The sequence below is a fragment of the Acidovorax sp. SUPP2825 genome (assembly GCF_030158995.1).
Lineage (GTDB): Bacteria > Pseudomonadota > Gammaproteobacteria > Burkholderiales > Burkholderiaceae_C > Paracidovorax.
Window position 1 is genome coordinate 1 of sequence record NZ_BQXK01000008.1, and the last position, 57671, is coordinate 57671.

Consider the following 57671-nt stretch of genomic DNA (forward strand, 5'->3'; position numbering starts at 1 on the left):
CGGGCCTGCAAGGCCCCTCATGCACCCAGGCGCAGACCGCTGCTGGGCCTCATCACGCTCAAACGGCTACTGGCGCCCACTCCTCCCTATTCGGATTCGTCAAACATGGGGTTGTGAGAGGCTCCCTTCAGAACCTTGAGACCGGCTTGCCCTGCATCGAGGTTGAATGCCAATACATCGTCCCCTCGCATAGCCATATTTCGATGGTCTTTCCAGCGAAGACGCCTGATTCCAAGCTTGTAGGGGGTGTTCTCATGGATGAAAGTCGTGCAAAGGATTTCACCCAGGTCGCCTGACTTGATTTGCTTGGTGGTCGGCAACTTCTCGGCAACGTACGCTGCGACCTCTGTGCGCCCCAACCGCGCAAGAAGCTGAGCCAGGCGCCCCGGCATAACATAGTGGTCAGGTACGACCTTTGCGATGATGTCTACTGCGGCCTTCAGCTTTGCAGGGTCAGCCGTCAAAACCTGTAATTTGTGGTTTGCCGCAGGTATATCTACTTGAGCGCACCACTCGGCGAATCGAGTCATTCGAAGCCTCCTCATTAACCTCAATATTTCCTATAGTCTAGAGGCTGGAACCGAATTTTCGCTCATTCCTACTTCATCTACCGCTCAATTTCGATTCAATGAATCGCCTCGGCTTTTGAGGAGGCTCAGCACTCTGAGAGGACTGAGCCATGAGCAAGTCGAACAAATGCTCACCCGAGGTACGTGAGCGCGCGGTGACGATGGTGCAGGAGCACCGTGGGGAGTACTCATCATTGTGGGCGGCCATCGAGTCAATCGCCCCGAAGATGGGCAGCGTGCCGCAGACACTGCACGAATGGGTCAAGCGCGTGGAGGTCGACACAGGTGAAACCATCAACGGCCTGTACAAGGCCAAGCTCATTCATCGCCGAGCACCGTGGAAAACGAAGGAGGCCGTGGAGCTCGCAACGCTCGAATGGTGTCGTGGTTCAACCACCATCGCCTGCTCTAATCCATCGGGTATATCCCGCCAGCAGAAGCCGAGGCAAACTACTACCTGCAACCCGTCGGCCAGGCCACCGCAGTGGCGGCCTCAATTGAACCAAACAGCCTCCGAGAATCCCGGTTCGATTTAAAATTCCCCCGTGTGAACGTGCTGACTGAACTCCGAATTTTGAACTGCTTTAGAACTTTTCTCTAAAAAAGCAGCTTAAAAACCTACGGCACTTTGGTGAGGCGGAGCCCAGCCATCCTGCAGCTTTAGCGCTGCAAGTAGCCTTCAGACCCATCCCCAATACGGCACTTCGGAGCCGGCGTCACCCGTCAGCCTTTCGTCTCAGGGTGCTCACTTCGCCGCCCTGCCTGGTATTTCAAGACGTCCCCACAGTCCCAGGTATCCCTCAATTGCTGCCGTCACTTAACCCGACCAATTGAGCGGCACACGCTGTTTTAAACGTCTGCCCTTGGTATAGGCATTCAAGTTTTAGCCTTCCTCGCGTTGGCGCTCAAACAGCGACGCGTATCAATTGCTGAGAACTTGGAAGTATCGAGAAAATGGCTTCCACACATCGAAGTGTTCAACTTATGCACCGTTGTATAAAACGAGGCGATTGAAGCTACGCCACTTCTGTCGCTACAACCAAGTTCAAGGGTAGACACGTCGTTTTGCCAGAAGCTCTCGCAATTGAAAGCCACTTCGGACGAACTATATAAAACGCGTTTCTAGACGAGTCACCACAAACTCCCTGGAACGTCAGCGTTCGACTTAGAAATAACGGACATGAAACCAACGACCTTCAAAACCGTAGTTTTATCAATGTCGAAAATTTCCTTTGAAATCAATCACCTACAAAGTTTTCGTTATTCCATAACGGAGCCTCATAACGTGAGCTGGGGTCAGCAAAAAGTCGGATGGGGGCGCCCATACAAACCCATGTCTTTCACTTACTCTCAACTGATGCAACGCCATCGCGATGCACTTGCAGCCGACTCTTCCAAGGAGAGCCTTATACAAATTGAACGGAACCATCGTTCTGCGCTCACCGGCTTTCTCAAATTTCTGGGCAAGCATGAAACATCAAATGTAGGCCTGGAGCTGACGACTGACTTCGCGCCAACAGTGAGCAAATACCTTTCCTCTCTTGAAAGCATTTCCGAGCGCACCAAAAGCGACCGACGTAGCTTGCTCAATGCATGGAGAAATACATTCGTGGTCCTCGGTGATTCCGTGGACACCCCAGTACGAGGCCGCGAAGTCCGCTCGCAGAGTTCACCAGCGGCAATCTCCACACCCTTCCATGAGCGCCTGCGCGAAGCACTTGACGCTAGTGGCTACCGGGCTAAGGCGGCAGCCCTAGCATCGAAAACTTCCGCGTCGGCCATCAGTCGCTGGATGCGAGGTGCCCACCCAAGCAAACGTTCACTCCCGAATCTCCATAAGCTTGAGAAGCTATTGTCCGTTCCAGAGGGAGAACTCTTCGCATTAGCCTCCGAGGGCATCAAGAGGAAAGTCCATATCCCCACCGACCCTTTTCGCAAACGCCTTGCGGAACTGGTTAAAGAGAAGTACCGCCTCAAAATATCAGAAGTTACTCCGAAATTTAGAGAGCAATGGCTCAGCTTATTTCGGTATAAAACGTCTGCAACGGCACCCAGAGGCCTCAACCGGCATACAAAAGCACGATGGTCTTTGACACCTATCGAAAAGTCCACCATAGCCCCTGACGCCTTCAACTCTCAAGGTACATCAGTCTCTGCTGCAGCTAATCAAGCCTGGACACTCGCCTCTCGTTTTTTCGGTTTTCTTCAGCTGCATATAGACCGCGGCGGTTATGGCCTAGCAGAAGAAGATGCACAAAATCTGGCTTGGCTTGCTGTACCTGATGCCATAGAGCGTTTTCTCGAGTTCGTGACAGAACGGTCTGATGGCCTGAAGCATGGGGGACATCGGCAATTTTGTAGTTTGGTCAGTACCATGACCCATGGTAAGCATGGCTACCTTAGCCAACAACCTGCGTTCTCATCAACTCTACCCAATGAGGTACTAGAGGGCTGGAGTTGGACCGAAATGTGCGTCGAGGCAGGTAAATTGGCAGCCGCCTGGAAAGCGGACTCAACGGACCAATCGCGAGATACCAGTGCACCACTCCAGCATTTCTTCGAGCATGAATGCGCACTTGAACCGGTGTTATCCGCAATGTATGAACTTCGCAGGGAAGCTAACAATTCGAGAAATGGCTCCCAAGAAGCCATCCATCGCCGCGACGAGGTTTTGCTGGGACTTCTTGCCTCAAACCCTCTTCGCGCGAAAAACATAATCACCCTCACCTACAACGTTAACAACACCGGCGATGTATACAAGGATGCAGCAGGGGCATGGCGAGTCAGAATCTCCGGTGGCATGTTTAAGAACAAGAATCGGGTTGCTAAAGATACATACGATGTCGCAGTAGCTACCTGGTTGACCCCCCTATTTGACGACTACATTCGAGAATTCCGACCGCGACTCTTGAAAGACGGCCTGAAATCAGGTTACTTCTTCTTATCGAAACACGGAAAGCGCTTTGACTCAATGAATCGGCGGGTCTTAAAAGTAACGCGCAAACACATACCTGATAGCGGGGGAGTTTCTCCTCATGCCTTTCGCCATCTGGTTGCGACCGACTGGCTGAATGCTCATCCGAATGATTTCGCCACGGTCGCTTTGTTGCTCAACGACACCATCAGTGTCGTGATGGACAACTACGCGCACCTTAAAAAAGACATCGCATTCAACAAGTACTCGGACTACCTTGCGGGAGTCAAAAAATCAAAGAACCTCTAACGGCCTATCAGTCATTAGGCTTGGTTGAAAAAGACGGAGGGCCCAGTAAAAAACTGGGCCCTCCTCTCAGTACCAGCCGCACCGCCTGAGGTGTCTGAACGCCTTCACGCACCATGTGCGAAAAGAACGCCTCCATCTTGATAAGCTCCATTGGAATCTGTCGAAGTCGCTGGAGAATTCAGCTTCGCATAGGACGCTCGACGCCGATGGTGAGGCCCGGGACTCCAGTGTCATTCGCTTCACCAGTTCGTCCGGTGGACAGAGCTTTGTCAGCGTCGCGATGTCCGCTTCTGCCTCGGCATGTTCAATGATGGAACGCTGGCGTGCATTTGGCTCAAAACGGGTCAACATCACCCACTCTCCACAAGTTGTAGAACCGCAGCGACGTCTCTGCCGCCCACAACCTCAGTCCCGCTCGTATTTCAAGCGCCGGCCGCCAACCTCCAGTTGGCGGGTGATTCTGCGGCGTCCCACGCTGACGGTAAATTCACCTGGCAGTTGCGTTGACCTCCCCTCGTTGTACGCTTGCGCCGCCCTGCTGGGCCCGGCATCAATCCCGAGCTTCTCAAATGCTTCCGCTGCCAGTGTTTCAAGGCTGCCTGCCGGTATCAGGACGCCCGTCACGACACTTCTGCGTGTGCGCGCGTACACACCTGTGCCAATTCGCCAGAGCACGCCCTCGGCGCACAGCGAGCCTAAAGCCCTACTGACAGCGGACGCACTGCCCATATGGGTGAACTCACGCCTCAGGAAGACCACACTTCCCTCGCTTTGCGTCACATACCGAATGCGAGCTTTGACGGACGCGGTCATCGTCACACCTTTCCAGCCAATACACTCAAATCCACGGTTCGTGTCTTGAATAAGGGCGGCGCAGCGCCTGCCTCGCTGGCTCGAGATGCTTATGCGTCAGACCCCCTTGCCCTTCGCACAAAACGGCGCGGCCAGTCTGGCTTAGTAAAGAGTCAATGAGGCTCTCACCGCTGTAGATATCGTCCAGCACCAGTACGGGCTCACCGGCATGATGCTTTTCGAGCCACTCTTCGATGACTTGCAAACGTGAGTCGCCCAAGCCCCCGAAAGCGCCCCAGTGGTCATGCAAACTCGAACCGACGCACGACAACCCGCTGCGGTTGAACAAGTCCACAAAATGGTGCTGTTGCAACAGTAAAAGCCAACTGGTCGTCAACACGACGGCCGGCGTGAACTCGTCCACCAGCTGATTCAACACGCCGATGGACTTCTTGGAAAACAATCTATCGTAGAGTTCAGGAGAGGCGCGCTCCGGGTTGTACAGAGCATCGAACACATGCGAACTGCCATACGGGTGATTCGTACACAGCACGTCGTCTATGTCCAAAAAGATGATAGGCCGAAGCGTAGGTTGGGTCATGGCTTGCGCGTGCTTAGCGGACGATGAAATGTGTACAGGAAATTTCGACCAGACTTTTGAATGGATGCTTCCAACGTGCCACCGGGCCCCAAGTCCACTCACGACCGACCCCGCGCGCGCCACGTTCTGCGGTCAATTTCGCTCACGAGCCGCGGCAAGGGACAGTGCTGTATCTAGAGAGGTGAAACGGAAGTGCAGAAAAAAGTAAGCGCACATCTCAGCCAAGACGTCACCCACACTTTTTTCTCGAAATGACAGGGGCACATCCACCGCCAAGGTCGCCGCGTCGTCGGTGAATCTCAGCACTGCGCGCCACGTTCTTGCATCCACTTCAATCAAACCACCACGCGCATTGACGCCCCAGTCAGGGGGAAGGCCGAGCTTCACCCTCAACCACTTTGTCGCAGCCAGGCACGGCACAACGTGCGCTGCGTCATCCCCAAGGGCGGTCCATAGCAGCAGCAGATGCGGCTCCTCGGGCGGCGTTTCGAAGTCCACGCGGACGATGCTGGCCCACAGCTCGGCACAGTCCCATTCCACCGCACCAACGACGGCGTTCTCTTCAAACGCAATAGGGAGAATCGCGGCGCTCACGCGCTCTCCTGAATGCCCCTCGACTTCAATGAGCATGCGCAAGTTGGAGGGGTCGAGGTCGTCATCGGATAGCTGGGGGGAACTCGAGGGAGCTTTTTTTGCATTCATACCCCTGACTGTCTCTCGGGAGAACGTAAAGGCACAAGCCTATGAACATGAAGTTCCGCTTCATGCTGAGACGCTATTTCTTGCTGGTTGCTACACGTCATAGCAGCAATCCGCTGCGCCTCCAGCTTGAAACTTATGAGCAACCACAGGACATCTTTTGATAATCAAACCCCACCGGACCATCACGACAACGCCCTCCTCCGCTTGCTTGTGGAAGAGTCCATTCGACGCGGAGAGACCCTACAGTCGCTTGCTGAATACTTAGGCGTCACATATTCACGTCTAACGCAGTGGCGGCGAGGAGAGGCGCGCATAAAGAATGCGAACCGAAGCGTGTTAGCTCAAGCAGCGCTGTACTTAAAAATTCCGGTGGTCGTGGCCTTCGTTCTGGCGGGCGTGATTACGTTTCCCGACTTTTATTGGCCAAGCGAAGAGCATATCGACCACAAACTTGTAAGAGTGCTTGAAGACATGCGGCAAGACCCATTGGTGGCTGGTTTGGTACCTGCGGAAATGGCCTCAGCTTCACCTGCCTTGCGTGTATTCGTTGCGTTTCTTTATTCTGAGCTACGCCACTTGCAAAACACGCCCTCGGGGTCTCAAGCATGGCTGTCCTTGCTTTCAAATGCAAAGACGGCCAGTGAAGATACGTTAAGAACCTCAACTGAGAGCACAAACGTCCCGAGAGGGTCTAGAGGAATTTCTTAGCATCGTCTTATACGACATCCCAATCATCTGGGGTGCCATCTTTTCAGGACTCACGACTAGCATTTCGTTCGACGCACGTCCGGCCCGAGGACAAAGGTGCCGTTCGCCCCGCGCGACGGACCGGTGAGTGAGAGCCCTCCTGCAGACTTGCTGGGTGTGGGAAGGGTCGAAAGACGGGAACGGGCGCTGTCCGAGGCGCTGATGTTTGTGTGAGATGACTAAGTTGGGAGATGTTGTCCGAGCTGATGTCGAACCTGCCGTTCGGGGCGAGAGCAGCACGGCTCCGCCCTGAAAGCCCGTCACGGAGACTATTTGGTCGAGAATTGTGTTTCCGTGATTCACGATTTTTTGATTCAAACCCCCGGCCCTTCTGGACCGGGGGTTTATTTCAAGAGCAAGGGACCACGGGGTGTCAGTCGAGTGTTCAAAGGCGCAATCGCAGACGCAGAGGCACCTGGCGTAGGGAGCGTCTTCACTATTCTCTATCCTACGAGAGTCCAAACCAAAGCTCAGACGTTGGTCCACCCAATCCAAGGTGAAAGTCGCTGCCAAACCAAGTCTGCCAGCTCACGACCTCGGGCGTTGACCGCATCAAGGTTCCATTCGCCCTTTACATTGCCAATGGCATGAACGTGTGGCAAATACTGGCCTGCATACAGGTTTCCGGCCACCTCGGTGACATCGATGCCGGCATCGGCCATCGTCTTCAGGATGGTCTTTGCTTCGTTCTCGGTCTTCGCCGACAGCGCAGCAAACAGTGAACGCTTCTGGTCCCAAGGACGGTCGCTGAGCGATGAGTTGCAGCGGGTTGGCACCAAAGTCAAGTTGCCCAGGCGTTCGAACTCTTCGTCTTGGTACAGGTCCTGTGACCAGCCCTTGGCCTTCGAGCGTGGGGCGATATGCTCAATTGACGTGAATTGGTCACCAACCCAAGCATCGAGAGTCAATGTCGGGTTGCTTCCTGCCTTCCCGCGAGTGAGATGGCCGTCTGCACCCTCCACAACATCGTGGAAAGCCAGGAGCAGAACGAATCTCGCCAACGTTGTGTTGACTTCCCAAAGTGGTTGCGCGACCGTCTTCTCAATCCACTCCGCCTTCCCAGCAATGTTGGCTCCGTGCTTCTTGCTCTTTCTGTCCGCCTGCAACCGCGATACCAACGCAGCCTGCACGGCCTGAACTGTCGGGAGTGGCCCATCTGCTCGTTTGCCGCGGGCAAGCGCAGGCACGCCGTGTTCAAGCGAGCCTTCGCTCATCAGAGACCGATAGACCTCGTCGATGCGGTCAGTGGTGCTGCGCGATGAGCGCCAGAGAACAGTGAACGCTGTGACGGCCTGTACCACCTCACAAAAGGTGTTGAGCGCCTTCTTTCGGTCGGCAGCATCCTTCTGCACGCCGACGTCGGCCGCATACTGAGCAAGCAGTGGAGCTGTGATGGTGTGACCAAAGTCCACCAGGAAGCGAAGGCACAGCGCCGCGGGCTCGGGAAGCTGGAGGCCATCTACATTCGGCTTGTCTGAACCATTGACCCATACGCTGTCAAAGAAGCGCGAAAGCTCTGCGAGGTGGCGAATGAACTCTTGCTGTTGCTTGCGGTCGCTGTAGGAGTCAAATGCCTCCCGCATGAAGCGCCGTTGGTCCGCCAAGTTCTTCGAACGCTTTTCTCCGAGCTCGGCCAGCGCGAAGGCAACCAGCAGGTCGGCCGACCGCTTCTGACGCTCGTCAGCACGATTGACCTTGCGGATGTAGTCACCGGCAATCTCCAGCTGCTTCTTTTCCTCCGACGAGTTGTACTTCGTCATGCCTACCGACTGAACAACCTTCGGGACAAAGGTCTCGAGGGCGGTTAGCGGTTGGCCGGTGGTGTTCAAGGCCTCAAAGACGTCAAATGCGAAATCTTCGGTCGTTGCGGTCACAACCACCAGCGTGATGCGCTCCAGGGCGAACTTCGCGAAGAACAGAAGGGAGACCAGGTTGGTCGAGGCGTCCCACCACTTTCTCGAACGTGCATCTTCCGCGCTGGGCTTCTCGCCCGCGTTCGCGGCGGCTTGAGCGAGCAGAAATTGAGGCGAGAGAACGGACTCCAGCGCCGTCTTCATCGAATCTGGGAACTCCTCTCCGAAAAGGGTGTCCTGCTTGTCTTCGTCCTGAACGATACCGAGCAGCTCCGGAAATTCGTCATCACCAGGCAAGTTGCGCAGCTTATCGCGCATCACCTTCAGCATCTTGATGAAGTGCTTGCGCTGCCCCTCGTTGGCGGCTCCGTCCGCTGTTTCCTTCAGGACGTTAGGGAACTTGGCCCAGTTGGGGTCCAGCTGTTCTCGGAAGCGGACAAATTCGAAAAGGAGCCAGGAGATAGGCGAGTTATATGTCGCTTTGTCTGCCTCATAGGACCAGGTATCCACGAAGGCTCGAATCATCTTCGGGAAATGCCTGAACTCGCCCTCGCCGTTATTCTGCCGCTCCGACAGCATCTGGGAAAGCAGGCCACGCATATCGTTCACACGCGTTTCCAGCCACTGGCGGGCGTCGTCACTGTCCTTCGCCTTGCCCTTCTTGAGGTCTGCCCACTGCACCTCGATTTCGAGAAGTAGTGCCAAGCACAGCATCAGCAAAGTCGTCAGGCGTTGCTGGCCGTCAATGACCGACATGACCTGGGTGTACACCTGGTTCTTGACCAAGGGGCTGATGGTCGACTTCTTCGAGTCGTTCATCGCAATGATGGTCCCGATGAACGTGATGGACTCATCGGGGCGCTTTAGCAGCGCGTTCAACCCCTGAATAGTGTCATCGATAAGGCGCTCAACGTTCGTCTTGTCCCAAGCGTAGTCTCGCTGGTAGGGCGGGATGTATAGCCCGCGACCGTTCTTCGACACGAAGTCGTAGAGACCTTCCGACTCAGCGTCGAATATTTTCTGTCCAGGACTTGGCACTCAATTTCCTCCCGTTTTTCGATTTACTTGTGGCAGACGAGGCAGGCTCCGCCGCCCTCGTCCTCAAGATATAGGTCGTCGATGTCAATCGGTTCGATGGGAATGACGCGCAGTGGATTCGGCTTTCGGCGTGAAAGTTCGCGTTGCTTGCGAGTCTCAAAGTCCGCCAAGATTTCCGCCACCCGTTCCGGCTTCTCTAGGTCGGTCAAAGGCTCGCCCTGACTCCAAGTGAACGGAGAGCCATGCTCCAGCGCGTTCTTTTCGTACGCTTTCGCGTCCTCGAACGCATCCGGATGGGTTTCCTTCAGCCTTACCCACTCAACCTTTTGCTGGAAGAAGCAAAACGTACAGCCGCTTCGCGAACGCCAGCTGTAATACTTTGGAAGCCCCAGGCCAGAGCCCTCTAGTAGTTCAAACACCCCCGCCTTGTCGACGCCGTGCTCTCGGAACGGCATGCGAACAATCAAGTTCTCATGCTGGGCGACCATGCCTTCCCGGTGCTCTTCGTCGGCGCGGATGGCAACATAGCTGTAAACCTTGTCTCCCGCATCAAGGGACGGCTTAATCCACTGCTTGAAGGGCTCCAGCTTCAACTTGCGGGTGCACCAGCGAGTCTGCGCTGACGGCAAGTAGCTGTTGTATGTGCGCAGCCAGAAGTCGAAGTCTCGATGAGGATTCAAGTAGTGAATCTTGCGACCGACGAACCCCTCAAGCTGGCCGAGGAACGCGTAGACCTCGGGCAGTTCCTTGCCGGTGTCAGTAAAGAAAAACTCGAGCGGGATTTCTGGGTGGTGCAGGCTCATATACACAGCAAGAGCTGCGCTGTCCTTCCCGCCCGAAAGACCAAGTACGTGTCGTTCAGCCATTCTTACTCCCCTTGCCCCGTTGCTTAACCATCATGGCCCCAGCCTCTGCGAGGGCAGCCAGGATGACCTCTTTGCGCTCGCCTTGCGCATCAGCCAAGAACTGCTTCACAAGACGGTCCACCGCAGGCGTGTCCGTCTCCGAGATGTCGACAAAGCCTGTGGCATCTTGACCGTGGCTGGCACCGAAGACCACACCAATCACCCGGCGGGTCGACGGCCTACCGCGCAGGGGAGCCATCGTCTCCGCCTTGCGGAAGTTCACCGACCAATCTGCCAACTTGGCCATTGCCGCGTCGATGTCTCGGTCGACCCAAACGGCCTGAGGTTTATCCACGGCAAGGCTGATGAGCGCTTCGATGGTCTCGGCAGACTGGTCGTACGTCTCTAATCGAGTCGCGAAGGCATCGAGCTTGAAGTCACCCGTCAGCCCCTTCACGGTGGTCGCGCGCTTTCGCAGCTCCGCGTCCGGCCTGCTCCCATGGTCGAGAGCGTCCAAAGCATGAGCGCGAACACGTGCCAGCATCCGCTGATAGGCGCCAGAAAGCTCGTCGGTGACCTCCTGAACACGGCGGTTCAATATGGTTGGGTCTTGGGCCTCCAATAGCGTCGGCAGGTCGGAGAACAGCACCCGCAGCGGGTCGCTTGCCTTCAGCAACATAGTGCGAACTTGCTGTGCTCTACTGGAGACAGTCAACGTCCGCTTGGTCCATCCCGGCAAGCCAACGACAAGACCTACTAGCCCGCGCGCCACATCTAGTGGAGCAGCTCCAATCTCGATGCTGGAACGGTCAGATATGGTCTTTGCCAAAGCATCAACCAACTTTGCCTTGTCTTTGGAAGCCTCAACGTGCTGGAAGCGAATCCGGCTCGGGTCGAGCGTCCACTCGTCGACGACTGCATCGGTGATGTCCGGAGTGAACACGCCGTTCACGTAAAGAGCCAAGGACGAGCGGTTGGCCAAGAACATCGCCAACGAAATCACGGGCATCACCCCAGCACGCAATCCAAAGGGAGGACGAGCCCAGGCGACGTAAAGCTCCTTCAAGGTCAGCGACTTGCCTTCCGCAAGCAGGTCGCTCTTGGTGCGCCACCACATCGCCTCGAAGGACTGACCGCGAGGGTTGTAGTTTGGGTCACCGAAGCTCCAGCCCTCATCCCCCCGTGGGCGATGCAGGCCCGGTTCGCTCAGGACGGTGAAGTAAAGGCCCGCGTCAGCAGGGAAGCTTTCATAGCCAAGCTTCGGCAGGTGCCCATAGGTCACCATCCGATTCATCAGGTCCTTGCGCGCCTTCTTGGAGTTGCTCGACGGGTCCTCGCGGTTGATTAGCTCGCTGAAGATGAACGGTGCCTTGTCGTAGACGTCCTCAGCGATGTCCGAGGCAATCACGGACAAAACGACAGAGCCTTTGGTGTCCAACGCGGTACCGTGGCTGTACCACTTGGACAGCTCGAAGGCATCTGCGAGTTCCTCTTCAAGCGAAGAACGCACAGCCTCAATACGCCCAACGATTTCCCGACGTGCGACAGAGTCGCCGTGTAGCTCAGGCCGAGTTTTCATAACGCGTTCGGCTGCAGCCAACTCAAGGCTTAACTCGATGATTCGCTCTGAATTATTGGGGGAGCCAAGCAACAGTGTCTCAACCTCGGTGGCCACACTCGCATGCCGCACTCTGTGCTCGGCTGACCGTACAGACTGTCCAGGGGGCGGCAGGCACAGTAGAAATGCACCAGCACTTGCGCCCTTGAGCTCGAAGGTCTCGACGACCTTCTCGACATCTTCCAGGCGAACAATGCCGCGGGTGAACCACCGCATTGTTCCGGTCTTCTGGTAGTGCCGCTTCGCCAAAACTGGCTGCAGGTCGCTGAGGGTGGAGATGCGCTCCAGGTCAGGCTCGCCAATTTCGCCTCGGGCCAGATTGATGGCGCCTTCAATGTCGAAGTCCGAGCCTGCGTAGATGCCCCAAGCACCGAGATGCTTGCGCTCGATGAGGACTTTCCAGTCAGACAGCTCCTCGAGGGCCTTTCTAATTTGCGCCTCATCCACGCTAGGTGTGGACACTGCAAGAACAGACTCTTCCGCCACCAGACCAGACCCGTTGCGGAACATCTCAATCAGGGCGATGGTCTTGGTCAGCTTGACATGGATGTCAGCGCCTTTGGCTTCAGCCCGCTCGACAGCATCAGTACACTGAGCCCAGCGATGCCCGTCCGGCGACGCGGCAATGGCAGGCTCCAGATTAGCGCGAAGGTAGTCCCAGTAGGCCGCCGGGCCATACATTCGGAACCAGTCTGCCCCATAGCCGTCCAGGAACTCCATGAACCCCAAGGGCTCTCTCGACGCAAGAAAGCCGAAGGTGCTGCGCTCGTTTTGTCCAAACCTGCGCCGTGAGATTGGACCAAGCAACGCGGCTGTCACAGGGTGCAGGGGCCAGCATGCCTTCAGCGAGTCCGCTAAGGTCACCGGCGTACCCGGGCGCCGAGTACGAATCGCTGCGGCGATTCTTTCCGCAAACTTGGCTGCCTCCGTCAGAGGCGGAGGGTCCTCGACAGTGATGGCCTTGCCGACCAACTCAATGACTTCGTCTGCCGCCGCAACGAGCGGGATGTCGACAAACCGTCCTTGGACCTTGGCCCACTCATCGCGGGACTGGCGCCCCAGGCGTGAAGCGTAGGCCTCGAAGGCCTGATGCAGGATGCCGACTATGACGAGCTTGCCTCGACAGCGACTAGCGGCTTCCGCGAGCTCTTGGAAGAAATAGATGTCGCCACCCTCCTGAGCTGACGCCTCCAGGAACTTGCCCAGCTCATCAACGACGACAAGCACACCTTGTGGGTGCCGTTCGGCTGCTTCCACCAGCTCGCCGACGACGTCGGGTTGCTTCTTGCGGCTGGGCGTAAGCCCACGGGCCTTGGCCAGGGCTGCGCTGAGCTCCTGAGTGACCTCTGCCCGCCTGCCAACTACAGGCACAACAAGCCAACCATCTCCTTTGGCCTCAAACGCTTTGTGAACTGGACTTCCTTCAGGAAAGCCTAGAAGCTGCTTTGCTTTAGTGCGAACCTTTGTCTGGGCACCAACGAGCGAGCACAGCATCAGGGCCAGAGACGATTTCCCCCCGCCGTACGGGCCTGTCCAGGTGAAAGCGCGTTGACGAGTTTCTGTTATCTGCCGAGCCATACTCTCCAAAAGAGAGCTTGCTGTGCCCTGGCAGATGTAGCCTGAAAGGGCGTCCTCACGGCCGAAGTCGGCGTCAATGCGAACAGACCGAAGAAACTGACGCGAGATAGTGACGACGTCAGAGAGCATCCGCTTTTCGGCGCTGGCAGGAAACTGCTTAAGCATAGGCACTTTCGAGAAGCTTGTATTTGTAGTCGGCCAGACTCTTTAGCGCCATATCCTTGCGGGTCACCTGTCGAATGCCTGCTTGTTCAGTCCATTGAATTTGCCCGTGAGTTAGGTCCTCAAGAGCCATCAGTCGGTCAGCAACCGCGTTTTCATCGAGCTTGAAGACTCGGCCAGGCGAGCCGTAGTCGTGGGCAACGCGGTCAAAGGCCATTACAGCACCCGCATGCGGCATCCGCCCCCAATAGTCGAGCATGGCATAGGCAAAGACGCCGTCCGGCAAAGACCGCTTCGAGCCACGTCGGAACTCGAATGAGCCCTTTGCGTTTTGCTGCATGAGGCCAAGCTCGCCAAGCAACGGCTCACTCATCTCTTCAGGAGAGTCCCCTCCAAGCCGAGGTACGTAACTGCGGATGCAGCACTCGACATCTCTCTTGAGCGTCGCCATTGAAATTCTCAGTTTGTGCTCGGTGACCAAGCCAGACAGAGAATTCACAATAAATTCGCGGTCAAAGACCTGCTGCACAACGTGGTTGAAGAGAAACCACCAAGTCGTTGTCTTCTCGTGCGTGCTCGCCACTTGCCAATGCATCAACCAAGTGGTCGCGGGGTGCTCGCAGTACTCGTCTAGACCGTTCTTTTTATTGAATAGTAGTGAGCCAAGACTCGTGGGAACGTAGCCGCCATCGTCTTCGATAATGCCGCAGGCGGTCGCCCAAAAGCGAATGGACATTGCCATGTTCTTGCCGACGCCGAACCGCACGATGGCTTCTTCGTCGGCGAAGACGGACCGAGGCGCAGGCCCCTCGTACTGAGCAACCGCGTCATATGCCTTGCGCAGCCAGAGCTGTCGCAACGGGAAGGTTTCATGCCCCGAGAACTGAGGCGGGGCTTCGGAAGGTAGCTGAATCATTTGGAGCCTAGTTTAACTGGATGAAGTCGCCAGTCCGGCTGAGCCGACCCTCCACCCCGAGGCGCCACCATGAATAGCGTATGCCTATCAATTGGCGCCTATCATTCGCAAAATGCATTGACCTTTGACCCGTGTTGGCGTTTTGATACTGTACAAAAAATCAGTATCCCCTCAAACGTGCCCCATGTGCAAGCTGCAGTGGCAAAGAGCGTGTGAAAGCAACGAAGTTCGCCAGAGGCCCATACGGATACTGATGATGCTGGTCACCGCCACTGCCACTGCCAGTGTTGACGGGCTAAAAAATATCTTCTAAAGTTGGAGTGACTGACCGGGTTGCTTTGCCTTTTGGGGGCGGGGTGGCAGAAACAGGGCGGTATGAAGTCGAGTAAGGCGTGGCTGCACCCATTAGGGCGGTCGTGCACACAAAGGCAAACTATGACTATCTCTGATGTCGAGGCGCACTCACGCGCTGTCTCATCCATCCAGGCGCTTTTTTCGAAGCAAATCCCTGGCTCCTCCCCCTACTGCATCGCTGAACGCGCCCTTGATTTGGCGTTCAACGGGACATCCACGCGCGGCTTGGCCTCTGAGGAGGAGATGCTTTCTGAGGCCGAGGAAGTTATCACGCGCCAAGTCCGGGCCAAGCTCCTTGATGAGCCGGCCGCAAGCCCGCCCGCCGCTACTCCTTCGTTTGAGCGTGAGCGCGTTCGCCGCCGCTACTTGGCCTGGCGCGGACCGTTGGCCCCGCGCGTTGCTGGAAATTTTATCCAGGCAGAGTTCTGGCTGACTACAGAAGAGTACAGCGGAGGCGGCCATGTCCAAGTCAGCTGAGCTGGTTTTCGACGAGCCACGACAGATGGCCTTTTTGGCCACACCCACTATGGTGAGAACACTCGTGCCCCCGGGCTGGGCAGGCGTCTATATGCTGCTGCGGCTGGACGCGCCGTTCTACGTTGGCCGGTCAGACAACTGCGTCCAGACGCGCCTTGCCAGTCACCCGTTACTGCCTTTGGCGACCCACGTGGCATGGGAGACCTGTTCGAGCCCCCTTCAGGCGTACCGGCTCGAATCAGCCTGGTTTCACACCCTCCGGCTGACCGCTGAGCTCACCAACCAAATTCACCCAGCCAGACCGGCGGGTATGCCCAACAGTTGCCCCTTCTGCAGCACGGGGGACTGCCAGGCCTGGACGCATCTGATGCGCCGCAGCTTGGAAATCAGTGCTGTGTCCCCGGTGGCCGTTGACCCCACGGCGACGGTCGCAAAAACCTAAGGAATTGAAATGAGCACTACCGCAACCACCACTGCCACTCCCGTCGACATCGCCATGATTCAGACGGGGCAAGCTCTGCTGTCCCTCCGGGACTCAGGTCACAGCCTGCCTACGGCGCTGGGTGAGGTTATTGACAACAGCATCGAGGCCAACGCCAACAACATCTCGGTTTTGCTTGAGCAAAGCGAAGAGCGGGGCAAGAAGCGCGTCCACCGCATCGCCATCCGGGATGACGGTGATGGCATGCCTGCAGAAATCCTGCATCGCTACCTGGTTCTGGGGTATTCCTCCCGCTACATGCGCTCTGACACTATCGGCAAGTACGGCGTCGGAGCAAAGCTCGCTGCGCTCAACTTCGGTCGCCGGATTGATGTCTGGAGCCGCAACCGGGCTGACGCCGAGTGGCTCCATGTCCACTTTGACCTGGACGAGGCACTCGCCGAAGAGTCCTCTGGGAAGTCAGTGGTGCTGAAGGCACCGGTCCCGGCTGAGCCGCCTGCCGACTTGAAGTTGGACTTCCCCAAGGAGACCGGCACTGTGGTGCTGTGGTCCAACGTAGACCGACTCGAAGAAGGTCGCGCAGCACGCGACTTCAATGAGCTCCGACAGGAGCTTGAGAAAGAACTGTCCCGCATCTTCCGACACTTCCTGGACGGCGGCATCAAGATTTCCATCAACGACTCACTTCTTGTTCCGCATGACCCGTTGATGCTGTTGGAGCGCACCTGGGCTGACACGGTCCTGAACAAGGAGAAAGAGCACAAGCGCGATGACCTAAAGAAGGGTGTCCTGCGGCACTTTGGTGCGACCTCCATTGGAGAGGACACGGTCAAGGTGGGGCAACACACGGCCCGCATGCGTGTAACCCTATACCCCAAGGAGGTCTTGCGGCGTCGTGGATTGGGCGGCGACACGTTGGCTAAGGCCCTGCGTATTCCCGAAAACGAGGGCGCATTGAGCTTTGTGCGGAAGAACCGTGAGGTTGCTTACTCCAACGTGCCGCGCATCCTGCCGGGTGGCGTCCAGGAGATGGACCGCTTCATCGGAATTGAGGTCTCCTTCGACCCCGAATTAGACGACTACTTCGGAATCCGCAACGTCAAGCGCGGCGTTGAGCCGCACGGCGAGCTGCGGGACAAGTTGCGCGAGCTCCTCAAGAAACACATTCCGACGGCCCGCAAGCTCATTGACGAAACCTGGGGTGAGGCTGCACGTGAGCAACACGAGGCTTCGGGTGAGCACGGCTCCATCCTCGATGCCGTAAAGGAAGTCGATGCGGTCATGCCCAAGCCGCGGGTAGAGCCACAGCAGGACGCGCCGTCGGCTGACGATGCATTAAGGGAACTGGCTGAAGACGCAGGCTTCACAAAAGGTGAAGAGCAGCAAAAGTACATCGAGGACAAGAAGAAGCTTCCTTTCGTCATCGAGTCCGTGAGCTTCCCAGGCAATATCTTTGTGAGTACCACGCACGTGGCGGACCAGGTCATCATCCGGCTCAACACGCGTCACCCGTTCTACCGCGAGATGTGGGAGCCGCTCAAGGCCATCTCTCAGCGAGACCCCGGCACTGTATCTGGCGAGGAAGCCGTGAAGGCCGCTCGGCGCAGCATCGAGGCCATGTCACTGCTGTTGGTTGCCTACGGGAAGGCGGAGTCTATGCACCCGAACCCTGTGGAGCAGTATGGTGACCTGACCCAGTACTGGGGCCAGTTCCTGGGCACGTTGCTGAACAAGGTCAAGAACGTCCTCTAGTTCAACTGTATCCAGTGTCGGGCGCGACGGCTCCACCGACACTGGACTTCACGAAAGATGGGCCACCGGGGAACTTTGTGTCAGCACCTGTTGCGACAGCGACCTCGACCCAGGCCAGAGTGCGTCAGGGGTAGAAGGCGCTCTGGGTTATCGCAGGCGTTCCGGGCAGTTTCTACTGCAACAGGCTTAAGCCGGGCGCGAATCTCGGCAAGTGCTCTCTCGCGTGCGTCGTCGCATGTGAATGTTTGGTTGGCGAGTTCGGCATCTGCCATCTCTCTGAGTCGCAACGCCACTGACCGACGGAGGTCAAGCTGCGCCAAAGACTTCAGCAGACGCGCTTCCTCGTCATGGGAAATGCGGCTGGAACGATTGGCGCGACTCGCAGCGCTCACGGGACTCTTAACAAACTGACGGCGCCACACGGGCAACGCCATGTTGCCAATGGATACGAAAGGCACGGTGTCGCGGACCACCGTCGCCGCTGTCTCGGCATCGCGCCGTGCGATGACATAACTCTGGGCTTCCTCGCGGTTGTGACAGGAGATGCGGAGTCGGTTAAGTCCGTTTTCTCGGATATGGACGAACCGCCTATCGTTCAACTGTTTAGCGCATAGCGTCAGATGCTGTAAGCGGAGTTCCGCCATGTATGCATTGGCTCCATCGAATTTATTGAACGGGAAAAGTATGGTCAGGTCGTCGCGGTTTTCGACACTGACGCGATACCGACTTTGGTTTGTGATGTACGCCATTGGAAGGTGCTCTATTTTATTAGGGAAATTCGTCTAGCAAGCAGATTTATTTACCCATTACCTTAATCTTTAAAAAATTCGGCGACCGACAACGAAATGGCGATGTCACAGTCAAAATCTAATTCTTCCCTCCCAGAAAATATTTTTATGTTTACCGCATCTCCTCTGCCGAATGCGACGACTTTAAAAACGAACAGGACCAACGCCCGGTTGCCAAGACTTCGCAGAGATAACGGGAAATCTAATCCGAGAGAAGTGCTCAAACATAATTTCCAACGGTAGACCGGACCCGTAACCGTCCGTCACTTCGCCATCTCCGCTCGCATGTCCAAGAAACCGCTTCAGATACTTCGAGGGAAATTGAGATTGCTCCAAAAAATCCTTCATGTTATGCCGAAACGAATAGAGCACTTTGCGTTTATCCGTGATGCCGATATGAACTTTGTACCGCCCAAAAAATTTGGAAAATGAACCTGACAGCTTCCCGTGCCAGTCCTTTTTGAGACTCGGGAACAACACGACTGAGCCGCGCTCCTTAACCCAATCGACGTAGCGCAACAGGCCGAGGTCAATCAGCTCCTGAGCTACAGGTACAGCGCGAACGGAAGGTGCATTTTTCACAGTACGTTCGTGTGATTTGGGAACGGATGAAGCACCAAAGAGTTCGAGGTCGTCATCGGCGAAGCTGTCCACGATATTAAGGTACCACCGGTCTCCTGGATACCAGCGAATGTCTTCCAGTGTCAGGCCAGCTAACTCCTCAGGCCTCGCACCGGTGTAATACATCAGTATTGGCAACCAGTAACTTGCCTCAGCCGCTTGACCACTTGAACGCTTGTGCTCGACGAAAACCGGTGACCCAAAAATGATGGACAGTTCGCTTTCAGAAAACGGCAGCCGTTTTTTCACGCGCGACTGAACGCCGCTTTCTTTGAATCCCAACGTGTCGGCAGCAGGATTCAATTTCAATTTGTGTTTGCCGACCGCAATTTTATAGATGGCCCGAATTTTAGAAATGCGCTCATTGATGGTGTAGACGGCCAGGCCCCGTGAATGCATCGATTGCACAAATTCAGTCATCTGCACAGGGGTCACATCTCCAGGGTCAACAGTCCCTTGCTCCTTTACGAACCGCTGCAGGTCCCGCCACGGCGTTTGAGAAGCGATGGCCGTTGATTTTGGCCTGTCTGGAACGAACTCTCGCCAGAGCTCAAATATCTCGTCCCAAGCGGGAGAAACGCCGGTGCCAGCTGCTTTGGTATCTCCGACACCCTTCACCACGGACAGCGGATGGGGGGTCTCGGGCGCTACGACATCGGTATGCAGGACACCACCGCTTTGGCGGACAAGCTGATGGTCGAGTGCTTCAACCACCGCACGCGTAAATAGATACCCAGCCCGATTGGCTTCCGCGGGCTCCGGCTCATAGTTCATCCCGCACAAAAACAGAAAGCTATGCAGCGCAGGGAACATGCGGGTGGTCTTCCCCTGCGCAAGTAACCGCCCCAACTCTGCACGCTGGGCAGTCAGTTGAGCACCGAGCTCATCAAAATCTTCATCATCCAGGCCTTCCTGTCGGCGCTTCTCATCGTTGAGGAGGACTTCACGGGCCCAGAACCGCCCTGCACTCTGCAGTTCATCGTCGGTGAGCGTAGCGACGTTGCGCGGCGCCATCGATGCGCTACGGAGGTCACATTGTTGTTTTTTTCTTTCAAACTCTGCGTCGATGCGCTGCAGCTCCACACGAGCACGCACCTTCCCGTCCCGGAGGTCTGACGTGCCCAGGCTGGTAGTGATATGCGTTTGTTTGAGGGGGTACGCCAGGCGAACAGCGTTGGGGATACGACGGCGGACGTACAGCATTCCACGCCGTCCCCGCTCGTAGATATGTTCGGCTACTTTTCTCATGGTCTTTCTCACTGTGTGTGACAGACCGTGTAACAACCGAACTTAGCCCAGAAGCAAAAAATGCCTGATTCCGTTAGGAATCAAGCACTTATAAGCAATTCAAAGAATTTTGGGGTGGCTGATGGGGCTCGAACCCACGACAACAGGAATCACAATCCTGGACTCTACCAACTGAGCTACAGCCACCGCAGACTCAAATTATACCCATAAATCAATCGCTATCTGAAGAAACGCCCATCAATTTTCCAGAACAGGCGCAGCCACCGGGCGAGGCACCTTGAACTGCACCTTGAAACGGTCTTTCAGCACTTCGTAATAGGCCAAGGCTTCTGCAGAACCGGCCGCCTGCGCATACTGCTGGTGCTGTTGACGGCTTGCTGCTTCATCAGGCGCAGGACGTGGCATCAAGCGGTTGACCTTCACCACGGCATAGCCCTGGGCACCCAGGCTAACGCCAGTCCATGAAGGCAAAGCGTCCACATTGGACTGCAGCGCGGCATCGATCACAGGCCGAGGCAGATTCTGCGGCTGGTCTCGAGAGATGGTGAGCGCAGGCGCGAGGCCCGTGGCCGATGCAGGCGCAGCCTTCCAAGCGGCAAGCTTGGCTTCGCCTTCCTTGCGAGCCATTTCCGCAGACTTCTCAGCCACGTACAAATCCTTCACGCGGGCACGAACATCTTGCAGCGGCAATGCACGCGCCGGCGTATACGACGTGATTCGCCCTGCCACCAGGGCGCTGGGCCCGGTTTCGATGGCTTCCGTGTTCCGCTTGTGCTCGAGCGAATCCGGGGAGAACAGCGCTTCCAGGAAGCGCTGATTGGCCAAAGGCCCCTGCGCCCCGGGAGCGGGCGTGCGCGTCACGCCGTTGGCGGTCTGCACCTTGAGCTTGAGCTTGTCTGCGACGGATTGCAAACCGTCTGCCTGTTCGTACACCCCGTTGGTGAAGGCTTCGGCCACCTCCGCAAACTTGCGTTGGGCCTGCTGCTGCTTCAGCTCTGTCTCCAGCGTGGGGCGCAATTGATCGAAGCTGGGTTGCTTGGGTGCCTTGATGTCGGTCAACAAAATGATGTGATAGCCGAAGTCAGACTCCACCACGTTGCTGATCTCGCCCTTCTTCATGGAGAAGGCGGCATCCTCGAACGGTTTGACCATCGCACCGCGGGCGAAGAAATCCAGATCTCCGCCAGAGGCTGCGGAGCCAGTATCTTGCGAGTATTTCTTGGCCAATTCCGCGAACGTGCCAGGGGCCTTGCGAACCTGCTCCAGCAGTTCGGTGGCACGTGCCTTGGCTTTTTCGCGATCGGCAGCAGGGGCATCCTTGCTCGCATTGATCAGGATGTGGCTGGCGCGGCGCTCTTCCTTGCCAGCCAAGCGTTCCAGATTTTGCTTGTAGTAGGTGCGCAGGTCTTCTTCGTTCACGACGATGCTGGACTGCACTGCATTCGTGTCCAGCACCACATACTCGATGTTGGCCTGCTCGGACTGCTGGAAAGATGCTGCGTGCGATGTGTAATAAGCCTCCAGATCGGCATCCGAAGGCGTGACCTTGGTGGCGAAGTCAGCGGCATTGAAGCGCGCGATCTGGATTTCGCGCCGCTGATACAACGCATCCAGCGCCAGCTGAGATTGCGCGTTGCTGCTGAAAGCCGAACCCAGCACACCCGACATCACCTGATTCACGGAGATGTCACGGCGCACATTGGCTTCAAAACCTTCCGGCGTCAGTCCCTGCGCTCCCACGATGGCGCGATAGGCCTCCGCATCCAGCGTGCCATCCGGGCGCCTGAGATTCGCGATGGCGGGAATGCCCTGCAAAGTGCGGGCCAGCTGCGCGTCACTGGCGATCAGGTGCATCTTCTGCGCGGCGGTCTGCAAAACACGATCGCGCACCATCCGCTCCAAGGTCGCATAACGCGCCTGAGGCGTGTCGAGCAGCTTGGCATCCACCGTGGGAGATTGCGCGCGAATGCGGTCCGTTTCAGCGCGGTGGGCGTTGTCCCATTCGTCCTGCGTGATGTCGTGGCCATCGACGCGTGCGACCACCGGGCTCTTGCTGGAGAAGTAGCTGCGGTCGATGCCGACAAGGACAAAAGACGGAATGATCAGCAAGAACAGCAAGAACATCACGATCTTGGAGTGCTTGCGGATGGATTCGAACATGTGCGATCTTTCAGTGGCGACAAAAGAAAAGGCGAACTCGCGTTCGCCTTTTTGTTCGGTGGTGGGTGCTGACGGGGTCGAACCGCCGACCTACGCCTTGTAAGGGCGCCGCTCTACCAACTGAGCTAAGCACCCCACCTTAAACAGAAACCATCAGTTCAGAGCATCCTTCAATGCCTTGCCTGGACGGAACTTCGGGACTTTAGCAGCCTTGATCTTAATCGTATCGCCCGTACGGGGATTACGGCCGGTGCGCGCAGCGCGCTTGCCCACGGCAAAAGTACCAAAACCGACGAGAGACACCGTACCGCCCTTCTTCAGGGTCTTCTTGACCGCCTCGATCGTGGACTCCAGCGCTCGCGCTGCTGCAGCCTTGGAGATGTCGGCGTTGTTAGCAATGTGCTCAATCAGTTCGGTTTTATTCACAAGAAGCCTCTCGGGAAAAGAGTGGATGGAATGTCTTTTGCAAATCTGGCCCTCCGACACGCGCCGTGCCCGACCGCAACGAAACGGCACATCAAGCAGGCGGGGAAGGGCTGACACTGGGGCAGATTCTGCTGTGTCAGATTAAAGCCATCGACTTTCCGGGTGTCAATACAGTGCGCCGTTTTACGGCAGCGTAGCAGCGAATTCTAGACGCATTTGTGAAGCGGGCCGGGGCTTCCAAAGGCTTTTTCTCAGGGGCGTTGCGCCCATAGGCACATCCCGTATTGACAATCTGCTGGGCGGAATTTCAATGCTCGCACCACCCGTCAATGCGCGGTGCGATGTCCCATCATTTCTTGACCCGAGCGCGAATTTCCGGAAGCGCCTTTTGAAGGTAATACACCATCGACCACACGGTGAGCACCGCGGCAATCCAGATCAGCCATGTGCCCCAGACGCCCGTGTCGACAACGCCGAACAGCCGCCCGTCGTACAACAGAAAAGGGATCGCGATCATCTGCACCGTGGTCTTGACTTTGCCGATCATGTGAACGGCCACGCTGCGCGACGCGCCGATTTGCGCCATCCACTCGCGCAGTGCCGAGATCGCGATTTCTCGCCCAATGATGATCATTGCAACGAAGACATCGGCCCGCTGCAGATGCACGAGCACGAGCAAGGAAGCACAGACCAGGAACTTGTCTGCCACCGGGTCGAGGAAGGCGCCGAACGACGAGGTCTGATTGAGCTTGCGCGCCAGATAGCCATCCAGCCAGTCCGTCGCGGCGAAGATGACGAACATCACCGTTGCGATGAGGTTGCGCGTGGTCGGCTCCAGTGGCGCGTAGAACACCCCCACGATCAAAGGTATCGCGACGATGCGCGTCCAGGTCATGATGGTGGGGATGGTCAGGAACATGCGGCGATTGTGTCATGCCCGTTCGGCAACCATCGCCGAACGAGGCCAATCCAGTCAACGCAGCGCGCGATAGATCTCCTCGGCCAGATCGCGCGAAATGCCCTCCACCGTGATCAGGTCCTCCACGCTGGCCGCTGCGACCCCGCGCACGCCGCCGAACCGCTGCAGCAGCCGCGCCCGCTTCTTCGGCCCCACGCCCGGAATCTCTTCCAGTTGCCCCCCGCCCACACGCACCTTGGCCCGCGCCGCCCGCATGCCGGTAATGGCGAAGCGGTGCGCCTCGTCGCGGATCTGAGCGACCAGCATCAAGGCAGCAGAGTCCCGGCCCAGGTAGACCTTTTCACGCCCATCGGCAAACACCAGTTCTTCCAGCCCCACCTTTCGGCCCTCGCCCTTTTCAACGCCGACGATGCGGCTGACGTCCAGGCCGAGTTCGGTGAACACCTCGCGCGCCATGCTCACCTGTCCCTTGCCGCCGTCCACCAGCACCAGATCGGGCAGCCGGGCCTGGCCTGGCGCGGGCTCCGCGCCCCCGGCCTCGCGCTGTGCTTCCGCGACCTTGCTGTAGCGGCGCATGAGCACCTGCCGCATGGCCGCATAGTCGTCTCCGCCCGTGATGCCTTCGATCTTGAAACGCCGGTACTCGCTGCTCTGCATTTTGTGGTGGTGGAACACCACGCAAGACGCCTGGGTGGACTCGCCTGCCGTGTGCGAGATGTCGAAGCACTCGATCGTGAGGGTATCGAGCTCCTCTTCGCTCAGGTCCAGCGCCTCGGCAAGGGCCCGGGTGCGTGCCTGCTGCGAGCCCTCTTCGGCGAGCAGGCGGGCTAGCTGGATGTCTGCATTTTTCTGGGCCATGTCCAGCCAGGCGCGGCGCTGCTCCCGCGGCTGGTGCACCGCCGTCACCCGCACACCGGTCTGTTGAGACAGCGCATCGATCAGTGCGCGGTCGACCGGCTGGCTCACGATGAGCGCAGGGGGCACCGGCACGCCGATGTAATGCTGCGCGATGAAGGCCTCCAGCACCTGCGCCTCGACGGAACGCGCCGGCGCAGGGCGCACGGCCTGAGCCGACTTTCCTTCATCCACCGCGGCGCCAGCCAATTCCCCACCCTGCCCGCCTTCAATGGAGGCGGCCTCACCTGGGGGCTCGGCGTCGTCCGCGCCCTCCTCTGCCTGGAAAACGGCCGCAGCGTCTTCCACGTGCACGGGAAAGTACGCCCGGTCGCCCAGGTGCCGACCTCCCCGCACCATGGCGAGATTCACGCAGGCGCGCCCGCCCAGCACCTTCACGGCCAGAATGTCCACATCCTTGTCGGACACGGTTTCGATGGCCTGCTGGTGCAGCACGCGCGACAGTGCGGTGATCTGGTTGCGTACATCGGCTGCCTGCTCGAATTCGAGGCGGCCGGAGTGCTCCATCATGCGGGCCTCCATCCATCGCAGCAGCTCTTGCGTCTCGCCCCGCAGCATGGCTTCCGCATGCGCGACATCGCTCGCGTAGGCCTGGGGCGAGATCAAATCCACGCAGGGCCCTGTACAGCGCTTGATCTGGTACAGCAGGCAGGGCCGGGTGCGGTTGGCAAACACCGTGTCTTCGCAGGTGCGCAGGCGAAACACCTTCTGCAACAGCAAGATGGTTTCCTTGACCGCCCATGCCCCCGGGTAGGGACCGAAGTAGCGGTGCCGCTTGTCGATGGCGCCGCGGTAGTAGGCCATGCGCGGGAACAGCTGGCTTGGCGCCTCGCCGGTGCCGTCCTTGCCAGCCACGCCGGTGATCTTGAGATAGGGATAGCTCTTGTCGTCCCGAAACAGAATGTTGTATTTCGGATTCAGCGACTTGATGAGGTTGTTTTCCAGCAGCAGTGCCTCGGCCTCGGAGCGCACCACCGTGGTCTCCAGCCGGACGATCCGGCCCACCATGTGGCCGATCCGCGTACCGCCATGGGTCTTGGTGAAGTAGCTGGAGACACGCTTTTTGAGGTTGCGTGCCTTGCCCACATAGAGCAAGGCGCCTTGCGCATCAAAGTAACGGTAGACACCCGGCAAGGGCGGCAGCGCGGCCACCTGCGCGAGGAGTTCGGGGGAATGCACATCGGACATGGCGCTATTGTGGCCAGTCTCTGCGCCCCGTCGCATGCCGCAACGGCCAAACCCTGCCGGATCAGTGCCCGACGTGCCCTTCGTAGGCCTTGCGGGCCAGCGCCATGGCCAGGATTTCAGAAGGATCGATCAATGTCCAGCCTTGCGCTTGCGGGGCCTGAGGCAAGGCCAGCGGGATTTCGGTGCAGGCCATGATCAAGGCGATGCCATCGCCATGGCGCCCACGCAACTGCCTGCCCACGCGCGTGAAACATGCCTGCGCCAACGCCAGGTTCCCGGCCTTGACCCCTTGGTAGATGCCCTGCATGAGTTCTTCACGCTCGGAGGAATCGGGAATCACGCATTCGATGCCATGGGCCGCCATGACGGTGTCGTACAAGCCCATGCCGTAGGTGCCTTGCGTGGCCAGCAGCGCCACTTTGCGGATGCCCCGCCGCTGCAATTCGGTGGCAGTCTCACGCGCGATGTGCAGCAGGTCCACGGACGGCACCCGCTCCTGCAGTGCCGCGTGCCAGGCGTGCGCGGTGTTGCAAGAGATGGCCACGGCGCGGGCACCCACGGCCGAGAGTTGCTGCAGCACCCGCGCCATTTCGTCCAATGGCTGCGGTGCGTTTGCATCGCTGAGCGCGCGGGACCGGTCCGCCACCGGGACCTGTGCCATCCAGTGCTCGGGGAATGCCTGGTCCTGAACCGCCAGGCCATGGTCCTGCAACCAGCGCTCGGACGCCTTGAGAAACAGGCGGGCGAAATCCACGCCTGCCGCCGGTCCCATGCCGGCCAGGATGCCGACCTTCGCGGGCGTGCCAAAGGAATGCGGTTCGCCGTTCATCGCAGCATGCTCGACATGGCCGACAGGCAATTGACCATTCGCACGGCGGACTCGGTGTCGGGGGCCTGAAAGCGCACGGCGTCGGAGGCCGAGCGCTCCAGCGTGGGCCACTGGCAGAACAGATCGGCCAGGGCAGGCGTCTGGGCCTGCACGTCCACCAGAATCTCGCCCTCGATGCGAAAAGGCGGGACGGCAGTGCGATCCTGCACGGCTGCCGCCACGCCCGCCCGGATGGCCGCGCAGGACTGCGCAGGCGACAGGCTGATGCCGCTCGTCTGACCCGTCGCCCGCTTGGTCTGCACGAAACGGGCCCGGGGAAACAGCGGCTGGGTTTCCGCGATGAACACGTCGTCACCCGATCCCATGATCACCGGCGCCCCATAGGCGCCTGCCAGAGCGCCATAGATCCCCGCCTCGCCCAGTTCCTGGCCGTTGAAGGCGATGCGCGCGAAGGCGAAGCTGTTGATGGTGTGGGCCAGAATGCCGCGCCCCTGGGCTCGGGAGTGATAGCCGATGAGGCACACGCCGTCCATGCCCAGTTCCACGCCCGCCACCATGCTCAGGTAGCGGGGCTTGCCCTGGATGGCCTGCGCCCGCTCGTCCAGCAGGTCCGGCGGCATGTTCCGAAAACCGCCGTGGGAATCGTTCACGTAGACCTCGGCGGCCCCGGCATCGAAGGCGCCTGCGATCGCCGCGTTGGCCTCGGCCGCCATCAGGCGCCGCGCGCGCTCGTATTCGGGATTGCCGGGCCGCACCTGCTCGGGGTGGTAGACACCCGCGACGCCTTCGATATCGACGGAAATGAGAATTTTCATGGAGGGGTCTTCAAGAAATCGATGCGGGCAGACAGAGCAGCAACCCGCGCAATGCGGAGCGGTGGTGCCCATTCCGGCCGGTGACGGGCGTGGCATGCCACAGGGCATGGACGATGGCCTGCTCCACGCTGTCGGCCGCTGCCTGGAACAGGCCGTCCAGCAAGGTTTCGTGCAGCATCGGCGTGGCCGGCATGGGCTGGTCCGCCAGCTGCGGCACGGTGTAGCCCGTGGAGAACGCCAGGGCGATGTCGCCGCTGCCATGGCCGTAGACCGAGCCGGTGCGGGCCAGTCCTGCGCCCGCGCGCAGTGCCAAGCGGTTCAGTTGGCGGGCATCCAGCGGCGCATCGGTGGCGAGCACCATGATGATGGAGCCGCGTTCGGTCTCCGCAGACTGCGCGCGCGCTCTGTCGTCCAGCAGGGTGGTCACTTCGGCACCGATGGCCTTGCCGCCCCACACCAGGTTCGGAAGCAGCCCATAGTTGGCCAGCACCAGTGCGCCGACCGTGCAGATGCCCCCCTGGCGCAGTGGCACCCGCCGCGACGCCGTGCCGATGCCGCCTTTCAGCTGGAAACTCGACATGCCCCGCCCCGCACCCACCGAACCCTGTGCCGCGCGCGCGCCGGCGTTGCTGCACGCCGCCAAGTAGTCGCCGCCATCCAGGGCCATGCGCTGGATGTCGTTCAAAAAACCGTCATTGCACTCCAGCACCAGCGGGTTGACCGTGGGCAGCGCCCTGCCCGTCTCCGGATTGGCCTCGATGCATTGGCGGATCTGCGCCTGGGCCATGGCACTGACGGAGAAAGTGTTGGTCAACGCGATGGGCGTCTCCAGCTGCCCCAATTCCGCAAGTTGCACCAAGCCCACGCTCTTGCCGAAGCCATTGATCACCGCCGCACCGGCCGGCACCTTGTGGCGATAGGGGTCCAGCCCATGCGGATGGATCACGGTGACGCCGGTCTGCACCGGACCGTCGTCGCGCGTCGCATGCCCCACGGTCACGCCCGCCACGTCGGTGATGGCATCGAGCGGCCCGGCCAGCAGGCTGCCGATGCGTGGCGGCACCAGCGCCGCCGTGGCGCCTGTCGAAGGCGATCTCATGACTGCCGGTCGATCTTCGGGTCGAGGGCATCGCGCAAGCCGTCCCCCAGCAGATTGAAGGCGAGCACGGTCAGGAAAATGGCCAGGCTGGGGAACAGCGCCACGTGCGGTGCGTTCACCATGTCCGCACGGGCCTCGTTGAGCATGGCGCCCCATTCCGGCGTGGGCGGCTGCGCGCCCATGCCCAGGAACGACAGGCTGGCCGCCGTGATGATCGAGGTGCCCACGCGCATCGTGAAGTACACGACGATCGAAGAGATCGTGCCCGGCAGGATGTGCCGCACGATGATGGTCCAGTCCGACGCACCGATGCTGCGCGCCGATTCGATGTAGGTCATCTGCTTGAGCACCAGCGTGTTGCCGCGCACCAGCCGCGCGAAGGCCGGCACGCTGAACACCGCCACGGCCACGATGACGTTCGTCATGTTGCTGCCCAGGATGGCTACCACGCCGAGCGCCAGCAAGATGCCGGGGAAGGCGAACAGCACGTCCGAGATGCGCATCACCACGCGGTCCCACCATCCCTCGTAGTACCCGGCCAGCAGACCGAGGGTCGTGCCGATCAGGCAGCCGATGAGCACCGACAGGAATCCCGCCGCCAGCGAGATTCGCGCGCCCATCAGGATGCGGCTGAAGATGTCGCGCCCCAGCGGGTCCACGCCGAACCAGTGGACGGCCGACGGCAGTTCGTTCAGCCTTTCGTAGTCGAAAAAGCCTTCGGGGTCGTAAGGCACCAGGACCGGTGCCAGCACGGCCACCAGCACCAGCAGCAGCACGAAAGCCAGCGCCACCATGGCCACGCGCTGCTTCTTGAACTTGCGCCAGAACTCGCGCCAGGGCGTGCGGACCGCGCCGGAACTGGCAGCGGCAGGCGCCACCGAGGCGGCCGCCAGTTGCGCGGCATCGGGGGGCGTGGGGATGGAGGGCGTGGTCATACCGTCTCTTCGTGTTCGTGGAATGGGATGCAGGCCGCCGTGGTCACTTGTAGCGGATGGTGGGATTGATGAAGCCGTAGAGCATGTCCACCACGAGATTGATGAGGATGAACTCCAGCGAGAACAGCAGCACCAGGGTCTGGATCACGGGGTAGTCCCGCATGGTCACGGCATCCACCAGCAGGCGGCCCAGGCCCGGCCAGTTGAAGACGGCCTCCACCACGATGGAGCCGCCCAGCAGGAAGCCGAACTGCAGCCCCATCATGGTGATGACGGGAATGAGCGCATTGCGCAGGCAATGCTTCAAGATCACGAGGCGCTCGTTGAGCCCCTTGGCGCGCGCCGTGCGCACGAAGTCTTCCTGCACCACCTCGACGAACGACGCACGGGTGAAGCGCGCCATCACCGCGGCGACGGCCGCCCCCAGCGTGATGGACGGCAGGATGTAGTGCTGCCAGCTTGTCGCACCCACCGTGGGCAACCAGCCCAGGTTGACCGAGAACACCTGCATCAGCACCATGCCCAGCGCGAACGCGGGAAACGAGATGCCCGACACCGCCAGCGTCATGCCCAGCCGGTCGGGCCATTGATTGCGATACACGGCCGAGATGATGCCGATGCCCATGCCGAAGATCACCGCCCAGACCATGCTGGTGACCGTGAGCGCCAGCGTGGGCATGAAGCGCTCGCCGATCTCGGCCGCCACCGTGCGGCCGGTGCGGATGGACTTGCCGAAGTCGCCCTGCACCATGCGCGTGAAGAAGTGCACGAACTGCTCGGGCAGCGGCCTGTCCAGGCCCAGGTCGTGGCGCACGACCGCGACGGCGGCCTCGTCGGCGTCCTGCCCCGCCGCCAGGCGCGCGGGGTCGCCGGGCAGCATGTGGACGAACAGGAACACCAGCACAGCCACGATCAGCAGCGTGGGCAAGAGTCCCAGCAGTCGTTTGAGAAAGTAGTTCAGCATGGGTGCGGCGCTGCGGTCGCAGCGATGTGTTTTTTGATGAAAACAGGGGCAGCCCGCGCGCGCCAGATCAGCGCGCGGGGCGGTCTTGGCCTGTTATTTCAGGTCGATCTCGTCGCTGTTGATGTTGCCGTCGGGCATCACATGCACACCGGACAGGCGCTTGGCGTGGGCGTACAGCACGTCCTCCGTCACCAGCGGGATGCGCGGCAGGTCCTTGGCGAGCTGCTCCTGCGCGGTCTTGTAGAGCGCTTCGCGCTCGGCGCCGTTGGTTGTCAGCAGCGCCTTGGCGATGGACTCGTCCACCACGGGGTTGCTATAGAAGGCGTAGTTCGCCAGCTTCGGCGCCCAGGACTCCGTGGAGAACAGGGGGCGCAGCGCCCAGTCGGCCTCGCCGGTGGAGGAAGACCAGCCGATGTAATACAGGCGCACCTTGGCGGTCTTGGGATCGGGCCATGAATCCACCTGCTCGGCGCGCTGGCCGGGCTCCAGCGCCTGCACCGACACCTTGATGCCGACCTGCTGCAACTGCTGCTGGATGAACTGGATCACCTTCTGGCTGGTGGTGTTGTTGTAGCCGCTCCACAGCACGGATTCGAAACCGTTGGGGTAGCCCGCTTCCTTCAGCAGTTCCTTGGCCTTGGCCACGTTGTAGGGAATGGGCTGCATCTTCACCGCGTATTCCACGCCCTGCGGCACGAAGCCCTGAGCCGGGAAGGCATGACCGTTAAAGGCCACCTTGGCCAGCGCTTCCTTGTTGATGGCGTAGCCGATGGCTTCGCGCACCTTGGGGTTGTCATACGGCTTTTGCAGCATGTTGAAGGTGAGGAAGCGCTGGATGATCGACGGCGCGGACACCACCGTGACCTTGTCGCTCTTCTTGAGCGTGGCGATCTGCTCATAGGGCAGCGTGAAGGCAAAGTCGGCCTCGCCCGTCTGCAGCATGGCGGCGCGGGTGTTGTTCTCGATCACAGGCTTCCAGGTGACCTGATCGACCTTGGGATAGCCCTTCTTCCAGTAGCCCGCGAACTTCTTGCCCACGATGGCCTCGGTCTGCTTCCATTCGACGAACTCGAACGGGCCGGTGCCCACGGGGTGGAAGGCGATGTCCTTGCTGCCCCACTTGGCCAGCGCGGCGGGCGAGATCATCGCGGCCGAGGCATGGGCCAGCGCATTGATGAAGGGGCCGAAGGGCTCCTTGAGCGTGATGCGCAGCGTGGTCGGGTTCACGGCCTCGACCTTGGCGACGCGGTTGAACTGGTTGGCGCGCAACAGGCGGTTCTCAGGGTTCATCACGCGGTCGAGGGTGGCCTTGGCCGCGGCGGCGTTGAAGTCGGTGCCGTCGTGGAACTTGACGCCAGAGCGCAGCTTGAAGGTATAGACGAGGCCGTCGTTCGACACTTCGTAGCTCTCGGCCAGCACGTTCTTGACCTTCATGTCCTTGTCGAACGCGAACAGGCCTTCGTAGAAACTCTTGGTCACGGCCGTGGTGATGGTCGTGTTGGTGTTGTAGGGGTCGAGCGTCTCGGGCTGCTGGTAGATGGCCAGCACGGCGTTGCCGGCGGCCAGCGCAGAGCCGGACATGGCCAGGGCCAGCAGGCTGAAGGCGATGCGGCGGGTGGAAGCTTTCTTCATGGTTGAACTCCGGTGTGGAAAAGATCAGGGGTTTTCAAAATGGATAGCTGCTTTCGCTTGCCAGGCAAGCGCTGAAGGTCGATTTGAGTTGGAAACATCACCCCCCTTGCGGCGCCACGAAATGGCCGGGTCCCACCTGCACCATCGGCAGCACCACGGGCTCGTCGCCCACCGCGCGGATGGGGCTGGGAATGTCCCCCTCCAGCAGCGTGCGCCTGAGGTGCCGGCGCGCCGGGTCGGCGACGGGCACGGCGGACATGAGCTTTTTGGTGTAGGCGTGCTGCGGGTTCTCGAAGATCGCGCGGCGCGGTCCGATCTCCACGATCTGGCCGAGGAACATCACCGCCACGCGGTGGCTGATGCGCTCGACGACGGCCATGTCGTGCGAGATGAAAAGAAACGCCACCCCCAGTTCGCGCTGCAGGTCCAGCATCAGGTTGACGATCTGCGCCTGGATGGACACATCCAGTGCCGACACGGATTCGTCCGCCACCACCACCTTGGGGTTGAGGGCCAGCGCGCGTGCGATGGCGATGCGCTGGCGCTGGCCGCCCGAGAACTCGTGCGGGTAGCGCTGCGCGTAGTCGCGCGGCAACCCCACCTTTTCCAGCAGCCAGTCCACACGCTCCTGTGCCTGCCGGCCGCTGGCCACCTTGTGCACCAGCAGCGGCTCCATGATCGAAAAGCCCACGGTCAGGCGCGGGTCGAGGGAGGCGAACGGGTCCTGGAAAATGAACTGGATGTCGCGGCGCAGCGCCTGGACCTCGCTCGTGGGCAGGTCCAGGATGTTGCGTCCGCCGAACTCGATGGCACCGCTCTGGCTGTCCACCAGCCGCAGCAGCGAGCGGCCCGTGGTGGACTTGCCGCAGCCGGATTCGCCCACCAGCGCCAGCGTCTCGCCCGGATAGAGGTCGAAGCTCACCTTTTCCACCGCATGCACGCGGCGCTTGACGCGGTTGAACAGCCCCGAGCGCAGGTCGAAACGCGTCACCAGGTCTTTCACGCGCAGGATGGGCTGGGCCCCTGCGGGGCGCGTATCCACCGGGGTGGATTGCAGGACCGGCGCCGTGGCGGCATCGCCGGAAGGTCGCAGCAGTTCGAAATGCCGCGGCAGGTCGGTGCCCTGCATGGCGCCCAGCTTGGGCACGGCCGCCAGCAGCGCCTGCGTGTAGGCATGCTGCGGGGCGGCGAAGATCTGGGCGGAAGGGCCCTCTTCCACCTTGTCGCCGCGGTACATGACCAGCACGCGGTCGGCCACCTCGGCCACCACGCCCATGTCGTGGGTGATGAAGATCACGCCCATGCGCATCTCCTCCTGCAGCTGGCGGATCAGCTGCAGGATCTGCGCCTGGATGGTCACGTCCAGCGCGGTGGTGGGCTCATCGGCGATCAGCAGTTGCGGCTTGCACGACAGCGCCATGGCGATCATCACGCGCTGGCGCATGCCGCCGGACAGCTGGTGCGGAAACCGGTCGAGCACGTTGCGCGCCTCGGGAATGCGCACCAGCTCCAGCATGCGCAGGGCCTCGGCGCGCGCCGCCGCCCGGTCCTTGCCCTGGTGGTAGCGAATGGACTCCGCGATCTGCTCGCCCGCCGTGAAGACGGGGTTCAGCGAGGTCATGGGTTCCTGGAAGATCATGGCCACGTCGGCGCCGCGCACCGACTGCAGCGTGGCGTTGCTGGCGCGGCGCATGTCCAGCACCTGGCCGCTGCTGCGGCGCAGCGCGATGGAGCCGCCCACGATCTTTCCGCCGCCATGCTCGACCAGCCGCATCAGCGACAGCGAAGTGACGGACTTGCCCGAGCCCGACTCGCCCACGATGGCCAGCGTTTCACCCCGATCCACGTGGAAGGACAGGTTGCGCACGGCGTCCACCGTGCGCTCGGAATTGGCAAAGCGGACCGTCAGATCGTCCACGGCCAGCACGCGCTGCTCTGCAAGGGCCAGGGAGGTCGTCGCGCTCGAAGGGGTTGGGGTCATGGCAGGACAGAGATAGGAAATTCGGTCAGGCGATCAGGCAGCCAGTCGGTCGGTCGATGCATCGGCCCGTGGGCTTCATGCATCCGGCGTGCGGAAGATGAAGGACTCGGCCGCGTGGCCGACGCGGGCCAGCCCGCGGTACATGCCCTCGGTGTTGAACGGCAGGCACACGTTGCCGTGGCGGTCCACCGCAATCAGGCCCCCGGTGCCGCCCACGGCAGGCAGCGCGCCATGCACCACGGCATCGACAGCCGCCTCCAGCGAGGCGCCGCCGTAGGCCATGCGCGCGCAGATGTCGTGCGCCGCGCTCACGCGGATGAAGGCTTCGCCATGGCCCGTGCACGACACGGCGGCCGTGCGGTCGTCCGCATAGGTGCCCGCGCCGATGAGCGGGCTGTCGCCCACGCGGCCGGGGCGCTTGTTGGTCATGCCGCCCGTGGAGGTGGCCGCTGCGAGGTGGCCCTGGGCATCCAGCGCCACCGCGCCCACGGTGCCCATCTTGCGGTCTTCGTCCAGCGCGCGGCCCGACAGCCCGGCCATTGCAGCGGCCCCGTCGTGGTCCAGCACTGCGCCCGACTGGCGGGCCTGCGCGGCCAGCAACTGGGCGCGCCGGGCTTCGGTCGAAAAGTAGTGGGGCTCGACCATGGCCAGCCCCGCATCGCGCGCCAGGCGCTCGGCGCCCTCGCCCGCCATGAGGACATGCTGGCCCTGGCGCAGCACCGCGCGGGCCGCCAGGATGGGGTTGCGCACGTGGCGCACGCCGGCCACCGCGCCGGCCGCCAGCGTGGCGCCCTCCATCAGCGCGGCATCCAGTTCATGGGTCGCGTCGGCGGTGAACACCGCGCCATGCCCGGCGTTGAAGAGCGGGCAATCTTCCAACAACTGCACGGCCGTGCACACCGCATCGGCGGCGGACCCGCCCTGCTCCAGCACCGCCTGCCCGGCGCGCAGCACGTCCTGCAGCACACCGTGGTAGGCCCGCTCCTGCCGGGCGTCGATCTGCGCGCGGCTCAGCGTGCCGGCACCGCCGTGGATGGCGATCACCGGAACGGGACGGCCGGAAGGAGACGGAAAAACGGTCATGGAAGAAGCGGCGAAACCGGTCAGCGAAGTGGATGGGAACGAATCAATCGGCCAGGCGAAAGGCGATCGGGAGCGATGGATGCGGCCGCCGTTCAGGCGCGGCCATTGCCCTTGGCAGCGGGCTTCCTGGCGGCGGCGTCGGCGGAGCGTGGCGCCAGCCGCGTGCGCGAGCTGTCGTGCAGCCAGGGCAGCACCGCCTCGGTCATGCGCGCCGCGGTCTTCACCGATTCCTTGGCCTGGTGCGCCACGGCACTGGTGAGCGCCTCGATCATGGCCAGCGCCGATGATTCGGAATTGGCCGCGTACTGGTTTTCGGTCTGCGCGAACAGGCAGCCATGGGCAAACGGCACCAGGGGCGACTGCAGCCCGTCGGTCAATGCCAGCACGCGCACGCCGCGCTCGAAGGCGCCCTGCGCCAGCACGACGGTGTCGGTCAGGTAGCGGGGGTAGCTGATGGCAATGAAAAGGTCTTCCTCGCCCATGCGAGGCAGCAGCCGCGCGCCGTAGGACGCACCCGCCACCCCGGCCAGCAGGTGCACGCCGTCGCAATGCGCATCCAGCCCGCGCTGCAGCAGCCCGGCGAGCCAGCCGCTGGCGCCGAAGCCGGCGAGATAGATGCGCCGCGCCCCCACGATGGCCTGCACCGCAGCCTCGCACGCGGCCGGGTCCAGGGCCTCACGCGTGGCGGCGATGTTGCGCTGGCTTTCCTCCAGCGCGGCGGCGAACACGTCGCCAATGCTGCTGGGCTTTTCCAGCTTGATGCGCATCTTCTCGATGGGCGCCAGCATGGCTTCGAAACCGCGCACCAGCTCGGCCCGCAGCATGGGGTAGCCGTCCAGGCCGATGGCCCGGGCGAAGCGGTTGGCCGTTGCGATGGAAACGCCCACCGCCGCCGCGAGTTCGTCGATGGGCATGGTGGCCGCCTGCAGCGGGTGGGCCAGCACGTAGTCCGCCATCTGCTGGTGCGACCGCGTGAGCGTGGGGCGCACCCGGCCGATGCGGATGGCGATCGTCGGGGCTTCGGTGCTCGGGTCGGGAACAGCGGACATGGGACAGGTGTCGGGTAGGAAAGCGTTCAACCGCTTTTGATAAAAAATTTACAACACCGTCATATTAAAGAAAAAATTCAATCATTCAAAGAATTTTTACAAGCGCATGACGCGCCCATGCACGGCGACCCTCCCGTTGTCTCGGCGCGCCGCGAAGCGCACAAAGCAAAAAGCCCTGCGCACTGCGCAGGGCTTCGATGGCTGAAGGGCCCTCAGCGGGCGGCCCGAGGGGCGAGGAACGATCAGTCCGCCTCAATCTTGGAGGCCTTCACCACTTGTGCCCAGTTGGCCAGATCGGCCTTCACCCGCTCGGCGAGCGGTTGCGGTCCCTGGTAGTCGGCGGTGGCGCCCTGCTCCAGGGCCTTTTGCTGGAATGCGGGGTTTTGCACCACGGTGCGCACATCGGCCACCAGCTTGTCCACCACCGCCTTCGGCACCTGGGCCGGGGCGAACAGCGCGAACCACGACGTGGCATCCACCTTGGGGTAGCCCGCCTCGGCGGTGGTGGGCACGTCCGGCAGGCTGGCCAGGCGCTGCTTTCCGGTGACCGCCAGCACGCGCAGCTTGCCGGCCTGGATGTGGGGCATGAACGGTGGCGCGGTGCCGAAGGTCAGGTCCACCTGCCCGCCCAGCAGGTCCTGCAGCGCCGGGCCGGTGCCTTTGTACGGCACGTGCACCATCTTCACGCCGCCCTGTTGCTCCAGCATCGCACCGGTGACGTGCTGCAGCGAGCCGTTGCCGGACGAGGCGTAGTTGAGCTTGCCGGGATGCGCCTTGGCGTAGGCGATCAGATCGGCCAGCGTCTTCACGGGCAGGCCGTCGCGCACGACGATGATCTGCGGCGCCGACAGCACGTTCGCGATGGGTTGGAAATCGCCCGGCTCCCATTGCTTTTGCCGGGTGAGCAGCGGTGAGATCACGTGATAGCCCGAGTACTGCATGAGCAGCGTGTATCCATCGGGCTCGGCCCGCTTGACGGCACCGGCGGCGATGTTGCCGTTGCCGCCGCCCTTGTTGTCCACCACCACCGACTGGCCCAGCACCGGGCCCAGGGCCTGCGCGAGCATGCGTGCGGACAGGTCCGTGGTGCCGCCCGCGGCGGTGGGCACCACCAGGGTCACCGGCTTGTTCGGATAGCCGCCCTGCGCCCAGGCGGTGCCGGCGAAGGCCGCAGCCAGTGCGACGGCCACCGTTGCCAGGCGGCGGGATGCGCAAGGGGTGGTCGGGGTGGTCGGGGTGGTCGGGGTGGTCGGGGTGGTCGGGGTGGTCGGGGTGATCGTTGTCGCTGTCGCTGTCGCTGTCGTTCTCATGCCATGTCTCCTTGGTTTTTTGAAATTCAAAAGAAAAAAAGCCCTGCGGCGGCGGGTCGCGCCCCGCCCTCGGTCCGCACGGGCCGGTCGGCCTGCCGTCAATCCAGCTTGGCCCCGGTGTCCTTCACCGCCCGGCCCCAGCGCGCGAGGTCGTCCCGCACCAACGCCGCCAGCTGGGCCGAGTTGCCCTTGTAGGGCTCGCACCCCACGGCGGCGAGCCGCTCGGCCACGTCTTTCTGCTCCAGCGCCTTGGCCACCTCGGCCTGCAGCCGCGCGACCACGGCGGGCGGGGTGCCGGCCGGCGCGAAAAGCCCGTACCACGGTGTCTGGCCGAAACCCGCCAGCGTCTCGCCGATGGTGGGCACGTCCGGCAAGGCCGCCACGCGCCGCTTGTTCACCACGCCCAAAACCTTGAGCTTGCCGGCCTTGATGAAGGCGATGGAGGACGGCAGGCTCTGCACCGACAGCGGCACCTGCCCACCCACCACGTCCGTGGCCGCTGCGGCGGAGCCCTTGTAGGGCACGTGCTGCAGCGTGATGCCCGCGGTCTTTTGCAGCATCTCGCCGATCAGGTGGTTGAGCGTGCCGTTGCCCGCCGAGGCGATGGCGTACTGGCCCGGGTGGGCCTTGGCCAGCGCCACCAGCTCGGCCACGTTGGACGCTGGAAACGCCGGGTTCACCACCAGCACGTAGCCCGCCGTGGCCAGCGGCGCCACCGGCTCGAAATCCTTCACCGGATCGAACCCGGTGTGCTGGTAGAGCCAGGGGTTGATGACCTGCGCGCTGTCCGCCGTGAGCAGCAGGGTGTAGCCGTCCGGCCGGGCCTTGGCCGCCGCGGCCGTGCCCACATTGCCGCCCGCGCCGGGGCGGTTGTCCACCACCACCGGCTGGCCCAGCTGTTCCGACAGCTTTTGCGCCACCACCCGGGCGATCGCGTCGTTGGCGCCACCGGCCTGCTGCGGCACCACGAGGGTGATCGCGCGCTGGGGGTAGCCCGCCTGCGCCAGGGCCGTGCCCACCATGCCGCACAGCAGCGTGCCCAGCGCCGCGCGGCGCGAGAGTGAATGCGTGTCCATCCTTTTTGTCTCCTTGGTTTTTGATCGATGCATCGCGTCGCGCCGGCGCGTGGGCCTTCCCGCAGGAAAGCCGCTGCCGCCCGGCGTTCAGGCGGCTTCGCGTGCCCGTGCCCGGTCGCGGATCGCCTCGAAGCCGTCCGGCACCGGGTGCAGGTCCAGCCGCCGCCCCGCCTTCACGATCTGGCTGGGAATGTCGTGGCCGATCAGCCCGGGCAGCCGGGCCGCCGCGGCGATCAGCTGCGAAAGATCCACGCCCGTGTCGTAGCCCATCCATTGCAGCGCGTGCGCGATCTCCTCGCTGCACACGTTGCCCGACGCACCCGGCGCATAGGGGCAGCCACCCAGGCCGCCGAGCGACGCATCGAAACGGTCCGCCCCCGCATCGATGGCGGCGAGCACGTTCGCCAGCCCCATGCCGCGCGTGTTGTGAAAGTGCAGCGTGAAATCCACGCCCGGCCAGTGCGCCCGGGCGCCGGCGGTGAGCTGCGCCACCTGGGTCGGATACGCCATGCCGGTCGTGTCGCACAGGGTGATGCCGCGCACGCCCAGGTCGGCGAAGCGCTGCACCCAGCCGAACACCTGCGCCTGCGCCACATCGCCTTCCATGGGGCAGCCGAACACGCACGACAGTGACACGTTCACCGCCACACCCGCAGCCTGGGCGGTGGCCACCACCTGCGACAGCGCCGCGAACGACTGCGCGCGCGCCATGCGCAGGTTGGCGAGGTTGTGGGTCTCGCTGGCGGACATGACCAGGTTCAGCTCGTCGGTGTGCGCCTCGATGGCGCGCTCGGCGCCGCGCACGTTGGGCACCAGCGCGCTGTACACCGTGCCGGGGCGCCGCACGATCTCGCGCATCACGATCTCGGCATCGCGCAGCGCCGGTATCGCCGTGGGCGAGACGAACGCCGTCACCTCGATCTTCGACAGGCCCGCCGCCGACAGCGCATCGACCAGCGCGATCTTGTCTGCCGTGGGCACGAAGGCCTGCTCCATCTGCAGGCCGTCGCGCGTTCCCACTTCCTGCAGGTGGATGCGGCGGCCATTGCCGTTCCACACGCCGGCCCGGGCTTCGCGCGTTTCATCCGCCCCGTTCGACGGGTTGCGAGTCGCGGTCATTGGATCACCCCCTTGCTGCGCAGCAGCGCGATCTGTTGGGCGGTCAGGCCCGCCTCGGCCAGCACCGCATCGGTGTCGTCGCCCAGGTGCGGCGCACTGGAGCGGATCGTGCCCGGCGTGCCCGACAGCTTGGGCACGATGCCCGGCACCTCGACCACATAGCCGTCGCGCGTGGTCTGCGGCAGCAGCATGTCTCGGGCGCGGTAGTGCGGGTCTTCGGCGATGTCCTGCGCCGTGTACACCTTGCCGGCGGGCACGCGGGCGGCGCCCAGGCCCTCCAGCACTGCCTGCACGGTGCGCCCGGCCGTCCATTCGCCGATGGCCGCGTCGATCTCCGCCACCCGGGCCACCCGCCCTGCATTGCTGCCCAGGTCGGGCGCCGCCGCCAGATCGGGCCGACCGATGGCGTCCATCAGCCGCTTGAAGATGCTGTCGCCATTGCCTGCCACCAGCACCCAGCCATCGGTGCACGGATACGCGTTGGACGGCGCGATGCCGGGCAGCGCGCTGCCCGCCGCGTCGCGCACGGCACCGAAGGCGCTGTACTCGGGAATGAGGCTCTCCATCACGTTGAATACGGCTTCGTGCAGCGCCACGTCGATCACCTGGCCTTTGCCGCCGTTCACCTTGCGGTGGTAGAGCGCCGTCAGCACGCCCACGGCGCCGTGCAGCGCCGCCAGCGTGTCGCCGATGGAGACGCCCACGCGCACCGGCACGCGGCCGGGCTCGCCCGTCAGGTGGCGCAGGCCGCCCATGGCCTCGCCGATCATTCCGAAGCCCGGCAGGTCGCGGTAGGGGCCGGTCTGCCCATAGCCCGAGATGCGCAGGATCACCAGCCCGGGGTTGAGCGCATGCAGCGCCTCGGGCGACATGCCCCAGTCCTCCAGCGTGCCGGGGCGAAAGTTCTCGATCAGCACATCGGCCTCGGCGATGAGCCGGCGTGCGATGTCCTGCCCTTCCGGCTGGCGCAGGTCCAGCGCCAGCGAACGCTTATTGCGCGACTGCACCTGCCACCACACCGAGGTGCCTTCCTTGATCAGCCGCCAGTTGCGCAGCGGATCGCCCGCGCCGGGCGCCTCGATCTTCACCACATCGGCCCCGAACTCGCCCAGCGTCTTGCCGCAAAACGGCCCGGCGATCAACTGGCCCATCTCGATCACCCGCACCCCGGCCAGGGCGGCGGGGGCTGCTGTCGTATCCGTCGTCGTCATTCCTGTCGCGTCCCTTCGTTCGAATGGCGCGGATCATGCCGTGGCCCCCGCCCACCGCAAAACCCCGATGCGCGACGCCGCCATCGCAAACCGGCATGGCCGGCTGCCCGGCGGCAGTACCATCGGCGCCCATGAAGCTCGACCCGGTTTCCCTGCGCCTGTTCGTGGCGGTGATGGAAGAAAACGCCATCGCCCGCGCCGCGGCGCGCGAGCACATCGCCCCGTCAGCCGCCAGCCGGCGCCTGGCCGAGTTGGAGGGCACCCTGCAGGTGGAGCTTTTCAGCCGCAGCAACCGGGGTACCGAGCCCACCGACGCGGCCTATGCGCTGCTGAACATGGCGCGCGGCGTGCTCAACGAACTCGATGGCATCGCCCTGCAGATGCGCGACTTTCGCGCCGGGGTGCGGGGCCACGTGCGCGTGGTGGCCAACATCTCGGCCATCACCCAGTTCCTGCCGGCCGAGCTGCCGGCCTTCATGGCCGCGCACCCGCAGGTCCAGGTGCGGCTGCAGGAGCAGATCAGCAGCGCCATCGCCCATTCGGTGGCCGAGAACGCGGCGGACGTGGGCATCCTCAACCACGGCAGCTACGGAGAGCGCGTCGCCCTGCTGCCCTACCGCACCGACGAACTGGTGCTGATCGCCCCCGCCGGCCATCCGCTGGCCCGGCGGCGCTCGGTGCGGCTGGCCGATGCGTTGCCGTTCGACTTCGTGGGCGTGCACCCGGGCAGCGCCATCAACAACCAGCTCACCCGCGCGGCGGCCGAAGCGGGCCTGCCGCTCAAGCTGCGCATCCAGGTGACCAGCTACGACGCGCTGTGCCTCATGGTGTCCGCGGGCCTGGGCGTGGGCGTGCTGCCCCGCGGCAGCGCCCAGTTGTACCGCGCCACCCTGGCCCTGCGGCCCATCACCCTGGCCGAGCCGTGGGCGCACCGGCAGCTGTCGCTGTGCGTGCGGTCCGGGGAGCCGCTCTCGCGCGTGGCGCAACTGCTGGTGGAGCATCTTCGGGCACCGGCCGGGGGTGGCGCATGAGCCCTGCGCACCCCATGGCCTCCCCCCTGCGCTGGGACCTGTTCTGCCAGGTCATCGACAACTACGGCGACATCGGCGTGTGCTGGCGCCTCGCCGCCGACCTGGCCGGGCGGGGCCACGCCGTGCGCCTGTGGACGGACGACGCCACCGCGCTGGGCTGGATGGCCCCTGCCGGCGCACCGGGCGTACAGGTCCTGCCCTGGCCTGCGCAGGCCCCGCCCGACGGCGCGGGCGATGTGGTCATCGAGGCGTTCGGTTGCGAGATTGCTCCTGATTTCATAGCATCCATGGCAAATTCCACTAGGGCATCGGGCCAAAAACGCCTTTGGATCAACCTGGAGTACCTCAGCGCCGAAAGCTATGTGGAGCGCAGCCACCGCCTGCCCTCCCTGCTGATGTCGGGCCCCGGCGCGGGCTGCACGCGCTGGTTCTTCTACCCCGGGTTCACCCGCCGCACGGGCGGGCTGTTGCGCGAACCGGGGTTGATGGACCGCCAGGCCGCCTTCGACCGCGCCGGCTGGCGTGCCCGCCATGGCGTGGCGGCCGGGGCCTTCGCCGTTTCGCTGTTTTGCTACGAGCCACCCGCCTTGCCTTCGCTGCTCGACCGGTTGCGGCAGCATGCCGGCGCCCATTTGCTCGTCACCCCCGGCCGCGCAATGGCAGCCGTCCAGGCGCTGGACAATCAGGACCGAATTGGCCTCCAGCGCAATCAAGACGCCGGCAGTCCGCTATCGATTTCATACCTCGCGCCCTGCCCCCAGCCGGCGTTCGACGAGATGCTGTGGGCCTGCGATTTCAACTGCGTGCGCGGCGAGGACTCGCTGGTGCGCGCCCTGTGGGCCGGCCAGCCCTTCGTGTGGCACATCTACCCCCAGGACGACCAGGCCCACCATGCCAAGCTGCACGCGTTCCTCGACTGGCTCCAGGCGCCGCCTTCGCTGCGGCGGTTCCACGCGCTGTGGAACGGACTCGAACAGGACGGCCCCCTGCCCGCCCTGGACGCCGCCACGCTGCAGGAATGGCGCGCGACCGTGCAGGCAGCCCGCGCACGGCTGCTCGCGCAGGACGATCTGTTGACCCAACTGCTGGGGTTCGTTGCCGAAAAAAGCTAAAATCCATGGTTTTGCGCCAACCCAAGGCGGCACTTTCTGACGAAGTGACCGGCCGGCGCATCCCGCCGCGGAACATGCGCTGGCGCTCGGACCTTGCGCTGCACCCCTCAGGCAGCGCCCGCAGCGCCCCGGCGCGTAGAGCGGCTTCAACCCCAGCCCAGCAATCTGCTATGAAAATCGCTCAAGAAATCCGCGCCGGCAATGTGATCATGCACGGCAAGGACCCGATGGTCGTCCTGAAGACCGAATACGCACGCGGCGGCCGCGGCGCCGCCACGGTCCGCATGAAGCTCAAGAGCCTGATCGGCAACTTCGGTACCGAAAACGTGTTCAAGGCCGACGACAAGATCGACAACGTCATCCTGGACAAGAAGGAGTGCACCTACTCCTACTTTGCCGACCCGATGTACGTCTGCATGGACACCGAATTCAACCAGTACGAAGTCGAAGCCGAGAACATGGGCGACGCACTGAACTACCTGGAAGACGGCATGACCGTCGAAGTGGTGTTCTACGACGGCAAGGCCATCTCGGTCGAACTGCCCACCAGCGTGGAACGCGAAGTCACCTGGACGGAACCCGCCGTCAAGGGCGACACGTCCGGCAAGGTGCTCAAGCCCGCCAAGATCGCCACCGGCTTCGAAGTGCCCGTGCCCCTGTTCGTGAGCCAGGGCGACAAGATCGAAATCGACACCCGCACGGGCGAGTACCGCAAGCGCGTCTGATCGATCCGGATCGAGTTTCGATCCCCAAAGGGCACCCGCTTCGGCCGGTGCCCTTTTTCATTTCCGCTGGGCCAGTCCATGTCATGTGTGCTCGATCAGCATGACCGCCGTCGTCTGAGGCTCCAGCGCTTCGAACACATGCGTTTCATCCGCCGAGTAGCTGGCATAGTCCCCCGGGCCGAGTTCCACCAGATGGCCGACCGGCCCCAGCCGGGCGCGTCCGCTGCACAGGACGACGTGCTCCACCGTGCCCGGCAAATGGCGCTCGGAAGTCCTGGGTGCGCCGGGCTGGACCGACAGGCGGTAGAGATCGCGCTGCACGCCGGCAGGGCACACCGCCAGCAAGGTCGCCGCGTAGTTCGCCTGCTCCGAAGCCAGCGCCACCCCCTCATGGGCCCGGATGACCTGCACATGGGTTCTGGGCTGGGCGATCAATTGCGTCACCTGCACATCCAGCGCCGTGGCGAGCGCCCAGAGCGTTTCCAGGCTCGGATTGCCGACGCCCGCCTCCAGCTGGGAGAGCGTCGATTTGGCGATGGCCGCCCGTTTGGCGAGTTCCGACACGGACAGGCCGAGGCGCTCGCGCTCGCGGCGCACGGCCGCGGCCAACAGGCGGATGGGTGAAGGACTGGTGGTCAAGGGATGGTCATCCTATCTCATCAAAAAAGAACAATCGTTCGACTTGACGAACGAATGAAGCAGGTTCATCATACCGCTCGTTCGTTCTTTTTAAAGAACGAACCGCTTCCTTCCGATCCCTTGCCCAGGCGACTGGGCAATCCACACAGGCAACGATCCATGCATCCGAAAACGGCAGGGACGCTGGAGATGACCACCGCCATGGTCATCGCCGGCACGGTGGGCTGGCTGGTGCTGCAGACCGGAATGCTTGCCGGCGCAGTGGTCTTCTGGCGCTGCGCGTTCGGTGCCGTGGCGCTGCTGATGCTCTGTCTCCGTCCGGGCCAGCCGGAGCGATGGAACATCGGCCGCAGGCAAGCCGGCATGGCCTCACTCGGCGGCATCGCCCTGGCGGCCAGCTGGGGCCTGCTGTTTGCCGCCTACTCGCACGCATCCATCGCGATTGCCACGGTGACCTACCACACCCAGCCCTTCATGCTCGTGGCGCTGGGGGCGCTGTTCTTCGGAGAAAAGCTGACCGCGTCGCAGGCAGGATGGCTGGGCATCGCGTTCGGCGGCCTCGTGCTCATCGTCGTGGGCGGTGGACAGTGGGGCGCGCTGCCCTCCGGCTACCTGGAAGGCGTCGGACTGGCACTGGCCGCCGCGTTCTTCTACGCCATGGCGGCCGCAATCACCAAAAGGCTGAGCGGCGTGCCGCCCCGGCTGATCGTCCTGATCCAGCTGATCGTCGGCACCCTGCTTTTGCTGCCGTTCGCCCAGGCCCCGACGGGCGGATCGACGCTACCCACCTGGGGTTTGCTGCTGGCGATCGGATTCATTCACACGGGCCTGATGTCCACGCTCCTGTACAGCGCCATACAGAAGTTATCGACGTCGATGGTGGGCGTTCTGTCGTTCATCTATCCCATCGTGGCCATCGGGGTGGACGCGTGGGCCTTCGGCCATCGGCTGAGCCCGATGCAGGTCGGTGGCGCCGTCGCCATCCTCATGGCCGTGGCAGGGATGAACTTTGGATGGCGCATGGCCGCACGCCACCCAGCGCCGCGATAGCCACGCGCACGAAGCGTGCGCTGCCGCGCTTCAGCCCATTTCAGGAGGATTCACGCAATCTTCAGAGCGCTGCAAGGGGAGTCTTTCCAGAATGGAGCCACCGGAAGGCCGACAGGCGCGCACCCCTTGCCAGCATCCAGGCCCGCCATGGCACAGGGGCTTGGGGTGGGCAATTGCAAGGCCTTCTGGCAATGATTTCCTTACATAACATCCAGGGAGCCCGCATGCATTCGATCCGCTTTTTTTCGTCCACCACCCCCTTGGCGCTGTCCGCCATGGCCGCGCTGCTCATGGCCCCAGGCCTCAGCCGCACCGCCCACGCCGTGGAATGCCGCGCCATCGCGACCGTGCAGCACAGCGCCGTCTCGGCCAACAACAACGCCGATGGCGGCCACCTCAACCAGCACGTCTTCGGCGCGACGCCGCCCAAGGGCTCCAGCCAGAAGGACAAGACGCTGTTCTCCAGCGTGGGGGAATACAGCGGCTTCTGGAACAACTACCAGGACCCGAAAAAATACAAGGGCACGGCCGTCGACTGCTCCGGCACGCATGCACGGCAGAAGGTGACGGTCTACAGCGTGCTGAAAAAAGACCTGATCGGCGGCTTCAACTGCACCGCTGCCAACGCCAACGGCGAATGCACCACCAAGACGAAATCGCAGTTCTCCAACATCCAGCTCGACTTCGAAGTGGTCGGCGGCAAATGGATCCTGCTGACGGCCTATCCCACCAACTGAGCCGACCAATCAAGCAGGGGGCCGCAGCGGCAGCTTCTGGCGGAAGCGGCCTCTCTCAGCCGAACACCGCCGTCACCAGCCAGAGGTTCGCCAGCGAGATCACGGCGAACAGCCCCCAGGCCGCCAGCCGGAGGGTCCGTCCGGTGGCAAAGCGGCCCATCACCTCGGGGCTGCTGCTGAACCGGATCAGCGGCCACATCGCGAAGGGCAGCTGAAAGCTCAGCACCACCTGGCTGAGCACCAGCATCTTGCCCACACCCGCATCGCCCAGCCACCACACGCCCATGAAAGCCGGCACCAGCGCCAGCCCCCGCGTGATGAGGCGCCGCTGCCAGCAGGGAATCTTGAGATCCAGGAACCCTTCCATCACGATCTGTCCGGCGATGGTGCCCGTGAAGGTCGAGCTCTGGCCCGAGGCCAGCAGCGCGATGCCGAAGAGCGCGGCCGCGAGGGCGCTGCCCACCAGGGGTTCGATGAGGTGGTACGCGTCGGCGATGTCGGCCACGTCGCGGTGGCCGCTATGGTGGAAGGCACTGGCGGCCAGCACCATGATGGCCGCGTTCACCAGCAGCGCGAGCGACAGCGACACCACGGCATCCCAGGTGCAGAAACGAATGGCCTCGCGCCGCGCCGCATCGGTGTCGGCCACCAGCCGGGTCTGCACGATGGACGAGTGCAGGTACAGGTTGTGCGGCATGACCGTGGCGCCCACGATGCCGATGGCCAGGTACAGCGCCCCGGGCTGCTGCAGCCGCTCCAGGCTGGGCACGAAGCCCATTGCCACCTGCGACCAGATCGGCTGCGAGAACGCCAGCTCCACCGCAAAGCACGCGGCGATGGTGGCCACCAGCGCCAGCACGATGGCCTCCACCCGCCGGAACCCCGCGCCCTGCAAGCCCAGCACCAGCACGGTGTCGAAGGCGGTGATGGCGATGCCCACCGGAATCGACACGCCGAACAGCAGGTGCAGCGCCAGCGCGCTGCCCAGCACCTCGGCCAGGTCGCAGGCCACGATCGCCAGTTCCGCCCCCAGCCAGAGGCACCGGTTCACGGCGGGAGAATAGCGCTCGCGGCACAACTGGGCCAGGTCCCGGCGCGCCACCAGCCCCAGACGCACGCACAGGGTCTGCAGCAGCATGGCGGCGAGGCTTGCCAGCAGCACGACGAAGAGCAGCCCGTAGCCGAAGCGCGAGCCCGCCTCGATGTCCGTCGCCCAATTGCCGGGGTCCATGTAGCCCACCGAGACCAGCAGGCCCGGCCCTGCATAGCGCAGCAGCTTTTTGGAAAACGGGAGGCTGGGGCCCACCTGGACGCTGCCCTTGACTTCGGACGGGCAGAAAGGCGCGGTGGCGGTGCGCGGCAAGGGGAACATGGGCATGGGAGGTCGATGATACGTAGCCCGGCCCCGCAGCAGGCACGCAACGGCATGGCGCTGCGCCTATTGCGCAGATAGACGGCGTGGGGTTGCCACGGCGGCGCGCTCGGGCTATGCGGCGAGTGATCAATCGCCGCCATGGCATGGCGCGATGGGCGGTACCTGCCGTCAGGCCCGCGCCCGCCGCGGCGACCCGCCCGCGCGGGCCTCACGGCCCCTTCTTCCGGTCAGATCGGAAGTGCGACCAGATCGTGTCCCTGCGTGCCGACGATGCGGGCCCGGGTGAACTCGCCCACCTTCATCGTCTTGCTGATCTTCTCAGGCGGCAGCAGGTGCACCACGCCGTCGATCTCGGGCGCATCGGCATAGGTGCGGCCGGTGCCGCCCTTTCTGCCCAGCGCGGGGGCGGAGTCGACCAGCACCTGCATGGTGGCGCCCACGCGGCTGCGCAGCTTGGCGGCGGACACTTCCTCGGCCACGGCCATGAAGCGTGCGCGGCGCTCTTCGCGCAATTCCATCGGCAGCATGCCGGGCAGTTCATTGGCCACCGCGCCGTTCACGTCGCTGTAGGCGAAGCAACCTGCACGGTCGATCTGAGCCTCACGCACGAAGTCCAGGAGGTGCTGGAACTCTTCTTCGGTCTCGCCCGGAAAGCCGGCGATGAAGGTGCTGCGGATGACGATTTCGGGACAGGTCTCGCGCCAGCGCTGGATGCGCTCCAGATTGCGCTCGCCGCTGGCGGGGCGCTTCATGCGCTTGAGCACGTCCGGGTGGCTGTGCTGGAACGGCACGTCCAGGTACGGCAGCACCTTGCCCGTGGCCATGAGGGGGATGACCTCATCGACGCTCGGGTAGGGGTAAACGTAGTGCAGGCGCACCCAGGCGCCGTAGGGTTCGGCGATCTCGCCCAGGGTTTGCACCAGCTCCAGCATGCGGGTCTTGACGGGCTTGCCGTCCCAGAAACCCGTGCGGTACTTCACATCGACGCCGAACGCCGAGGTGTCCTGGCTGATGACCAGCAGTTCCTTCACGCCGCCTTCGAACAAAGCCTTGGCCTCGCTCAGCACATCGCCGATGGGACGCGAGACGAGGTCGCCGCGCATGGAAGGGATGATGCAGAAGGTGCAGCGGTGGTTGCAGCCCTCGCTGATCTTGAGGTATGCGTAGTGCTTGGGCGTGAGCTTGATGCCCGCCACGCCGAAGCTGCCCGGCACCAGGTCGATGAACGGGTCGTGCGGCTTGGGCAGGTTGAGGTGGACGGCATCCATCACCTCCTGCGTGGCATGGGGGCCGGTGACGGCCAGCACGCTGGGGTGCATTTGCCGCACCAGGTTCCCGCCACCGTCGCCGGACCGCGCACCCAGGCAGCCGGTGACGATGACCTTGCCGTTCTCGGCCAGCGCCTCGCCGATGGTGTCCAGGCTTTCCTTGACCGCATCGTCGATGAAGCCGCAGGTGTTGACGATGACGAGATCGGCACCTTCGAAAGTCTTGGAGGTCTGGTAGCCCTCGGCGCTCAGCTGCGTGAGGATCAGTTCGGAGTCGGTCAGGGCTTTGGGGCAGCCAAGACTGACGAAGCCTACCTTGGGGACCTTCATCGTCTCTGGCGTCGCGATTTCATCGTAAGTATCTGATTTCATTTGGGTTTCGCAGGACGGCCCGGCGGGCAAGATAACCGGACATTGTAAATGAGGCCAGGAATTGCCCTCAGCCGCGCTGCATCTCCACCCTTGAAATCATGGGTCGACTCGGCCATCTGCGCACCGGGCATGCGATTCTCCAAAGCCCCCGCTTCCCACCCCGGGCGCCCTGATCACGCGCTGGCGACACGCTTCACGGCAGGGGCAGGGAGTTTGTTGAGTGGCATGCCGGTGTGACCGGGGCTCAAAGTGCCTGGGGCAGGTAGACCGGGCGCGGCGCTGTCAGGCCCTGCCTCACCTGCTGGGTGAGCGCATCGGCCAATACCTCGTCGGCGCCGGCCTCCAGTCCGTCGAGCGCACGCTGCACGATCTCCTCGGCGCTGCTTTTAGGGACCTCGAAACCCTTGGTGAGGTCGGTGTCCACATACGCCATGTGCAGGCCCAGCACCTGGGTCTTCTGCCCGGCCAGCTCATGGCGTAGTGCGTTGGTCAACGACCACGCCGCCGACTTGCTGGCCGAATAAGCGGCCAGCTCGCCACCATTGACCCACGACGCCACCGACAGAACGTTGAGCAGTGCGCCACCGCCATTCGCCTGGAGTACGGGCGCAAACGCCTTGCTCACGTTCAGCACACCAAAAAAGTTCGTTTCAAAAATGCGGCGCGCCACCGCGTCGCTGTCCTGCGCCAGAAAGCCGCCCGGCTGGGCGATGCCCGCGTTGTTGATCACCAGGTTCACGTCGGCGGCCTGCTGGGCCGCAGCAGCGACCTCCTCGGGCTTGGTGACGTCGAGCCGCAGGGCCTGCACGCCGGGCAATGTGACGGTGGCGGCGTCGCGCGCGGCGGCGTAAACCTTGCGAGCACCGCGCGCAAGCAGTTCGCGCGCAAATGCCAGGCCGATGCCGCGGTTGGCGCCCGTGACGAGGACGACGGAGTTTTCAATGTGCATGGGGAGCTCCAAAGGGTTGGATTGAGATTTCAAATGACGATCGTCATATTTACGGACGTGCGATGTCGTTCCAATGGAACGGCTCATCGGACCTTGATGACCACCTTGCCCTTGGCTCGGCCGCTTTCGACGTAGGCCAGGGCATCGTTGGTGGATTCGAAGGGGAAGACCTGGTCGATCACGGGGCGGATGGCGCCCGATTCGATCAGCGGCGTGATCTGCCGCAACTGGCTTCCGCTGGCCTTCATGAACAGGAATGCGTAGGCGACATCGAGGCGCCGGGCTTGCCTGCGGGCGCCAGAGCTGAGGAGGCCCATCACCTGCTTCACCCACCATGGGGCTTGGATGTCTTCGGCGAAACGCGGGTCCGGTGGCCCCGAGATGGAAACGAGGGTTCCACCCGGCTTGAGCACGCCCAGGGACTTCGCCAAGGCCTTGCCATCCTGGCTGTTCAGCACCACGTCGTAACCACTCAGGTGGTCTTCAAAGGCTTCGTTCTTGTAGTCGATGACGACATCCGCGCCCAGGCGCTTCACCAGAGCGACGTTGCCGGTGCTGGTGGTGGTGGCAACCGTCGCGCCCAGGTACTTGGCCAATTGGATGGCAAACGTGCCCACGCCCCCGGAGCCTGCCTGGATGAAAACCTTCTGCCCCTTTTTGAGCTTTGCCTTGTCGACCAGCGCCTGCCAAGCCGTCAAGCCCACCAGGGGGATGGATGCAGCCTCTTCCATGGTGAGGTTCCTGGGCTTCATCGCCACCGAGTCCTCCTTCACGGCCACGAATTCGGCGAACGTGCCGATGCGCAAGTCATCGGGCCTGGCGTACACCTCGTCGCCCACCTTGAACTGGTGGACACGCGGTCCGACACGCACCACCACGCCGGCCACATCGTGGCCCAGGACGAAGGGGGTGCGATACGGCAGGATGAGCTTGAACTCGCCATTGCGGATCTTGGCATCCAGCAGGTTCACGGCGGTCGCATGAACCTGGATCAGCACCTCGTCGTCACGCAAGTCCGGCTCAGGCACATCGGCGGCGCGCAAGCGCTCGGTCTTTCCGTAGCGGTCCAGGACGAAAGCTTTCATGGGGTTTCCTTTTTTCATGCAGTGCAAATGACGAACCCGGCAGCATTGGCTGGCAGGCCTTTTGAAATGATGACCATCATATTTATGGGCAAAAAAAGCCCGGTGGGCTCACGCACCGGACGGGGCCAGGCTTTTCAACGCGGCGTTGCACAGCGATTCCGACAACGCCGCATCATCGACGGCACGGGCCAGCACCAACGTGCCCACCATGGTGGCCACGGTCACCAACGCGCGCTCGTGGGCCCCAGGCTGTCCCCAATCGGGCGACTGACGGGCCACCAGATCGATCATCTCCTTGATGCGGAGCGTGGCCGCGCGACGCACTTCGGGCGATTGGCGCGGCATCTCGGAGCCCAGGGCGGAAACCGGGCAGCCTGTCTCGATAGCCGCCAGATGCTCTTTGGACAGATAGACCTGCATCAGCGCTTGCAAGGACTGCTCTGGCGGCACGGCTGCGACGACGCGCGCAGCGGCAGCGTTGGCTTCGGCTCCGGCACGGTCTGCCGCTTCGGCCAGCATGGCTTCGCGGGACTCGAAATGGGCATAGAACGCACCGTGCGTCAAACCCGCCTCTTTCATAATGTCGGCCACGCCGGTGCCGTCATAGCCGCTGCGCCGGATGGCGCGCGCAGCGGCCTGCACGATGCGCTCGTGCGAGGCCTCTTTGGCAGCGGTCCGGGCATTGGTCTTCTCTTTTCGCATGACGGACATCATACATTTCTTTGCCGATTGTGCACTGGCAGGTGAAAAGCGGCCGGATGCACGCGCTCAGCAGGCCGTGCCGACAGGAGCGGAAGTTTCCCACTGTGCATAGAACTGAAGCAGGACTTCCACGGGATGCCGCAAGCGCCGTTCGTCCATCCGCTTGGCCTGGCTGCGGCAGGAATAGCCGGTGGCCAGGAACTCCGTCTGTCGCGCCGGCTCGGCGTTCAATATCGGCCCCCACGATTGGGAGTAGATGAGGCGCGAGGTCTGCACGTTCAGGCTTTCGTGTCCGTAGGTTCCCGACATGCCGCAGCAGCCACTGGCCCGCGGACTGAGCTTCAAACCGGCACGGGCGAAGACCTGGGGCCACAGCGCTGCGGCGGCAGGGGCGGTCGTTTTTTCGGTGCAGTGGTTCAGTAGCTGAAAGTCTTCCGAAGGAGATCCGGACTCCCGTACGGGCAGGGCTTGCAGCAGCCATTCCTGCGCAAGCAGCACGCCCGGCGGCTTTTGCAAAGACGGCAGCTTCGCGTATTCCTGGCGGTACACGAGCGTCATCGCAGGATCGAGGCCGACCAGCGGCACGCCATGCGATGCCAGAGCGCCAAGCATCTCCGCGTTTTTGGACGCCGTTCGATCGAAGGCCTGCAGAAAGCCCAGCACATGAAGCGGCTTGCCGTTGGGCATGAAAGGGGCCAGCCAGACCGTGTACCCCAGCCGAGACGCCAACTCGATGAACGCGGAAAACACGGGCGTCTCGAAATAGCGCGTGAATGCGTCCTGCACCAGGATCACGGACTGGGCGCGTTGCGCGTCCGTCAGCGCGGCCAGCAACGATGGCGTGGCCCCACGCACGCCCCAGCGGTTCAATATGGCCTGCAAGTCGAAGCGGCTCAACAACGGGCTGTCCACCATGCCTGCATGGCGCTCCAGCATCCGGCGCACCAGCGCATTGGACATGGCACTGTTGTAGAGCCGTGGAATGCGTGCCAGATAGGGAACGCTGAATTCGAGCGAGCCGATGAGGTAGTCCTTCAGCGGCCTCCCATACCGCGTGTGATACAGCGCCAGAAAGCGCGCACGGAAGTCCGGAACGTTGACCTTGACAGGGCATTGCCCCGCGCACGACTTGCACGCCAGGCAACCGGACATCGCCTCGTACACCTCGTGGGAAAAGTCGCTGGAGCGGTCCGCTCCGTTGACAGCGCGTTCGCGGCTGTTGCGCCAGCGCCTGGCCAATCCGGCCAGGAATGAGGGTTGCCGCGCAGCCACCGCCAGAACATCCACCCCCGCCTGGCCCTGCAAGCGCAGCCACTCGCGCAGCAGTGAGGCACGCCCTTTCGGGGAGTGCCTGCGTTCCCGCGTGGCCTTCCATGACGGGCACATCGCGTCGTCCGGATCGAAGTTGTAGCAAGCGCCATTGCCGTTGCAATGGACGGCGCTGGCATAGCTCTGCCACACCCGCTCGTCGATCTGTCGATCGGCGTCGGCACGCAACGGCACTTCATCGATGCGCAGCAGCCGGGCACTCTGGCCTGCGGGCGTGGCGATCTTTCCCGGATTGAGCTGATTGTGCGGATCGAATGCCGCCTTGAGCGCCTGCAGTGCGGCATACAGGGGACCGAAATACTTCGGCGCGTATTCGGAACGGACTCCCTTGCCGTGCTCGCCCCAGAGCACGCCACCGTATTTCAGGGTCAGCCCGGCGACCTCGTCGGAAATGGTGCGGATCAACGCCGCATGGGCGGGGTCCTTCAGATCCAGGGCAGGCCGGACGTGCAGCACACCCGCATCCACGTGGCCGAACATGCCATAGCTCAGCCCATGGCGGTCCAGCAATGCCCTGAACTCTTCGATGTAGTCGGCGAGCTTCTCTGGCGGCACGGCCGTGTCTTCGACGAAAGGCTGGGGCCGGGCCTCGCCCTGCACGTTGCCCAGCAAGCCGACGGCACGCTTGCGCATGGCATAGACCTTCTCGACGGCCACCCGGCCCGATGCGATGGTGTGCCCGATGCGGCTCACGGTGGGGTTGCGGGCGAGGTGCCCGGTGAAGGCCGCCACGCGAGTGCGCACCTCGTCCTCCGAGTCCCCGCAGAATTCGACCAGGTTGATGCCACGCGTCGGCGCCGGGTCGGCCTGGGCAGGGAAGTATTCCGCCACGTCCTGCCAGACGATGTCCTCCATCGCCAGCATCAAGACCCGCGAATCGACCGTCTCAATCGACAACGGGCGGTGCTCCATCAACACCCTTGCATCGCGCAGCGCGTCCATGAAGCTGGCGTAACGCACATTGACCAGCATGGAATGGCGGGGGATGGGCAGCAGGCCGATTTCCGCCTCGACGACGAAGCCCAGCGAGCCCTCCGCCCCACACAAAACGCTGTTGAGGTTGAAGCGACCGCCGGGCTCCTTCAGGTGCGCCAGGTCATAGCCGGTCAGGCAGCGATTGAGCTTGGGAAAGCGCGCCTCGATCAGCTCGGCATGCTCCGTGGCGATCCGGTGCGCGCAGCGCCAGACATCGCCCACCAGGCCGCTTTCCTTCAATCGCAAAGGCAGTTCCCCGGCATCGACCGACCGGCTGTCAAACCGCACGCCCCCCAGCAGGACCATGTCCAGCACCTGCACGTGGTCGCGGGTCTTGCCGTAAGTGCAACTGCCCTGGCCGCTGGCGTCGGTGTTGATCATGCCGCCGATCGTGGCGCGGTTGGAGGTGGACAGCTCGGGGGCAAAGAACAATCCATGCGCTTTCAGCGCCGCATTCAACTGGTCCTTGACGACGCCGGCCTGCACCCGGGCCACCCTGCGCACGGGATCGATCCACAGGATCTGGTTGAGATGCCGGGAAAGATCCACGGCGATGCCATCGGTCAGGGATTGCCCGTTGGTGCCCGTGCCGCCGCCCCGCGGAGAAACCACCACCTGCCGGTGCTCCGGCTTGGCGAGCAGCTTCGCGAGTGTTTTGACGTCCGCGGCATCCCGCGGGAAGACCACGGCCTGGGGCAGCCGCTGATAGATCGAGTTGTCTGTCGCCAGAACGGTGCGGTCCGCGTATTGCGATGTGATTTCGCCCCGGAAACCCTCGGTGGCCAAAGCCTGAAGAAAGCGCGGGTAGTCGCCGTCCAGCGGCGCCGGGGCGGGAATGATTGCAATCAATTTCAGGTCCTGCAATGACGAAAAGAAGCGCCCTGCCCCGCGTGGCCCGTCAAGCGTTGAAGGCGGCGCATCGAGAGGGCGAGAGGGCGCGGGAGCGGTGGCCTCGACAGGCTGGGTACGAACGGGCCTCACGCCAAAGCCCACGTTAAGGCTCAGTCGGCTTTGAGCCGTCCCTGCTTGACCATTCGCGTGGCCAAAGCGACTTCGCCACTCACCAGCCGTTGCAGCGCAGCCCCACCCTCCCCCACCGGCTCGCTGCCCAGATCCCGGATCACGTTGGTGAACTCCGGCTGGGCCACCGATTTGGTCATCCATTCATGCAGGCTGGCAACGCTGGCGGAAGGCGTCGCCTTGGGCACGAAGACCCCGACGAAGGTGGTCGCATCGAACACCGGCAAGCCCAGCTGGGCCTGCGTCGGCACGCTCGCGAGCAGCCCGCCCGCCTGCGGACCCAGCACCATCAGTGCGCGGAGCGCGCCACCCTTGATGTGCGGGGTGGAGCTGGTGATCTGATCGATCACCGCGTCGATCTGGCCCCCCATCAGGTCCACCAACGCCGGCCCCGATCCTTTGTAGGGCACTGCATTGACCTGGGCCTGGGCGGAATCCTCGAACTGGAGCAACGCCAGGTGGTTGGGAGAGCCCGGCCCCGCGTGGCCGACCGTCACGCCCTGGCTCGTGGACTTCACGGCCTTGATGAAATCCGCCGCGGTCTTGAACCGTGGGTCGTTGGCACGCACGACCACGACGACCGGTGTGCGGCTGAGCACCGCCACCGGCACCAGGCTGTCGGCCTTGTACGGCGTTTTGATGATTTCCGGAAGGGTGCCCAACTGCCCGGGCGTTGCCACCAGCAAGGTGTGCCCGTCGGCCTCGGCCCGCACCACCGTGCTCGTTCCGACGGCGCCCCCGCCGCCCGCGCGGTTGTCCACGATCACGGACTGCCCGACCCACTTGGTCAACGGCACGCCCAGCGAGCGCGCGACGATGTCCACATTCCCTCCGGGCGCGAAGGGCACCACCAGCGTGATCGGCTTCCAGGGAAAGCGGTTCTGGGCCCCGGCCGGGAAGGCCATGGAACATGCCGCGAGCGATGCGGCGCCTTGCAAGAAGCCTCTGCGGCTGGTTGGTGGATTGAACATGCATGTCTCCTTTTAGAAAAATCAGTCTTCCCAATAAAGCCGGGTCGGGTTGTCGACCAGCGCCTTGCGCCTGATTTCCTCGGGAAACCAGTGGGTGATGAGGCTCGCCAGTTCCGCGCTGGCGATGGACGTGGCGTCAATGCCGGGGTGGGGCCAGTCCGATCCCCAGACGATGCGGTGGGGATTGGCCTGCACCAGGCTGTGTGCCAGCGGCAGCACGGCAGGGTCCACGCCGGATGCCGCCGCGGAGATCCGGTAGGCGCCCGAGAACTTGACCCAGGCGCACCCTTCCCGCATCAGGCTCCGCAGGCTTCGGACGCCCCGGCTGTCGATGTCGCTGCAGTCCGAGGGGTGGCCGAAATGGTCCACCACCACGGTCGTGCCACTCTCGGCAAGGCCCTGGACGAGGCGAATGTCTTCATCGATGTCGACGAGCAACTGGATGTGCCAACCCAGCCCTTTCACCCGATCGGCAATCGACTGCACGCTGGCGATCGAAACGCCCCCGCTGAACAGCGCATTGCATCGAGCCCCCCGCACGCCCAGCCGGTGAAGTTCCTCCATCTCGGTGTCCGGTGTGTCCTCGAAGATCACGGCCACGCCGCGCATGCTGCCCGCGGCCGCGTCGCCCAATGTCCGCTTCAAGAGCGAGTGGTCGCGCCCATACACGCTGGGCTGCACCAGAACGCACCGGTCCATTCCCAAAGGGCGGTAGGCAGACCAGTACTGCTCGATCGTGGCGGGTGGCGGGGTGTAGGCGCGCTCGGCGATGAACGGAAATTCGCCGGGGGATCCGAAGACGTGAAGGTGCGTGTCGCACGCCCCTTTCGGAAAGACTCTTTCTGTTTCACCAGGCGGCGCCTGATGGGTTGCGCCGTGGCGGTCTGTGATGGGCATGGATTCCAAACGGTCGGGTTGAACTGCTGACCGGATTGTTTTTGCCGCAGGGGTGGTTAGTCAAATTCATTACCATCATCATCAAGATGAACAACATTCACCTCCCTGACCAGCAGGACCGCGCGGTCATCAACCTTCGCAAAATCGATCTCAACCTGCTGGTGATGTTCGAGGCGCTGGTGGAGGAGCGCAGCGTGGCCAAGGCGGCGGCCCGGCTCAACCTGACCTCTTCCGCCGTCAGCCACGCACTGCGGCGCCTGCGCGAGCAGTTCAATGACCCGCTGATGCTGCGCACGGCAGAGGGCATGGTTCCCACCCCGGAAGCCGTTCGCCTGGCGACGCGTTTCCGCAAGGCTTTCAGCGAAATCGAAAACGCCATCGGCGTGGCCGGCGCGTT

The 57671-nt window shown here is 62.7% G+C and carries 46 protein-coding genes, 2 tRNA genes and 1 pseudogene (1 of these 49 running past the window's edge); 11 read left to right on the forward strand and 38 right to left on the reverse strand.

The features are described 5' to 3' along the window. Nucleotides 1–86 precede the first annotated feature (86 nt). On the reverse strand, nt 87–530 hold the full coding sequence (locus tag AVAK2825_RS11710; protein WP_284398417.1) for a Hachiman antiphage defense system protein HamA: 444 nt from the start codon (nt 528–530) through the stop codon (nt 87–89). Between the two features lie 326 nt (nt 531–856). Here AVAK2825_RS11710 and AVAK2825_RS11720 point away from each other — a divergent pair. Next, nucleotides 857–978, forward strand: a pseudogene (locus AVAK2825_RS11720) (IS3 family transposase); the annotation flags it as partial. Between the two features lie 771 nt (nt 979–1749). Beyond that, the gene (locus AVAK2825_RS11725; protein ID WP_284398420.1) at nt 1750–3792 is read left to right on the forward strand and encodes a hypothetical protein; all 2043 of its coding nucleotides are present in this window, start codon (nt 1750–1752) and stop codon (nt 3790–3792) included. A gap of 405 nt (nt 3793–4197) precedes the next feature. On the opposite strand, the gene AVAK2825_RS11730 is transcribed toward AVAK2825_RS11725, so the two are convergent. The 3 genes from AVAK2825_RS11730 to AVAK2825_RS11740 form a co-directional block, all read right to left on the reverse strand. Continuing rightward, nucleotides 4198–4605, reverse strand: a complete 408-nt coding sequence (locus AVAK2825_RS11730) for a DUF6088 family protein (RefSeq protein WP_284398423.1) — start codon at nt 4603–4605, stop codon at nt 4198–4200. A 25-nt stretch (nt 4606–4630) separates the two neighbouring features. Continuing rightward, nucleotides 4631–5185, reverse strand: a complete 555-nt coding sequence (locus AVAK2825_RS11735; protein WP_284398426.1) for an HAD domain-containing protein — start codon at nt 5183–5185, stop codon at nt 4631–4633. 132 nt (nt 5186–5317) lie between these two features. Further along, nucleotides 5318–5815: a hypothetical protein gene (locus AVAK2825_RS11740; protein WP_284398429.1), complete on the reverse strand. Its 498-nt coding sequence runs from the start codon at nt 5813–5815 to the stop codon at nt 5318–5320. A 405-nt stretch (nt 5816–6220) separates the two neighbouring features. Here AVAK2825_RS11740 and AVAK2825_RS11745 point away from each other — a divergent pair, with 405 nt between their 5' ends. Next, on the forward strand, nt 6221–6595 hold the full coding sequence (locus tag AVAK2825_RS11745; protein WP_284398431.1) for a hypothetical protein: 375 nt from the start codon (nt 6221–6223) through the stop codon (nt 6593–6595). 509 nt (nt 6596–7104) lie between these two features. Here AVAK2825_RS11745 and AVAK2825_RS11750 read toward each other — a convergent pair. The 4 genes from AVAK2825_RS11750 to AVAK2825_RS11765 are packed head-to-tail and all read right to left on the reverse strand — an operon-like array spanning nt 7105 to nt 14644. Continuing rightward, a complete protein-coding gene (locus tag AVAK2825_RS11750) occupies nt 7105–9525 on the reverse strand; it encodes a DUF262 domain-containing HNH endonuclease family protein (RefSeq protein WP_284398433.1) in 2421 nt (806 codons plus the stop codon). 23 nt (nt 9526–9548) lie between these two features. Then, nucleotides 9549–10391: a phosphoadenosine phosphosulfate reductase domain-containing protein gene (locus AVAK2825_RS11755; protein WP_284398435.1), complete on the reverse strand. Its 843-nt coding sequence runs from the start codon at nt 10389–10391 to the stop codon at nt 9549–9551. Further along, on the reverse strand, nt 10384–13731 hold the full coding sequence (locus AVAK2825_RS11760) for an ATP-binding protein (protein WP_284398438.1): 3348 nt from the start codon (nt 13729–13731) through the stop codon (nt 10384–10386). The genes AVAK2825_RS11755 and AVAK2825_RS11760 overlap by 8 nt, the downstream gene beginning before the upstream one ends. Beyond that, nucleotides 13724–14644, reverse strand: a complete 921-nt coding sequence (locus AVAK2825_RS11765; protein ID WP_284398440.1) for a DUF4007 family protein — start codon at nt 14642–14644, stop codon at nt 13724–13726. The genes AVAK2825_RS11760 and AVAK2825_RS11765 overlap by 8 nt, the downstream gene beginning before the upstream one ends. A gap of 435 nt (nt 14645–15079) precedes the next feature. Between AVAK2825_RS11765 and AVAK2825_RS11770 the strand changes: the two genes are divergently transcribed. Together AVAK2825_RS11770 and AVAK2825_RS11775 are read left to right on the forward strand one after the other, a co-directional pair. Then, nucleotides 15080–15475 carry a hypothetical protein gene (locus AVAK2825_RS11770; protein WP_284398443.1) on the forward strand — a complete coding sequence of 132 codons (396 nt, stop codon included), beginning with the start codon at nt 15080–15082 and terminating at the stop codon, nt 15473–15475. Nucleotides 15476–15926: 451 nt separating this feature from the next. Beyond that, entirely contained in the window at nt 15927–17669 is a 1743-nt protein-coding gene (locus AVAK2825_RS11775; protein ID WP_284398451.1) for an ATP-binding protein, read from the forward strand. Nucleotides 17670–17749: 80 nt separating this feature from the next. Here AVAK2825_RS11775 and AVAK2825_RS11780 read toward each other — a convergent pair whose 3' ends face one another. The 21 genes from AVAK2825_RS11780 to AVAK2825_RS11880 all read right to left on the reverse strand — a co-directional run bounded on the left by AVAK2825_RS11780 (nt 17750) and on the right by AVAK2825_RS11880 (nt 41037). Next, complete coding sequence (locus AVAK2825_RS11780) at nt 17750–18418, reverse strand: hypothetical protein (RefSeq protein ID WP_284398454.1); 669 nt, start codon at nt 18416–18418, stop codon at nt 17750–17752. A 183-nt stretch (nt 18419–18601) separates the two neighbouring features. Continuing rightward, nucleotides 18602–20326, reverse strand: coding sequence for a DUF6538 domain-containing protein (locus tag AVAK2825_RS11785; RefSeq protein ID WP_284398457.1), 1725 nt, complete (start codon nt 20324–20326; stop codon nt 18602–18604). 110 nt (nt 20327–20436) lie between these two features. Further along, nucleotides 20437–20512: transfer RNA gene (locus AVAK2825_RS11790), tRNA-His, on the reverse strand. Nucleotides 20513–20563: 51 nt separating this feature from the next. Continuing rightward, nucleotides 20564–22486, reverse strand: coding sequence for a SurA N-terminal domain-containing protein (locus AVAK2825_RS11795; RefSeq protein WP_284398459.1), 1923 nt, complete (start codon nt 22484–22486; stop codon nt 20564–20566). A gap of 59 nt (nt 22487–22545) precedes the next feature. Beyond that, nucleotides 22546–22621 (reverse strand) — tRNA-Val (locus AVAK2825_RS11800). 18 nt (nt 22622–22639) lie between these two features. Beyond that, nucleotides 22640–22912 (reverse strand): HU family DNA-binding protein, encoded by a 273-nt coding sequence (locus AVAK2825_RS11805; RefSeq protein WP_007858657.1) that lies wholly within the window; start codon nt 22910–22912, stop codon nt 22640–22642. Between the two features lie 349 nt (nt 22913–23261). Then, nucleotides 23262–23831 carry a CDP-diacylglycerol--glycerol-3-phosphate 3-phosphatidyltransferase gene (pgsA, locus tag AVAK2825_RS11810; protein WP_284398508.1) on the reverse strand — a complete coding sequence of 190 codons (570 nt, stop codon included), beginning with the start codon at nt 23829–23831 and terminating at the stop codon, nt 23262–23264. A gap of 54 nt (nt 23832–23885) precedes the next feature. Next, nucleotides 23886–25934, reverse strand: a complete 2049-nt coding sequence (gene uvrC, locus AVAK2825_RS11815; protein ID WP_284398510.1) for an excinuclease ABC subunit UvrC — start codon at nt 25932–25934, stop codon at nt 23886–23888. A 61-nt stretch (nt 25935–25995) separates the two neighbouring features. After that, the gene (locus AVAK2825_RS11820) at nt 25996–26763 is read right to left on the reverse strand and encodes an aspartate/glutamate racemase family protein (RefSeq protein ID WP_284398512.1); all 768 of its coding nucleotides are present in this window, start codon (nt 26761–26763) and stop codon (nt 25996–25998) included. After that, nucleotides 26760–27578: a M55 family metallopeptidase gene (locus AVAK2825_RS11825; RefSeq protein ID WP_284398517.1), complete on the reverse strand. Its 819-nt coding sequence runs from the start codon at nt 27576–27578 to the stop codon at nt 26760–26762. Before AVAK2825_RS11825 ends, AVAK2825_RS11820 begins: the two co-directional genes overlap by 4 nt. A 10-nt stretch (nt 27579–27588) precedes the next feature. Beyond that, nucleotides 27589–28677 (reverse strand): P1 family peptidase, encoded by a 1089-nt coding sequence (locus tag AVAK2825_RS11830; protein WP_284398520.1) that lies wholly within the window; start codon nt 28675–28677, stop codon nt 27589–27591. Continuing rightward, nucleotides 28674–29612: a glutathione ABC transporter permease GsiD gene (gene gsiD / locus AVAK2825_RS11835; RefSeq protein WP_272568665.1), complete on the reverse strand. Its 939-nt coding sequence runs from the start codon at nt 29610–29612 to the stop codon at nt 28674–28676. The genes AVAK2825_RS11830 and gsiD overlap by 4 nt, the downstream gene beginning before the upstream one ends. 43 nt (nt 29613–29655) lie before the next feature. Then, entirely contained in the window at nt 29656–30576 is a 921-nt protein-coding gene (gene gsiC, locus AVAK2825_RS11840) for a glutathione ABC transporter permease GsiC (protein ID WP_272568664.1), read from the reverse strand. 93 nt (nt 30577–30669) lie between these two features. Continuing rightward, the gene (gene gsiB, locus AVAK2825_RS11845) at nt 30670–32208 is read right to left on the reverse strand and encodes a glutathione ABC transporter substrate-binding protein GsiB (protein WP_284398538.1); all 1539 of its coding nucleotides are present in this window, start codon (nt 32206–32208) and stop codon (nt 30670–30672) included. A 97-nt stretch (nt 32209–32305) separates the two neighbouring features. Further along, nucleotides 32306–34189 (reverse strand): dipeptide ABC transporter ATP-binding protein, encoded by a 1884-nt coding sequence (locus AVAK2825_RS11850; protein WP_284398541.1) that lies wholly within the window; start codon nt 34187–34189, stop codon nt 32306–32308. A gap of 75 nt (nt 34190–34264) precedes the next feature. Beyond that, nucleotides 34265–35272 (reverse strand): isoaspartyl peptidase/L-asparaginase family protein, encoded by a 1008-nt coding sequence (locus AVAK2825_RS11855; protein ID WP_284398544.1) that lies wholly within the window; start codon nt 35270–35272, stop codon nt 34265–34267. A 92-nt stretch (nt 35273–35364) separates the two neighbouring features. Beyond that, entirely contained in the window at nt 35365–36321 is a 957-nt protein-coding gene (locus AVAK2825_RS11860; RefSeq protein ID WP_284398546.1) for a MurR/RpiR family transcriptional regulator, read from the reverse strand. A gap of 242 nt (nt 36322–36563) precedes the next feature. Beyond that, complete coding sequence (locus AVAK2825_RS11865; RefSeq protein ID WP_284398549.1) at nt 36564–37631, reverse strand: Bug family tripartite tricarboxylate transporter substrate binding protein; 1068 nt, start codon at nt 37629–37631, stop codon at nt 36564–36566. Nucleotides 37632–37729: 98 nt separating this feature from the next. After that, nucleotides 37730–38707, reverse strand: a complete 978-nt coding sequence (locus tag AVAK2825_RS11870) for a Bug family tripartite tricarboxylate transporter substrate binding protein (RefSeq protein WP_502870530.1) — start codon at nt 38705–38707, stop codon at nt 37730–37732. A gap of 87 nt (nt 38708–38794) precedes the next feature. Further along, nucleotides 38795–39826 (reverse strand): hydroxymethylglutaryl-CoA lyase, encoded by a 1032-nt coding sequence (locus AVAK2825_RS11875; RefSeq protein WP_284398552.1) that lies wholly within the window; start codon nt 39824–39826, stop codon nt 38795–38797. Then, nucleotides 39823–41037 carry a CaiB/BaiF CoA transferase family protein gene (locus AVAK2825_RS11880; RefSeq protein WP_284398554.1) on the reverse strand — a complete coding sequence of 405 codons (1215 nt, stop codon included), beginning with the start codon at nt 41035–41037 and terminating at the stop codon, nt 39823–39825. The genes AVAK2825_RS11875 and AVAK2825_RS11880 overlap by 4 nt, the downstream gene beginning before the upstream one ends. A gap of 131 nt (nt 41038–41168) precedes the next feature. On the opposite strand from AVAK2825_RS11880, the gene AVAK2825_RS11885 reads away from it, so the two are divergent. The 3 genes from AVAK2825_RS11885 (at nt 41169) to efp (ending at nt 43905) form a co-directional block, all read left to right on the forward strand. After that, the gene (locus AVAK2825_RS11885) at nt 41169–42068 is read left to right on the forward strand and encodes a LysR family transcriptional regulator (RefSeq protein ID WP_272568647.1); all 900 of its coding nucleotides are present in this window, start codon (nt 41169–41171) and stop codon (nt 42066–42068) included. Between the two features lie 14 nt (nt 42069–42082). After that, a complete protein-coding gene (earP, locus tag AVAK2825_RS11890) occupies nt 42083–43180 on the forward strand; it encodes an elongation factor P maturation arginine rhamnosyltransferase EarP (RefSeq protein WP_284398559.1) in 1098 nt (365 codons plus the stop codon). A gap of 170 nt (nt 43181–43350) precedes the next feature. Continuing rightward, nucleotides 43351–43905 carry an elongation factor P gene (gene efp / locus AVAK2825_RS11895; RefSeq protein ID WP_272552191.1) on the forward strand — a complete coding sequence of 185 codons (555 nt, stop codon included), beginning with the start codon at nt 43351–43353 and terminating at the stop codon, nt 43903–43905. A gap of 81 nt (nt 43906–43986) precedes the next feature. Here efp and AVAK2825_RS11900 read toward each other — a convergent pair whose 3' ends face one another. Next, nucleotides 43987–44544 (reverse strand): helix-turn-helix domain-containing protein, encoded by a 558-nt coding sequence (locus AVAK2825_RS11900; RefSeq protein WP_284398565.1) that lies wholly within the window; start codon nt 44542–44544, stop codon nt 43987–43989. Between the two features lie 159 nt (nt 44545–44703). Here AVAK2825_RS11900 and AVAK2825_RS11905 point away from each other — a divergent pair, with 159 nt between their 5' ends. Then, nucleotides 44704–45594, forward strand: coding sequence for a DMT family transporter (locus AVAK2825_RS11905; protein WP_284398570.1), 891 nt, complete (start codon nt 44704–44706; stop codon nt 45592–45594). A 224-nt stretch (nt 45595–45818) separates the two neighbouring features. Next, the gene (locus tag AVAK2825_RS11910; protein WP_284398572.1) at nt 45819–46331 is read left to right on the forward strand and encodes a hypothetical protein; all 513 of its coding nucleotides are present in this window, start codon (nt 45819–45821) and stop codon (nt 46329–46331) included. Between the two features lie 55 nt (nt 46332–46386). Here AVAK2825_RS11910 and AVAK2825_RS11915 read toward each other — a convergent pair whose 3' ends face one another. The 8 genes from AVAK2825_RS11915 to AVAK2825_RS11950 form a co-directional block, all read right to left on the reverse strand. After that, nucleotides 46387–47703, reverse strand: coding sequence for an Nramp family divalent metal transporter (locus tag AVAK2825_RS11915; RefSeq protein ID WP_284399024.1), 1317 nt, complete (start codon nt 47701–47703; stop codon nt 46387–46389). Between the two features lie 230 nt (nt 47704–47933). Next, the gene (gene rimO, locus AVAK2825_RS11920; protein ID WP_284398575.1) at nt 47934–49346 is read right to left on the reverse strand and encodes a 30S ribosomal protein S12 methylthiotransferase RimO; all 1413 of its coding nucleotides are present in this window, start codon (nt 49344–49346) and stop codon (nt 47934–47936) included. 244 nt (nt 49347–49590) lie between these two features. Next, complete coding sequence (locus tag AVAK2825_RS11925; RefSeq protein ID WP_284399027.1) at nt 49591–50295, reverse strand: SDR family oxidoreductase; 705 nt, start codon at nt 50293–50295, stop codon at nt 49591–49593. An 83-nt stretch (nt 50296–50378) separates the two neighbouring features. Continuing rightward, complete coding sequence (locus AVAK2825_RS11930) at nt 50379–51380, reverse strand: NADP-dependent oxidoreductase (protein ID WP_284398577.1); 1002 nt, start codon at nt 51378–51380, stop codon at nt 50379–50381. A gap of 108 nt (nt 51381–51488) precedes the next feature. Continuing rightward, nucleotides 51489–52094: a TetR/AcrR family transcriptional regulator gene (locus tag AVAK2825_RS11935; protein ID WP_284398580.1), complete on the reverse strand. Its 606-nt coding sequence runs from the start codon at nt 52092–52094 to the stop codon at nt 51489–51491. Nucleotides 52095–52148: 54 nt separating this feature from the next. After that, entirely contained in the window at nt 52149–55232 is a 3084-nt protein-coding gene (ydiJ, locus tag AVAK2825_RS11940; RefSeq protein ID WP_284399030.1) for a D-2-hydroxyglutarate dehydrogenase YdiJ, read from the reverse strand. A 155-nt stretch (nt 55233–55387) separates the two neighbouring features. Beyond that, on the reverse strand, nt 55388–56377 hold the full coding sequence (locus AVAK2825_RS11945; RefSeq protein ID WP_284398582.1) for a Bug family tripartite tricarboxylate transporter substrate binding protein: 990 nt from the start codon (nt 56375–56377) through the stop codon (nt 55388–55390). Between the two features lie 21 nt (nt 56378–56398). Further along, nucleotides 56399–57274, reverse strand: a complete 876-nt coding sequence (locus AVAK2825_RS11950) for an amidohydrolase family protein (RefSeq protein WP_284398584.1) — start codon at nt 57272–57274, stop codon at nt 56399–56401. Between the two features lie 86 nt (nt 57275–57360). On the opposite strand from AVAK2825_RS11950, the gene AVAK2825_RS11955 reads away from it, so the two are divergent. Then, nucleotides 57361–57671, forward strand: partial view of a LysR family transcriptional regulator gene (locus tag AVAK2825_RS11955; RefSeq protein WP_284398588.1) — the 5' portion only. It continues 655 nt past the right edge of the window; the window shows 311 of its 966 coding nt (coding positions 1–311); the start codon lies at nt 57361–57363; its stop codon lies beyond the right edge, outside the window.

Bases quoted from the DNA above. Each gene is read 5' to 3' on its own strand.
- AVAK2825_RS11795 (WP_284398459.1), bottom strand. From the start codon at position 22,486: ATGTTCGAATCCATCCGCAAGCACTCCAAGATCGTGATGTTCTTGCTG.
- AVAK2825_RS11950 (WP_284398584.1), bottom strand. From the start codon at position 57,274: ATGCCCATCACAGACCGCCACGGCGCAACCCATCAGGCGCCGCCTGGT.
- AVAK2825_RS11780 (WP_284398454.1), bottom strand. From the start codon at position 18,418: ATGGCGTACATCACAAACCAAAGTCGGTATCGCGTCAGTGTCGAAAAC.
- AVAK2825_RS11765 (WP_284398440.1), bottom strand. From the start codon at position 14,644: ATGATTCAGCTACCTTCCGAAGCCCCGCCTCAGTTCTCGGGGCATGAA.
- AVAK2825_RS11880 (WP_284398554.1), bottom strand. From the start codon at position 41,037: ATGACGACGACGGATACGACAGCAGCCCCCGCCGCCCTGGCCGGGGTG.
- gsiC (WP_272568664.1), bottom strand. From the start codon at position 30,576: ATGCTGAACTACTTTCTCAAACGACTGCTGGGACTCTTGCCCACGCTG.
- AVAK2825_RS11925 (WP_284399027.1), bottom strand. From the start codon at position 50,295: ATGCACATTGAAAACTCCGTCGTCCTCGTCACGGGCGCCAACCGCGGC.
- AVAK2825_RS11825 (WP_284398517.1), bottom strand. From the start codon at position 27,578: ATGAAAATTCTCATTTCCGTCGATATCGAAGGCGTCGCGGGTGTCTAC.
- earP (WP_284398559.1), top strand. From the start codon at position 42,083: ATGGCCTCCCCCCTGCGCTGGGACCTGTTCTGCCAGGTCATCGACAAC.
- AVAK2825_RS11735 (WP_284398426.1), bottom strand. From the start codon at position 5,185: ATGACCCAACCTACGCTTCGGCCTATCATCTTTTTGGACATAGACGAC.
- AVAK2825_RS11755 (WP_284398435.1), bottom strand. From the start codon at position 10,391: ATGGCTGAACGACACGTACTTGGTCTTTCGGGCGGGAAGGACAGCGCA.
- AVAK2825_RS11935 (WP_284398580.1), bottom strand. From the start codon at position 52,094: ATGATGTCCGTCATGCGAAAAGAGAAGACCAATGCCCGGACCGCTGCC.
- AVAK2825_RS11830 (WP_284398520.1), bottom strand. From the start codon at position 28,677: ATGAGATCGCCTTCGACAGGCGCCACGGCGGCGCTGGTGCCGCCACGC.
- AVAK2825_RS11930 (WP_284398577.1), bottom strand. From the start codon at position 51,380: ATGAAAGCTTTCGTCCTGGACCGCTACGGAAAGACCGAGCGCTTGCGC.
- AVAK2825_RS11875 (WP_284398552.1), bottom strand. From the start codon at position 39,826: ATGACCGCGACTCGCAACCCGTCGAACGGGGCGGATGAAACGCGCGAA.
- AVAK2825_RS11915 (WP_284399024.1), bottom strand. From the start codon at position 47,703: ATGTTCCCCTTGCCGCGCACCGCCACCGCGCCTTTCTGCCCGTCCGAA.
- AVAK2825_RS11760 (WP_284398438.1), bottom strand. From the start codon at position 13,731: ATGCTTAAGCAGTTTCCTGCCAGCGCCGAAAAGCGGATGCTCTCTGAC.
- AVAK2825_RS11945 (WP_284398582.1), bottom strand. From the start codon at position 56,377: ATGTTCAATCCACCAACCAGCCGCAGAGGCTTCTTGCAAGGCGCCGCA.
- gsiB (WP_284398538.1), bottom strand. From the start codon at position 32,208: ATGAAGAAAGCTTCCACCCGCCGCATCGCCTTCAGCCTGCTGGCCCTG.
- AVAK2825_RS11910 (WP_284398572.1), top strand. From the start codon at position 45,819: ATGCATTCGATCCGCTTTTTTTCGTCCACCACCCCCTTGGCGCTGTCC.
- AVAK2825_RS11785 (WP_284398457.1), bottom strand. From the start codon at position 20,326: ATGAGAAAAGTAGCCGAACATATCTACGAGCGGGGACGGCGTGGAATG.
- AVAK2825_RS11820 (WP_284398512.1), bottom strand. From the start codon at position 26,763: ATGAACGGCGAACCGCATTCCTTTGGCACGCCCGCGAAGGTCGGCATC.
- AVAK2825_RS11865 (WP_284398549.1), bottom strand. From the start codon at position 37,631: ATGAGAACGACAGCGACAGCGACAGCGACAACGATCACCCCGACCACC.
- AVAK2825_RS11730 (WP_284398423.1), bottom strand. From the start codon at position 4,605: ATGACCGCGTCCGTCAAAGCTCGCATTCGGTATGTGACGCAAAGCGAG.
- AVAK2825_RS11855 (WP_284398544.1), bottom strand. From the start codon at position 35,272: ATGACCGTTTTTCCGTCTCCTTCCGGCCGTCCCGTTCCGGTGATCGCC.
- AVAK2825_RS11850 (WP_284398541.1), bottom strand. From the start codon at position 34,189: ATGACCCCAACCCCTTCGAGCGCGACGACCTCCCTGGCCCTTGCAGAG.
- AVAK2825_RS11885 (WP_272568647.1), top strand. From the start codon at position 41,169: ATGAAGCTCGACCCGGTTTCCCTGCGCCTGTTCGTGGCGGTGATGGAA.
- AVAK2825_RS11870 (WP_502870530.1), bottom strand. From the start codon at position 38,707: ATGGACACGCATTCACTCTCGCGCCGCGCGGCGCTGGGCACGCTGCTG.
- AVAK2825_RS11710 (WP_284398417.1), bottom strand. From the start codon at position 530: ATGACTCGATTCGCCGAGTGGTGCGCTCAAGTAGATATACCTGCGGCA.
- AVAK2825_RS11770 (WP_284398443.1), top strand. From the start codon at position 15,080: ATGACTATCTCTGATGTCGAGGCGCACTCACGCGCTGTCTCATCCATC.
- AVAK2825_RS11725 (WP_284398420.1), top strand. From the start codon at position 1,750: ATGAAACCAACGACCTTCAAAACCGTAGTTTTATCAATGTCGAAAATT.
- pgsA (WP_284398508.1), bottom strand. From the start codon at position 23,831: ATGTTCCTGACCATCCCCACCATCATGACCTGGACGCGCATCGTCGCG.
- AVAK2825_RS11905 (WP_284398570.1), top strand. From the start codon at position 44,704: ATGCATCCGAAAACGGCAGGGACGCTGGAGATGACCACCGCCATGGTC.
- AVAK2825_RS11775 (WP_284398451.1), top strand. From the start codon at position 15,927: ATGAGCACTACCGCAACCACCACTGCCACTCCCGTCGACATCGCCATG.
- gsiD (WP_272568665.1), bottom strand. From the start codon at position 29,612: ATGACCACGCCCTCCATCCCCACGCCCCCCGATGCCGCGCAACTGGCG.
- efp (WP_272552191.1), top strand. From the start codon at position 43,351: ATGAAAATCGCTCAAGAAATCCGCGCCGGCAATGTGATCATGCACGGC.
- AVAK2825_RS11740 (WP_284398429.1), bottom strand. From the start codon at position 5,815: ATGCTCATTGAAGTCGAGGGGCATTCAGGAGAGCGCGTGAGCGCCGCG.
- uvrC (WP_284398510.1), bottom strand. From the start codon at position 25,934: ATGTCCGATGTGCATTCCCCCGAACTCCTCGCGCAGGTGGCCGCGCTG.
- rimO (WP_284398575.1), bottom strand. From the start codon at position 49,346: ATGAAATCAGATACTTACGATGAAATCGCGACGCCAGAGACGATGAAG.
- AVAK2825_RS11860 (WP_284398546.1), bottom strand. From the start codon at position 36,321: ATGTCCGCTGTTCCCGACCCGAGCACCGAAGCCCCGACGATCGCCATC.